The sequence below is a fragment of the Planctomycetota bacterium genome, assembly GCA_016125255.1.
Taxonomy (GTDB): Bacteria; Planctomycetota; Phycisphaerae; order Phycisphaerales; family Zrk34; genus RI-421.
The window spans coordinates 1-57,671 of the sequence record WGMD01000040.1 but is presented as its reverse complement, the minus strand read 5'-3'; the positions used below and the strand labels follow the sequence as shown (position 1 = coordinate 57,671).

47 protein-coding genes and 1 pseudogene (1 of these 48 running past the window's edge) are annotated in these 57,671 nt (G+C 63.3%); 33 read left to right on the top strand and 15 right to left on the bottom strand.

Annotated elements, in window-relative coordinates; genetic code table 11:
* The 3 genes from GC162_20905 to GC162_20895 form a co-directional block, all read right to left on the bottom strand.
* A protein-coding gene (locus GC162_20905) for a helix-turn-helix domain-containing protein (protein ID MBI1371097.1) crosses the window boundary here: on the bottom strand, positions 1-517 show its 5' end (the start). It extends 1,160 nt beyond the left edge of the window; the window shows 517 of its 1,677 coding nt (coding positions 1-517); its start codon is at positions 515-517; its stop codon lies off the left edge, out of view.
* 213 nt (positions 518-730) lie between these two features.
* On the bottom strand, positions 731-1,213 hold the full coding sequence (locus GC162_20900) for a hypothetical protein (protein ID MBI1371096.1): 483 nt from the start codon (positions 1,211-1,213) through the stop codon (positions 731-733).
* A gap of 161 nt (positions 1,214-1,374) precedes the next feature.
* A complete protein-coding gene (locus GC162_20895) occupies positions 1,375-2,073 on the bottom strand; it encodes a PEP-CTERM sorting domain-containing protein (protein MBI1371095.1) in 699 nt (232 codons plus the stop codon).
* Between the two features lie 620 nt (positions 2,074-2,693).
* Here GC162_20895 and pheS point away from each other — a divergent pair.
* Positions 2,694-3,683, top strand: a complete 990-nt coding sequence (gene pheS, locus GC162_20890; protein MBI1371094.1) for a phenylalanine--tRNA ligase subunit alpha — start codon at positions 2,694-2,696, stop codon at positions 3,681-3,683.
* Positions 3,684-3,689: 6 nt separating this feature from the next.
* Here pheS and GC162_20885 read toward each other — a convergent pair whose 3' ends face one another.
* The gene (locus GC162_20885) at positions 3,690-5,213 is read right to left on the bottom strand and encodes a potassium transporter KtrB (GenBank protein MBI1371093.1); all 1,524 of its coding nucleotides are present in this window, start codon (positions 5,211-5,213) and stop codon (positions 3,690-3,692) included.
* A 417-nt stretch (positions 5,214-5,630) separates the two neighbouring features.
* On the opposite strand from GC162_20885, the gene GC162_20880 reads away from it, so the two are divergent.
* Positions 5,631-7,625 carry a heavy metal translocating P-type ATPase gene (locus GC162_20880; GenBank protein ID MBI1371092.1) on the top strand — a complete coding sequence of 665 codons (1,995 nt, stop codon included), beginning with the start codon at positions 5,631-5,633 and terminating at the stop codon, positions 7,623-7,625.
* A gap of 101 nt (positions 7,626-7,726) precedes the next feature.
* Here GC162_20880 and GC162_20875 read toward each other — a convergent pair whose 3' ends face one another.
* On the bottom strand, positions 7,727-8,710 hold the full coding sequence (locus GC162_20875; GenBank protein ID MBI1371091.1) for a hypothetical protein: 984 nt from the start codon (positions 8,708-8,710) through the stop codon (positions 7,727-7,729).
* Positions 8,711-8,784: 74 nt separating this feature from the next.
* On the opposite strand from GC162_20875, the gene GC162_20870 reads away from it, so the two are divergent.
* From GC162_20870 to GC162_20805, 14 genes are all read left to right on the top strand, one after another.
* Positions 8,785-10,899 carry a hypothetical protein gene (locus tag GC162_20870; protein MBI1371090.1) on the top strand — a complete coding sequence of 705 codons (2,115 nt, stop codon included), beginning with the start codon at positions 8,785-8,787 and terminating at the stop codon, positions 10,897-10,899.
* A 19-nt stretch (positions 10,900-10,918) separates the two neighbouring features.
* On the top strand, positions 10,919-11,869 hold the full coding sequence (locus GC162_20865) for a hypothetical protein (GenBank protein ID MBI1371089.1): 951 nt from the start codon (positions 10,919-10,921) through the stop codon (positions 11,867-11,869).
* Positions 11,870-11,872: 3 nt separating this feature from the next.
* Entirely contained in the window at positions 11,873-13,240 is a 1,368-nt protein-coding gene (locus GC162_20860; GenBank protein ID MBI1371088.1) for a hypothetical protein, read from the top strand.
* A gap of 16 nt (positions 13,241-13,256) precedes the next feature.
* The gene (locus tag GC162_20855; protein MBI1371087.1) at positions 13,257-14,438 is read left to right on the top strand and encodes an ATP-binding cassette domain-containing protein; all 1,182 of its coding nucleotides are present in this window, start codon (positions 13,257-13,259) and stop codon (positions 14,436-14,438) included.
* The gene (locus tag GC162_20850) at positions 14,435-16,348 is read left to right on the top strand and encodes a hypothetical protein (GenBank protein ID MBI1371086.1); all 1,914 of its coding nucleotides are present in this window, start codon (positions 14,435-14,437) and stop codon (positions 16,346-16,348) included. The genes GC162_20855 and GC162_20850 overlap by 4 nt, the downstream gene beginning before the upstream one ends.
* 61 nt (positions 16,349-16,409) lie before the next feature.
* On the top strand, positions 16,410-18,599 hold the full coding sequence (locus GC162_20845) for a hypothetical protein (GenBank protein MBI1371085.1): 2,190 nt from the start codon (positions 16,410-16,412) through the stop codon (positions 18,597-18,599).
* Positions 18,600-18,765: 166 nt separating this feature from the next.
* The gene (locus tag GC162_20840; protein ID MBI1371084.1) at positions 18,766-19,764 is read left to right on the top strand and encodes a hypothetical protein; all 999 of its coding nucleotides are present in this window, start codon (positions 18,766-18,768) and stop codon (positions 19,762-19,764) included.
* A 113-nt stretch (positions 19,765-19,877) separates the two neighbouring features.
* Positions 19,878-21,014 (top strand): hypothetical protein, encoded by a 1,137-nt coding sequence (locus GC162_20835; GenBank protein ID MBI1371083.1) that lies wholly within the window; start codon positions 19,878-19,880, stop codon positions 21,012-21,014.
* Between the two features lie 11 nt (positions 21,015-21,025).
* Positions 21,026-22,036, top strand: coding sequence for a hypothetical protein (locus tag GC162_20830; GenBank protein ID MBI1371082.1), 1,011 nt, complete (start codon positions 21,026-21,028; stop codon positions 22,034-22,036).
* 90 nt (positions 22,037-22,126) lie between these two features.
* Complete coding sequence (locus tag GC162_20825; GenBank protein MBI1371081.1) at positions 22,127-22,948, top strand: hypothetical protein; 822 nt, start codon at positions 22,127-22,129, stop codon at positions 22,946-22,948.
* A 30-nt stretch (positions 22,949-22,978) separates the two neighbouring features.
* A complete protein-coding gene (locus GC162_20820; GenBank protein ID MBI1371080.1) occupies positions 22,979-23,428 on the top strand; it encodes a hypothetical protein in 450 nt (149 codons plus the stop codon).
* Positions 23,429-23,464: 36 nt separating this feature from the next.
* Positions 23,465-24,004, top strand: a complete 540-nt coding sequence (locus GC162_20815) for a hypothetical protein (GenBank protein ID MBI1371079.1) — start codon at positions 23,465-23,467, stop codon at positions 24,002-24,004.
* Positions 24,005-24,021: 17 nt separating this feature from the next.
* Positions 24,022-24,498, top strand: coding sequence for a hypothetical protein (locus GC162_20810; GenBank protein MBI1371078.1), 477 nt, complete (start codon positions 24,022-24,024; stop codon positions 24,496-24,498).
* 9 nt (positions 24,499-24,507) lie between these two features.
* On the top strand, positions 24,508-27,201 hold the full coding sequence (locus GC162_20805; GenBank protein MBI1371077.1) for a tetratricopeptide repeat protein: 2,694 nt from the start codon (positions 24,508-24,510) through the stop codon (positions 27,199-27,201).
* Positions 27,202-27,309: 108 nt separating this feature from the next.
* On the opposite strand, the gene GC162_20800 is transcribed toward GC162_20805, so the two are convergent.
* Positions 27,310-27,600, bottom strand: coding sequence for a hypothetical protein (locus GC162_20800; GenBank protein MBI1371076.1), 291 nt, complete (start codon positions 27,598-27,600; stop codon positions 27,310-27,312).
* Positions 27,601-27,820: 220 nt separating this feature from the next.
* Here GC162_20800 and GC162_20795 point away from each other — a divergent pair, with 220 nt between their 5' ends.
* From GC162_20795 to GC162_20770, 6 genes are all read left to right on the top strand, one after another.
* The gene (locus GC162_20795) at positions 27,821-30,058 is read left to right on the top strand and encodes an FdhF/YdeP family oxidoreductase (protein ID MBI1371075.1); all 2,238 of its coding nucleotides are present in this window, start codon (positions 27,821-27,823) and stop codon (positions 30,056-30,058) included.
* Positions 30,059-30,079: 21 nt separating this feature from the next.
* Positions 30,080-31,276, top strand: coding sequence for a YHS domain-containing protein (locus GC162_20790; protein ID MBI1371074.1), 1,197 nt, complete (start codon positions 30,080-30,082; stop codon positions 31,274-31,276).
* 199 nt (positions 31,277-31,475) lie between these two features.
* On the top strand, positions 31,476-32,300 hold the full coding sequence (fdhD, locus tag GC162_20785) for a formate dehydrogenase accessory sulfurtransferase FdhD (protein ID MBI1371073.1): 825 nt from the start codon (positions 31,476-31,478) through the stop codon (positions 32,298-32,300).
* 140 nt (positions 32,301-32,440) lie between these two features.
* Entirely contained in the window at positions 32,441-32,914 is a 474-nt protein-coding gene (locus tag GC162_20780; protein MBI1371072.1) for a hypothetical protein, read from the top strand.
* The gene (locus tag GC162_20775) at positions 32,911-34,335 is read left to right on the top strand and encodes a hypothetical protein (protein MBI1371071.1); all 1,425 of its coding nucleotides are present in this window, start codon (positions 32,911-32,913) and stop codon (positions 34,333-34,335) included. The genes GC162_20780 and GC162_20775 overlap by 4 nt, the downstream gene beginning before the upstream one ends.
* A gap of 33 nt (positions 34,336-34,368) precedes the next feature.
* Positions 34,369-35,139: a hypothetical protein gene (locus GC162_20770; protein ID MBI1371070.1), complete on the top strand. Its 771-nt coding sequence runs from the start codon at positions 34,369-34,371 to the stop codon at positions 35,137-35,139.
* 458 nt (positions 35,140-35,597) lie between these two features.
* On the opposite strand, the gene GC162_20765 is transcribed toward GC162_20770, so the two are convergent.
* The gene (locus GC162_20765) at positions 35,598-36,659 is read right to left on the bottom strand and encodes an IS110 family transposase (GenBank protein MBI1371069.1); all 1,062 of its coding nucleotides are present in this window, start codon (positions 36,657-36,659) and stop codon (positions 35,598-35,600) included.
* Between GC162_20765 and GC162_20760 the strand changes: the two genes are divergently transcribed.
* Positions 36,636-37,424 carry a prepilin-type N-terminal cleavage/methylation domain-containing protein gene (locus GC162_20760; protein ID MBI1371068.1) on the top strand — a complete coding sequence of 263 codons (789 nt, stop codon included), beginning with the start codon at positions 36,636-36,638 and terminating at the stop codon, positions 37,422-37,424. The genes GC162_20765 and GC162_20760 overlap by 24 nt on opposite strands.
* A gap of 575 nt (positions 37,425-37,999) precedes the next feature.
* Here GC162_20760 and ispG read toward each other — a convergent pair.
* Positions 38,000-39,262, bottom strand: coding sequence for a flavodoxin-dependent (E)-4-hydroxy-3-methylbut-2-enyl-diphosphate synthase (gene ispG, locus GC162_20755; protein ID MBI1371067.1), 1,263 nt, complete (start codon positions 39,260-39,262; stop codon positions 38,000-38,002).
* A gap of 141 nt (positions 39,263-39,403) precedes the next feature.
* Here ispG and moaA point away from each other — a divergent pair, with 141 nt between their 5' ends.
* The 5 genes from moaA (at position 39,404) to GC162_20730 (ending at position 44,007) form a co-directional block, all read left to right on the top strand.
* Complete coding sequence (gene moaA / locus GC162_20750; protein MBI1371066.1) at positions 39,404-40,378, top strand: GTP 3',8-cyclase MoaA; 975 nt, start codon at positions 39,404-39,406, stop codon at positions 40,376-40,378.
* Between the two features lie 48 nt (positions 40,379-40,426).
* A complete protein-coding gene (locus GC162_20745; protein ID MBI1371065.1) occupies positions 40,427-41,314 on the top strand; it encodes a sugar nucleotide-binding protein in 888 nt (295 codons plus the stop codon).
* Positions 41,315-41,528: 214 nt separating this feature from the next.
* Entirely contained in the window at positions 41,529-43,496 is a 1,968-nt protein-coding gene (gene acs, locus GC162_20740) for an acetate--CoA ligase (GenBank protein MBI1371064.1), read from the top strand.
* A 30-nt stretch (positions 43,497-43,526) separates the two neighbouring features.
* Entirely contained in the window at positions 43,527-43,709 is a 183-nt protein-coding gene (locus GC162_20735; protein MBI1371063.1) for a hypothetical protein, read from the top strand.
* Positions 43,678-44,007, top strand: coding sequence for a type II toxin-antitoxin system RelE/ParE family toxin (locus tag GC162_20730; protein MBI1371062.1), 330 nt, complete (start codon positions 43,678-43,680; stop codon positions 44,005-44,007). Before GC162_20735 ends, GC162_20730 begins: the two co-directional genes overlap by 32 nt.
* On the opposite strand, the gene GC162_20725 is transcribed toward GC162_20730, so the two are convergent.
* Positions 44,008-44,529 (bottom strand): hypothetical protein, encoded by a 522-nt coding sequence (locus tag GC162_20725; GenBank protein MBI1371061.1) that lies wholly within the window; start codon positions 44,527-44,529, stop codon positions 44,008-44,010.
* A gap of 236 nt (positions 44,530-44,765) precedes the next feature.
* Between GC162_20725 and GC162_20720 the strand changes: the two are divergent.
* Together GC162_20720 and murJ are read left to right on the top strand one after the other, a co-directional pair.
* Positions 44,766-45,545 (top strand): annotated as a pseudogene (locus GC162_20720) (AAA family ATPase).
* A 122-nt stretch (positions 45,546-45,667) separates the two neighbouring features.
* Complete coding sequence (murJ, locus tag GC162_20715) at positions 45,668-47,662, top strand: murein biosynthesis integral membrane protein MurJ (protein ID MBI1371060.1); 1,995 nt, start codon at positions 45,668-45,670, stop codon at positions 47,660-47,662.
* Between the two features lie 433 nt (positions 47,663-48,095).
* Here murJ and GC162_20710 read toward each other — a convergent pair whose 3' ends face one another.
* The 5 genes from GC162_20710 to GC162_20690 form a co-directional block, all read right to left on the bottom strand.
* Positions 48,096-48,836, bottom strand: a complete 741-nt coding sequence (locus GC162_20710; protein ID MBI1371059.1) for a gamma-glutamyl-gamma-aminobutyrate hydrolase family protein — start codon at positions 48,834-48,836, stop codon at positions 48,096-48,098.
* A gap of 94 nt (positions 48,837-48,930) precedes the next feature.
* Positions 48,931-49,866, bottom strand: a complete 936-nt coding sequence (locus GC162_20705) for a hypothetical protein (GenBank protein ID MBI1371058.1) — start codon at positions 49,864-49,866, stop codon at positions 48,931-48,933.
* 106 nt (positions 49,867-49,972) lie between these two features.
* Positions 49,973-50,245: a hypothetical protein gene (locus tag GC162_20700; protein MBI1371057.1), complete on the bottom strand. Its 273-nt coding sequence runs from the start codon at positions 50,243-50,245 to the stop codon at positions 49,973-49,975.
* A gap of 77 nt (positions 50,246-50,322) precedes the next feature.
* Complete coding sequence (locus GC162_20695) at positions 50,323-51,978, bottom strand: hypothetical protein (protein ID MBI1371056.1); 1,656 nt, start codon at positions 51,976-51,978, stop codon at positions 50,323-50,325.
* A complete protein-coding gene (locus tag GC162_20690) occupies positions 51,975-52,883 on the bottom strand; it encodes a hypothetical protein (protein MBI1371055.1) in 909 nt (302 codons plus the stop codon). The genes GC162_20695 and GC162_20690 overlap by 4 nt, the downstream gene beginning before the upstream one ends.
* On the opposite strand from GC162_20690, the gene GC162_20685 reads away from it, so the two are divergent.
* The 3 genes from GC162_20685 (at position 52,666) to GC162_20675 (ending at position 55,343) form a co-directional block, all read left to right on the top strand.
* A complete protein-coding gene (locus GC162_20685; protein ID MBI1371054.1) occupies positions 52,666-53,688 on the top strand; it encodes a ThuA domain-containing protein in 1,023 nt (340 codons plus the stop codon). The genes GC162_20690 and GC162_20685 overlap by 218 nt on opposite strands.
* A 349-nt stretch (positions 53,689-54,037) precedes the next feature.
* Positions 54,038-54,796: a hypothetical protein gene (locus GC162_20680; GenBank protein MBI1371053.1), complete on the top strand. Its 759-nt coding sequence runs from the start codon at positions 54,038-54,040 to the stop codon at positions 54,794-54,796.
* Positions 54,681-55,343, top strand: coding sequence for a hypothetical protein (locus tag GC162_20675; protein ID MBI1371052.1), 663 nt, complete (start codon positions 54,681-54,683; stop codon positions 55,341-55,343). Before GC162_20680 ends, GC162_20675 begins: the two co-directional genes overlap by 116 nt.
* A 278-nt stretch (positions 55,344-55,621) precedes the next feature.
* Here GC162_20675 and GC162_20670 read toward each other — a convergent pair whose 3' ends face one another.
* Entirely contained in the window at positions 55,622-57,325 is a 1,704-nt protein-coding gene (locus tag GC162_20670; GenBank protein ID MBI1371051.1) for an AAA family ATPase, read from the bottom strand.
* Positions 57,326-57,671: the final 346 nt, after the last annotated feature.

Here is a 57,671-nt window from a genome sequence, read left to right as displayed (position 1 = left end):
GGACAGCGATATGAAAGGATTCCAGACCATGAAAGGCATTAACGCCGAGATACCGATCGAAGAATCGCCTTGAACAGGGCCGCTCTCCATAGAAGGTCAAGATTGAATTGAATTGGTCAAATGTCTGTACAGCGCTCAATTTGTGTTCAAGGCACATCTGGATTCTTGAGACGGCGAGTTCTGAATCCACTCCATCTAAGCGATCAAGGGACACAGATCGGCCGATCAGTTCAATCAACAAGTCCTGAAACTTCATCGCATCGATGAAATAGGGATGTGTTGCTGACAACCAATAGCGGTCAGGTATTTCTAGATGCTTGCAAATTGAACGAAGCACTTCCGGTTCAGGGAGTTCACGTCCTTCTTCTAGATGCGCAATCAAGGTTCGGCTTACTTTTAGCTCGTCGGCCAATTTCTCTTGCGACAAGAGTCCAGTGGCATTCCGAACCGTAAATGTACTTCTATATTCAGCAACGATTCGGCCGATTTTTCGAATGGATGATTGTATGTCGCTCATCGGCGTATACCTTTACTTGTGTATGCTCATTGAATCTGGCATTTATAATAGCAAGTAGGGTGGGTCAAGCGCAGCGGACCCACCACGCCTGTCGCGGCATCTTGTCATGACAAAGCATCGCTCGATTCGTCGACCAACATCCGCGCGAACAATATGAATTGTCGTTGAATGCTCCCGCGCAAATCGTGGTGGGTCCGCTTCGCGTGACCCACCCTATGAAGACGATGTGCTGTTGAGCCAGATTTCGCAGAGGGTCCAGATCAGGATGGGGAGACAGGGGAGGAGGGGCCAGTAGGGGGTGAGCGCGGCGGAGGGGTTCGTCGTGAAACTATTTTGGAGAAGGGGGAGCCAGTAGAGGGCGAGGGCGGCGCCGGCGAGGGAGCCGGGGACGAGGGCGGCGGGGCGGCGGTGGTGGAGGACGAGCAGATGACAGAGCGCGATGAGGAAGACGGGCGTGGTGAAGCCGATCACGAGCCGGGCGGGGGCGACGAGCGGCGGCGCGATCAGGATGCCGCCGGCGGTTTGGAGCGACGCTGGGTTGAAGTGAAGGATGGCGTAAGTCGCCAGGAACAGGAGGTAGGCGAGCATGTGCACGCCGGCGAAGAGGCGCATGACGATGAGCGTCGCGGGGGCGGCGTCGAGCTTGAAGCCGATGAGGGGCGGCGCGGGCGAAGTGTGTGCGGAATGAGAGGGCATGCTCATCACATCATAGATTCAGCGAACGCGCTTGGCGTGCCATTGATCATTGAGCATCTTTGAACGAGTGTTGCTCCGGCTTAAAGGACAGGATGATCCAGCCCCCGAGCGGAGAGCGAGGGGACCGATTTAATGCACATATGGAACGACAATCGCGACGATCACTCGGCGGCGCGGCCGCGGGGGCGGGCGACGAAGCTGAAGGCGGACAGGCCCAGCAGCGTCATCGAGCCGGGTTCGGGGATGGCGGTGATGGAAAGGTCGTCGAGGTAGAGGTGGTCGGTGCCGGGGTTTTGGGAGAGGCCGGCGGCGATGCGGTTGATGCCGGTGGCGGCGTTGGCGAAGCTGGTGGTGCCGAGGGAGGCGTCGTTGAGGAATATCTCGGCGGACTGGGCGTTGAAATCCAGGACCCACTGGAGGATGTTCCACTGATCGTGGACGACGTCGACGCCTTTGAGTTGGCCGTTGGCGCCGATGAAGAGCTGGCCGATGATTCCGTTCTCGCCGAAGGCGGCGAGGGGGATCCAGGCGGAGGCGGTGGTGTCGGAGGTGAGGTAGAAGGCGGTCTGCATGACGATCTTCGCGTCGGCGGTCAGGGTGATCAATCGCTGGGCGGTCTGCTGGGAGTTGTTGGTGTCGAGGTTGGCGTCGAATTCGAGGGCCTGCGTGCCGGCGTGGACGATGGCGGTCTGCACGCTGGCGATGGCGGTGCCGATCCACTGGTCCTGTCCGACGAGCCCGCCGGTGGCATAGGTCGGGCTCTCGAAGTCGGCCTGATAGCGGACGATGTCCGCGCGGCTGATCGGGGCCAGCGACAGGAACAGCAACAACACGCCGAGACGGAGTGAAAATGACTTCATCGAGTTTCTCTCAATCTGCCCGGACAGGGCGACGGCAAAACCGACGTGAATGCCGCGACGCGGACGTCGAAGGATTTTGCCTGTGGAATGAACGCGCGATTCTCTTTCAATTTCCCCCAACGACGCAGCCGGGGGACGACGGGGCCATTGTACGACATGAGCACGCTTCGACAAGTATTTTTTTCCACGAGGACGGAATCGTTTTGTCCGCGGCGCCGCACGGGCGGCACCCGCTGGTTTGTGTTGCGGCGGTGATGATGAACGCGGGCGGGGGCGACGCAATGGTGGTGCGGCGATGTTGATTTGCGTGGTTTGTCGCATGGGGGTGTCGCGATTGGCGCATGAGGGTAGCGCGAGTGCGCGCCCGGTGCGCGCGCGCTTGCGGTAAGTCGTTGATTTGCGTCGCACCGGCGCGTCGGGGCGGGTAAGCCGGTGCGCACGGGCGGGCGCGTGCGCGCCGTGCGTCAGGGTGATGCGCGAAAAGCGGGGATATTGATGCGGGAAAAGGGGGCGTCCGGGAAGGGGGAAAACGCGCGGTGTTTCCGCGCCGGTGCGCGGGCGGTGCGCGGGCGGCACGCGGCGGTGGTGAGTTGGGGTTGGGGGTGATATGCTGCGGGTCTATGCTCGAACGATTGCAACAACTTGAGGCGGCGGCGACGGCGGCACTGGAAAAGGTCAGTGATGCAGCGACGCTGGAGCAGTTTCGCATTGAGTATCTGGGCACGAAGGGGCAGCTCAAGGAAGCGATGGGCTGGCTCAAGGATGCGCCCAAGGAGGAGAAGCGGGAACTGGGGCAGGGGCTTAATGCGCTGAAACAGAAGGTGGAGGCGGCGTTTGAGGAGAAGAAGGGGCAGTTGGGAAGTGCGAAGCCGCAAGCGGCGGGGCCCCTCATTGATGTGACGGAGCCGGGCGAAGCGCCAGTGATGGGGCGGGTGCATGTGATACAGCAGGTGCTCGATGAGTTGATCGAGGTGTTTGCCCGGATGGGGTTTGACGTGGCGGAAGGGCCGGAGCTGGAGGACGAGAAGCATAACTTTGTATCGCTGAACATTCCGATGGAGCATCCAGCCCGGGATGTGAACGACAACTTTTATATTGATGAATCGCATCTTTTGCGGACGCAGACGAGCACGATTCAGATTCGGGTGATGGAGACGACGAAGCCGCCGATTCGGATTGTCGCGCCGGGGCGGGTATATCGGCCGGACACGCACGATGCGACGCATTCGTCGATGTTTCATCAGATCGAGGGTCTGTATGTGGATCGCAATGTGACGATGGTGGATTTGAAGACGACGCTGATTAACTTTGCGCACGCGTTTTTCGGGCCGGATGCGGAGGTTCGTTTGCGGCCGAGCTATTTTCCGTTCACGGAGCCGTCGGCGGAGATGGACATCAAGATGAAGGTTCGGGGTCAGGTGCAGTGGATCGAGCTGGGGGGCTGCGGGATGGTGGACCCGGCGGTGTTCGAGGCGGTGGGGTACGACCCGGACGAATGGACGGGCTTCGCGTTCGGGTTGGGCGTGGAGCGGATCGCCATGCGGCGGTACGGGATCGGGGACATCCGCTGGCTGTTCGAGAACGATGTGAGGTTTTTGAAGCAGTTCTGAGCAGCGCTAAATCGCCACATCTTCGACTTTCGCCACGGGCGCCGCGGTCGTGTGTTCGTTTGGCTCTTTGAAAAGCGCCATGCCCAGGAGCAGCGGGCCCATGCGACCGACGCACATGAGGGCGATGATGATGAGTTTGCCGGGCTCGGAGAGCGAGGCGGTGATGCCCCGGCTCAGGCCGACCGTGCCGAGGGCGGAGGCGCATTCGAACATCTGATCGGCGAACGGGGCGGACTCGACGAGGTCGAGCAGGTAGATGCCGACGGCGAGCGTGATCATGTAGAACATCACATTCGCCGTCGCCGCCCGCACGCGCAGTTGCGGAATCTGCCGGCCGAGGAACGTGGTGATCGACCGGCGGCGCACGACGGCGATCATCTCGGCCCAAAGTGCGGAAATCGTCGTGGTTTTGAGCCCGCCGCCGGTGCCGGAGGGCGAAGCGCCGAGGATCATGATGATCGTCAGCAGGAACATCGAGCTGGTCGACAGATCGCTGATGGAGATCGTGTTGAACCCGACGGTCGTGGACGCGGTCATGACCTGAAACAGCGACGCGAGCCAGCGCTGACCGGCGGGCAGATCGCGGACAGTCGGTTCGTCGAGCGCGAAGAGCACGGTGCCGACGATCGCGATGACGAACGTGCTCACGAGAATGACGCGCGAGGTGAAGGTCATGGCGGGTTTGCGAAGCGTGAGACTTTTATAGAGATCGTGAATCACGATGAACCCGATGGCGCCGAGGTAGCTGAGCACGGTGATGATGATGTTGAGCGAAATATCATCGCGGTACCCGGCGAAGGAGTCGTCAAGGAGACTGAACCCGGCGGTGCAGAAGGCGCTGACGCTATGGAAGATCGCTTGCCAGAGGGGCTGGGGGGCGCCGTGATCGCGGAAGATCGGATACAGGCCCGCCGCGCCGGCGATTTCGATGAGCAGCGTGAAGAGGACGGTGATTTTGATGAACGCGCGGACGTCGAATCCGTCCGGCAGCGAGAGCGCGGCCGTGGTGACGCGCCGGCGCAGCGGCGAGACGCGACCGGCGAAGGCCAGGAGGGTGCAGGACGTGATGACCATGTACCCGAGCCCGCCGAACTGGATGAGCAGCAGGACGATGATCTGCCCGAGGAGGTTGTAGTCATGTCCGACGCTGATCGTGGCCAGGCCGGTCGTCGAGACGGCGGAGGCGCTGATGAACAGGTGATCGATGGCGTGGAGGCCGAGGGTGTGATGACAGATCGGCAGACACAGGGCGAGGAAGCCGAACAGGACGTAGCTGCTGTAGCCCATGCACACGAGCTGCACGGGTCGGAAGCCCACCATCCATCGATGCAGATAATCGAGCGAGCGCGTGACGAACCGGACCATGATCGGTCTCCATGCGAATCGCGCCCCGGCTTGTCGCCGAGGTGCGGGTTCAAACAATGGCGATCCATGATGCCCGGCCCGAGGATGGGCGAAGCGGGAAAGAGGTCGCCTTTCAATTGCCGACGGGGTTAGCTGACGGGCTGGGCCTTGAAAGGTGGCCTGCATCGACGTTGCCGCCGACGCTTCGCCCCATCCTCGTGACCGAGGAAGTTGGGTCCCCCGCACCGGCGCCGCTGCGGACGCCGGATTAGGCTTCGGTGATGACCATAGGTGTCGAAAACGTGGCGGGCAAGTGGGGACCAGCGAGCACGGCCGACCGGTTTTTCAGAGATTTGAACCACCAAGGCACCAAGGTCACCAAGGAAAAATCACGCCGAGCTCTATTCACGCATTTCCCTTGGTGTTCTTGGTGCCTTGGTGGTTCTATTCCAGAGGTCCGATAGCCGCGAATTTGCCTGATGCGGGCGAACCCCGCTATCTTGTGCAACGTAAAGCACGTATCATTTCCGGCGGTCTGGTGGGTGGGTTTGTTGGCAGTTTGACCGTCGAGAGGCATGCAACTCAAGGCAGGGACAGGGCATTATGGCTCATGAACATGCAAAGAGTCTGGTGGAGGCGCAGGAGGGCCGCGCCGGCACGCAGATCATTCTGACCTTCGTCGGCGGCGTCCTGCTTATTAACGCCGCCATCGCCTACTGGCTTTTCCCCGGCATGACCGACCCCAACGATGCCGGCCGGAGCGTCAACTTCTACGCCGACACGATGGCGATCATCGCGGCGCTCTTGCTGGGCGTCCCGCTGGTGGTGCAGGCGTTCAAGGATCTGTGGTCGGGGCATACGCACATGGACGAGCTGGCGGCCCTGGCCGTCATCGCGGCTTTCTCCATCGGTGCCTACATCGAAGCCGGGGCGATCGCCTTCTTCATGATCGTGACGACGCTCATCGAACACCGCACCGCGCTCGGCGCCCGCAAAAGCATCGAGTCGCTGGTGCGGCTCACCCCGACGAAGGCCCATCGCGTCTTTGAGCAGGGCGAGCAGGAAGTCGATGCGAAAGACCTCAAACCCGGCGACATCGTCATCGTCCGACCCGGCGACAACATCCCCGGCGACGGGCAGGTCATCCAAGGCACCAGCACCGTCAATCAGGCCAACATCACCGGCGAATCGCTTCCGGTGGACAAGGCCGACGGCGATGAAGTCTTCGGCGGCACGATCAACATGACCGGCGTCATGCGTATCCGCATCACCAAGGCCGGTCACGACACGACGCTCGGCCGAGTCAAAGACCTGATTCTGCAAGCGGAGATGACCCGCATCCCCGCCATGCGGATTCTCGATCAGTACGCCAACTGGTACACACCCGTGATCCTGATGCTGGCGGGCATCGTGTTCTTCTTCACGCGCAACGACGGCGGCATGGAACGCGCCATCTCGATGCTCGTCGTCGCCTGCCCGTGCGCCATCATTCTCGCCGGCCCGACCGCCATGGTCGCCGCGCTCTCCGCCGCGGCGCGCCTCGGCGTCCTCGTCAAAAACGTCACCGATCTGGAAGTCGCCCGCAAGCTGACCGCCATCGTCTTCGACAAGACCGGCACGCTGACGACCGGGCAGCTTGAAGTGTCGAAGCTGACGCCCGCCCCCGGGGTCGACGGGGCGGAGCTTCTGACGATCACCGCCGCGGCGGAACAGAATTCCAAACACCCGGTCGCCCGGGCGGTGGTCAACGTCGCCCGTCGCGCCCGATTGAATCTTTCGCAGCCGAGCCAGTTCGAGGAAGTGTCCGGGCGCGGCGTGCGTGCGATCATCGACGGCAAGGAAATCCGCGTCGGCCGCGAAACGTGGCTCCGCGAGCAGGGCATCGATTTTTCCGGCTTCGACGGGTCCAGTGCCGAGGGACTGAGTCTTTTGCACGTGACGCGCGAGGGTAAGCTCATCGGATGGGTCGGGCTCGAGGACAAGACCCGCGCGGATGCGGCCAAGTCGATGGACGACCTTCGCGCGCAGGGGCTCAAGAAGCTGGTCATGGTCACCGGCGACCGATGGTCCGTCGCCAAGCGCGTCGCGGCGGAAATGCACTGCACCGATGTGCAGGCCGAAGTCCTGCCGGCCCAGAAACTCGAACTCGTCGATGATCTCAAGGCACGCGGATACACCGTGGCGGTCGTCGGCGACGGCGTCAATGACGCCCCGGCCCTGGCGGCGGGCGACATCTCGATCGCCATGGGCGCGGCCGGTTCGGACGTGGCGATTCACTCGGCTTCGATCGCCCTCATGAACAACAACCTCAACCGCATCCCCTTCCTGATCCGCCTTTCGCGTCACGCCTTTTCGGTGGTGCGGCAGAACCTGATTTTCTCGGTGTGCTACGTCGTACTGTTCGAGACGCTGGCGGCGTTCGGGCTCATCCCGCCCATCGTCGCGGTCATCTTCCATCTGCTCAGCTCGTTCGTCGTCGTGTTCAACTCGGCCCGGCTCGTCCGCGACGGGGAGGACCTGGAGCAAGCCGGTGTGGTCGTCGAACGCCAGCGCCCCACCAGCCAAGGCCCGCGCCCCGCGCCGGTGGCCGTGTCATGATGAAAATGCGGAGTGTCGAGTTCGGAATGCGGAACGGCCGACGCGCGAAGCGCGCCTTGTCTGTCGCTCCCCATTCCCCATTCCGCATTCCGCACTCGATTTCATCCCGTCTCGCGCGTCTGAAAGAGTGCGGCGGCGAGACTCAGGACGGCGGTGATGTAGAGCATGCAGTATCCGCTGACGAGGCCCACGTATTCGGCGCTGACCGGGTGGTTCTGCGTCAGGGCGTCGGCGAGCCAGAAGAACTGCGTGTTGGGCGCCAGGGCGTAGCCGATCCACGCCAGGGGCTGCGCCTCGACGAATCGGCCGAAAAAGTAATCGCTGACGAGGCCCAGGAACGTCACCGCCACGCAGATGAGCAGCGTCATGACCTGCCCGAGACGGGTCGAGCAGGCGATGGCCACCGCGCAGACGACCGCCAGCGCTTCGAGCACGAACAGAATGGCGATGACGATCTGCCCAAGCTGGCTGCCGTCCTTGGTGAACTCGGTGGTCAGGGCCTGCACCTGCCACCTGGGGCTGATGAGCAGCACGAGCAGGTAGGCGACGGTGAGCGCCCCGGCGAGCAGGCCGGCGAAGCGCGACGTGAAGACCCACGCGTAAAAGTAATTGCCCCACACCGACAGGAACAGCGCGATCAGTCCGGCCGCGATGCCGAAGATCAGCACGGGCATGTCAAAGTGATCGGACGCGGTGGACATGACTTTGTGTCGGACGCTCAGCAGGAAGACGATGGACCAGATCCATATCGCCATGCTCACGGCCGTCGCCACGCCGAAGTATTTGCCGATGACGAACACCGGCCGGCTGATGGGTTTGCTGATCACGGTCAGCGCGGTTTTGTTTTCGATTTCGCGGGCAAGGACGCCGGTCGAGGTGAACGCCGCCAGCGCCAGTCCGCCGAAGAGCATCGTCGACAGCCCCAGGTCGATGAGCAGTTTGTTGTCGTCATCGAGCGTGTAGGCCGAGAGGGCGGGATTGAGAATGAGCAGGAACAGTCCCGCGCCCAGAACGACCAGGAAGATGGGTTGTCGGATCGACTCGGTGAACGTATTTCGGGCGATGGTCCAGAGCTGTTCAAACATGGGGCGCTTTCATCGAATTCGGAATCGAACGCGGCAAGGGCAAGATTATACGTCAAGGTCAACGGAATGTTCTCATGACTGAAGATCAACAGACATATCAGCGTGCGGCGGGGGCGTCGCTGCTGGGACTGGGCGTGCAGCTTCTGGTGTCGCTGGGGCTGCTGATTCTGTCCCTGTGGGCGGGCAACGGACTGATGAAGGAAGGCAATCAGAGTCTTCCGCTCATGTTCGCGACGTGGCACGCCTTCGGCGGACTGGCCCTGTGGGTGAGTCTGTGGCTCGTCTATCAGCAGCACAAGCTCGAGCGCATCGAAGCCCTCGAAGCCGAGCAGCTCGCCGCAAGACACGGGACGGACACCTCCATCTTCGAGACGACCATCGACGACCTGTCGGTGGCGCGGCGGCGGCTGGCGTGGCTCTACAAATGGATCGTGCCGACGATCAGTCTGCTCACCAGCGCGTATCTGATCACGGTCGGCGTGCTGCTTTTGCGGACGTGGCAGGGCAGCAAGGGCGGCGTGCTGCCGACGAACGTCGGCATGACGCTGGCGTTCTGCTCGGGGCTCTGCCTCGTCACGTTCCTGGTGAGCCGATATCTGGCGGGCATGGCGCGGCAGCCGGCGTGGTCGCTGCTGCGCGGCGGAGCGGGCTACCTCATGGGCACCGTGCTCATCACCGCCGCCCTCGCCATTACGCTGACCATGGCGCACTTCGACGTGCGCGCCCCCTACGAGGCGCTCGCCCCGATCATCCCCGCCTTCATGATCGTCATCGGCATCGAAATCGTCCTCAACTTCATCCTCGACATCTACCGCCCGCGCAAGCCCGGCGAAATCCCACGGCCGGCGTTCGACTCGCGCGTGCTGAGTCTGCTCACCAGCCCCGAATCGATCGCCCACACGATCAACGAAGCGATCAACTACCAGTTCGGCTTCGAAATCACGCGAAGCTGGTTCTGGCAACTGCTCTCGCGCGTGTTCGGAACGCTGGTGCTCTTCGGCGTGGCGGCGATGCTGGCGATGAGCTGCCTCGTCGTGGTGCAGCCCAATGAGCAGGCGCTGGTGACGCGCTTCGGGCGACTGGCCGGCGGACCGCTCGATCCGGGGCTGCACTTCAAGCTGCCCTGGCCGATCAGCTCCGCGAATTTCTACGATGTCAGCTCAGTGCGGATCATCGACGTGGGCAGCGGCAACGTCGACGAAACGGCGATGAACCCCGAAGAAGAAGCCCCGCTTCAGACCGAGGACAAGCCCATCCTCTGGTCCAACAAACACCTGACGGGCGAGACGAATCTGATCGTCGCGCCTTCGCCCTACGAGGCGTCGCCCTCCGAGCAGGAAGGCACGGGCACGACGTCGAGCCCGCGCAATTCGCTCGTCAATGCGGAGGTCATCGTCCAGTACCGCATCAGCGACCTGGTGCAGTACGTGCTCGCCAACGCCGACGCGGACGAAGACGATGCCCAGAAGCGCGATATGCGCCTGCGCAATCTCGCGGGGCTGGAAGTGTCGCGCCTGCTCCTGCAACACGACATCGATCAATGGATCGGCCCGGCGCGCCTCACGGCGGGCAAAGAGCTGCGCGAGCGACTGCAAAAAAGCGTCGACGAGAAGAAACTGGGCTTTGAGATTCTCGACGTGGCGGTGGCGAGCATTCACCCGCCGTTGAAGGTGGCGGATGCGTTCCATCAGGTCGTCAGCGCCGAGCAGGACAAGCAGGCCGCCATCGAGGAGGGCCGGCAGCACGCCATCGAGACGCTGGCACGCGTGGCGGGGACGGAGGAGCTGGCCCGGCGGATCGACAAGCAGATCGACGAACTGAAGCAGATGGAGACGTCGCAGGACGTCAAGCCCGAGCAGGTTCAGGAGCAGACGAGCAAGGTCGAAGCGCTGATGCGCGAAGCCGGCGGGTCGGCCGCGGTTTCGATCGCGCAGGCCCGGGCGTACCGCTGGGAGCGCGAGGAAACGGAGCGCGGCAAGGCGGTCCGCTTCGTCAAGCAGGCCGAGGCGTACGACAAGGCGCCGAACCTGTATCGCATGCGGGCTTATCTGAAAGTGCTGGAGGAAGGTCTGGCGGATGCACGCAAGTACATCCTGCTGGGCAAGCGCGGCAATCTGACGATTCGCGGCGATTTCAAGGATCTGGAAACATCATTCGGCGGCGCCCTCGGCGCGACCGAGAGCAAATAACTGACGGAGCTGTCCGGCCATGAAGCACAAGTTCACATTCCTTGTGGGTCTGATCGTCGCCCTGGTGTTCGTGTTCTACATGATCACGTTCAAGGTCGACTTCAACGAGGCGGTCGTGGTGACGACGTTCGGCAAGGCCGGCGAATCGTCCATCTACCGCGGCGACGCCGAGCAGGGGGGCCTGCTGGGCAATCTGCATCTGAAGTGGCCCTGGCCGGTGCAGCAGACGCGGCCGTATGACCTGCGGGTGCAGCTTCTGGAAGAACGGCTCGAGGAGCAGCAGACCTTCGACAAGCAGTCGATCGTGGTGAGCACGTTCGTCGCCTGGCGCATCACCGATCCGCTCGAGTTCTACCGCACGCTGGGCAACGTCGACGAGGCGCAGAAGCAGATTCGCGCCAAGCTGCGCGACGCCCGCACCGTGCTCAACAGCTATACCTTCGACGACCTGACGAACATCGACCCCGCCAAGCTCAAGCTCGACGAAGCGGAGAACAAGATTCGCCAGCGCATCGAGCAGACCACCGATCAGCAGCACCTGGGCGTCGCCATCGACACCGTCGGCATCCGCCGCATCATCCTCCCGCAGCCGGTCGCCGAGAAGGTGTTCAACCACATGCGCAAGACGCGCGAAGCCCTCGCCGCCCGCGCGGTCGGTGAAGGCAAGGCCGAGAAGGAGAGCATCGAGAGCGAAGCCGACAACGCCGCCAAGCGCATCATGGCCTTCGCCGACGGCCGGGCCCAGGCGCTCCGCGCCGAAGGCGACGCCGCCGCCACCGAGTTCTACAGCGTCTTCAAGAAGAACGAGCCCTTCGCCATCTTCCTCCGCTGGAACGAAACCGCCCGCGAAGTCCTCAAGCACAACTCGACCTTCCTCATCGACGCCAAGGAAGGCCTCTTCCAGGGACTCTTCACGCCCCCGACCGGCGACACCGCGACCAATCCCGCAGCCCCGAGCAGCGAAAAGTAAACGATGAACCAGACGCACGACCACGATCACGATCATGACCATGATCATGACCACTCGCACGGTCACGATCATTCGCATGATCACGCCCACGATCATGCCCATGATCACAACGACCCGTTCCACGCCCACCCCGGCGCCCTCGTCAACGCCGACGAGCTGGACCCGGCCAACCGCTCGCTGCATGAAGCGCTGCGGCTGAGCTTCGGGATTCTCAAGATCATCATGATCCTGCTCGTCATCGCGTTCCTGTTCAGCGGGACGCGCTCGGTCAACGAAGGCACCGTCGCCGTGCGGACCATCTTCGGCGCGATTCAGGGCGACAAGTCCCAGCAGGCGCTCGAGCCCGGCGGGCCGTACTTCTGGCCCCCCGAGCCCATCGGGCAGTTCATCATCGTGCCCACCACCGTGCAGCGCGTCCGGCTCGATGACAACAACGCCTTCTGGTTCTACCTGCGCGATGAGCAGAAGGCCCTGCCGCTCGACAAGCTCGGCATGGGCGAAGGACTCATGCCCGGGCGCGACGGCTCGCTGGTCACCGGCGACAAGAACATCATGCACGCCAAGTTCTCCGTCAACTATCGCATCCTCAAAAACGACGCCCCCGCCTTCGCCCGCAACGTCGGCACCATTGAGCGGGCGAGCGAGCTTGTCCGCGCCGCCGCGTCGCGCGGCGTCGTGCACATGGTCGCCTCCGTCACCGCCGATGACCTCATCCGCTCCAACGTCGAGGAAGCCAAGGCCAACGCCAAACAGGAAATCCAGAACGAGCTGGACCGCCTGCACACCGGCATCACCGTCACGGAGCTTCAGTTCGAACAGGCCGTGCCCCCGCTGGCGGTGCGCGACGCGTTCCAGGCCGTGTCCAAGGCCGAGGCCGACCGCGGCGAGATGATCGTCGAGGCCCGCAAGAAGGCGACGGACGTGCTCACCCAGACAGCCGGCGAGGGCTATCGCGATCTGCTGGCGGCGATCGACGCCTATGAGGAAGCCCGCCGCACCGATGACAAGCTCGCCATCGCCTCCGCCGATGCACGCATCAACGACCTGCTCGAATCCGCCAAAGTCACCGGCAAAGTCGCCCGACTCCTCGCCGATGCGCGGACCTACCGCACGCAGGCCCGCAAGAGCATCGAAGCCGAGGCCTACGAGTTCACGCGCCTCCTGCCCCAGTACCTCGACAATCCGCGCATCGTCATGAATCGGCTCCAGCAGGATGTCCGGCAGGATGTGCTCGCCGGCGACGTCGAGACGTTCTATCTCCCGTCCGACCCGGGCAAGACGCTGTACCTGGAAATCAATCGCGATCCGCAGATCCTCAAGCAGAAGGAAGCCCAGCGCTACGCCAAGCAGCAGAACCCTGCCGGCGAGTAGCGTCGTATCAACCCCTATGGTCCAGATCGCCAGCGAGAACGTCATCGACATCGTCGGCCTCAAGAAGATCTTCAAGGACTTCTGGATGCGGCCGCGCGTGACCGCGGTCGATGATCTGAACCTGTCCGTCAAGGCCCACGAAATCTTCGGCCTGCTCGGACCCAACGGGTCGGGCAAGTCGACGACGATCAAAATCATCCTCGGCCTGCTTTTCCCCTCCGCCGGCCGCGTCGCCGTGTTCGGGCGTCTGCCCACCGACGTTGCCATCAAAAAACGCATCGGCTACCTGCCCGAAGAGTCCTACCTCTACCGCTTCCTCAACGCCCGCGAAACGCTCGATTACTACGGCCGGCTCTTCCATATCGAACGCCACAAACGCGTCAAACGCATCGACGCGCTTCTGGAAATGGTCGGCCTCGACGCCGTGCAGCGCCGGCCGGTCGGCGAATTCTCCAAGGGCATGCAGCGCCGCATCGGCCTCGCGCAGGCGCTCATCAATGACCCCGACCTGCTCATCCTCGACGAGCCGACGACCGGGCTGGACCCCATCGGCACCCGGCAGATCAAGGACATCATCCTCGAACTCAAACACCGCGGGAAAACCGTCGTGCTTTCGTCGCACCTTCTGGCGGACGTCGAAGACGTGTGCGACCGCGTGACGATTCTCTATGGCGGAAAAAAGCGGGCGGAAGGAACCTGCGATCAACTCCTGCGCGTCGAAGACTGCACGCGCATCGAAACCGACAAGCTCGATGACGCGACGGTGACGAAGATCGACGAGCTGCTGCGGCGTGACGGCAAGGCGATCCGCGCCTGTGAAGCCCCCCGGCAGAAACTCGAACAGCTCTTTCTCGATATCGTTCACCGCGCTCAGGCCGAGGGCGCCCGCACCAGCGGCGCCCGCACCGGCGGGGCGGTCGCCGAGTTCCTCGCCCGCGATGCGCATCTGCCCGAAGACGTGGACGGCCGGGCGCTGATCGATCAGCTTGTCAGCACGGATACGTCCATCGCGGACCCGGCCAAGGCGAAGCTCGAACCTGAAAAGGTCGAGCCGGTGCGTTCGGTGATCGACGATCTGACCGCGCCCGCGGCGTCGAGCGATGTTGTCGAACCGCAAGACGTCGATGACGACGGCGGGCGCGGGGAGCCGGACAGGGGTGTCATTGACGATCTGCTTGGCGGAGGCGGCAAGTCGTGATCCAGACGACCGCCCAAACAGGCCGCAACTGGTTTTTCATTTACACCGCGATCGTGCTCGCCTCGATCGGGTTGTCGGTTGCGCTGCTCTTCAGTTCGCTCACGTCGATCGATCACTGGTACTGGGAAACCACGGCCGGTCGGTGGATCGACGGCGTGTGGGGCGTGCTGGAGCTGGCGGCGGCGTTCATCGGCCTTCGCCGACTGCGGCTGGCGGACACGGGATTGAGCCGGACGCTGGGGATGTGGCTCGGAGCGATCGTCATCCTCGACGGCATCGATTCGATGTCCGGGGCATTCACCGGGAAGCTGCTTTCGTTCACCCCCATCGGGCGCGGCATCGGATGCGCCGTGATGCTGTCGCTGATTTTCCTGGCGATTCTCGGATTGGTGCGCTGGCTCCTGAAGTTCGGCAGCGGGGCGATGGGCGTGGCGCGGACGGTGATCGACGAGGCGATCCGCATGAAGCTGGCGGTCGTGTTCATGGCGCTGATGCTCGTCACCGTGCCGATCATGCCCTTCCTTCAGAGCGCGGACAATCCGCTGCACTATCGCGTGCAGACGTTCCTGACGTACAGCATGTTCGTGACGGGGCTTTTGCTGAGTCTGATGACGATCTTCCTGGCGTGCGCGACGCTTTCGAGCGAGATCACGGACAAGCAGATCTTCACCGTCGCGGTCAAGCCGGTGCGGCGGGGGACGTATCTGTTGGGCAAATGGCTGGGGATCGTGCTGCTCAATGCGGTGCTGGTGACGGTGGCGGGGCTGGCGATTTATTTCTTCACGGTCGGTTACCTGGCGAACCTGCCGCCTCAAAGCGCCAGCGACGCCATCGCGCTGCGGGACGAAGTGCTCGTCGCGCGCGTGTCCGCCCAGCCGCGCCCGAAGGTCCCGCTCGACGATCAGGCCGAGAAAATGCTCCAGCAGACGCTCAAGGAAAACCCGCAGACGGTCATGCAGCTCGGGGAACAGACGGCCGGCGAACTGGGCCTGACGGGCGCGTCGCCGCAGAAGCTCATGCAATGGGGGGCGACGGCGGCGAAGAATCAGTATCGCGCCGATCTGGACAAGCAATGGCTGAGCGTCGGGCCGCGCGATGTGCAGGAGTACGTTTTCACGGGCTTCAAGCCGGTCGTCGATGCGTGGCAACGCGATGTGGAGGCGTACAAGAAGAAGATCGAGGACGCCAAGGCGGCGGGTCAGACGACGATTGAACCGCTGGCGCGCCGCTTCGTGCAGATGCGCTACAAGATCAAGGTGTCGTCCACGGCCGGGGGCGACGAAGTGCTCATGCAGGTGGCGTACAACGGCCAGGTCGTGCCGATCAAGCTGGTGGTCAACATCGCTCAGACGGTCAACGTGCCGGTCGATCTGATTCGGCCGGACGGGACGCTTCAGATCGCCTGGTTCAACCCGCTGCCGACGAATCCGACGGTTTCGTTCACGCCCAAGGATGGGTTTGAAGTGCTCTACCGCGCGGGGGACTTCGGGCTGAACTTTGTGCGGGCGATGATTTCGATGTGGGTGAAGCTGGCGTTTTTGGCGATGTTGGGGCTGATGGCGGCGACGTTCCTGGGTTTCCCTGTGGCATGCATGCTGTCGCTCCTGGTGTACGTCGCCGCGGCGGCGAGTCCGTTTCTCGTCGACGCGGTGCGGGGCGTAAGCTCCAAGCCCGACGACACGTTCGGGTACATCGAGCTGGGCATGAAATACATCGCGCAGGCGGTGATCGCGATCGTCGGCCGATACGCCGACTACCGCGCGACGCCGCTGGTCATCGACGGGCGGCTGTTCTCGTGGGCGGACACGGGGGGCTGCGTGTTGTGGATCGGCGTGGTTTGGACGGGCATGGTGGGCCTGATCGCGTGGCTGATTTTCCAGCGGCGGGAGCTGGCGCGCGTGCAGATTTGAAATGGACGAGACCAGACGCTTCGCGGCGAAGCGCCGCTCAGCGTCGGCGTGAAGAACGATCATGAAAGGCAAGGACACACTCATCATCCTGATCGCGGTCGCGCTGATGATCATCACGCTCAGCGGCGCGGCTTTGCTCATGCCGGCGATCAATCGGCAGCGGCAGGCGCTTCAACTGACGGCCAACGATCAGATGATGCAGAATCTGCCGCCGGACATCGCGCTGACGCAGGCGGCGCTGGGCAGTTTCCGCGGGCTGGCGGTCGATATCCTCTGGGCCCGCGCGGAGAAGATGAAGCAGGACGGGCAGTTCTGGGAGGCCAGTCAGCTTGCGGACATCATCACGAAGCTTCAGCCGCGCTTCCCGCAGGTGTGGCAGTTTCATGCGTGGAACATGGCGTACAACATTTCCGTGGCGACGCACACGCCGCAGGAGCGTTGGAAGTGGGTCAGCGACGGGATCAACCTGCTGCGCGACGAGGGCATTCCGCTCAATCCCAACAGCGTGCTGCTCTACAAGGAGCTGAGCTGGATTTTCCTGCACAAGATCGGCCAGTTTTCCGATGACATGCACTGGTACTACAAGCCGCAGTTGGCGCTGGAATGGCATCGCCTGCTGGGCGCGCCGGTGGCGGGGACGACGCAGCAGGTCATCGACCAGTTCGCGCCGATCGCCGAGGCGTACGAGAAGTACGTCAATCAACATGAACTGGACCAGGCGATCCGCGAGGAGTTCGAGCGGCTGCTGAAGGTCAACGCGGGCAACGACACGGTGATCGACGCCGTCTGGCCGCTGCGCGATCTGACGATCGAGCAGTTCGATGTGCAGCTTGACCAGGTGATCGCCGATCTCCGTGCAAAGAGCCCCGAGCTTGCCGCCCGGCTCGACAAGCTGCGGGCGCTGACGACGGCGCAGCGGCGGAAGGTTTACGCGGACCCGATCGACCGGCTTCTGGCGGATGATCCGGCGGCGAAGAAGGCGCTGGACGAACTGAACGCGATGGGGCTCAAGCCGGACCATGATCTGTTGATGCGCATCGCGAATCAGGCGATGGATACGTCGGCGGACTTGAAATTGCTGGGCGCGAAGCTGCCCGAGGACAAGACGCCGCTGACGCTCAAGCTACAGAGGTGGCTCGACGACCCGTCGATCGCGCCGCAGCGGGAGAAGATCATCGCGTTCGCCCGGGCCAAGGCGCTGACGCAGATGTACCACATGGACCCGATGTGGATGCTGGAATTGATGCAGGGCAAGTGGTTTGTCGAGCGGGGCGAGAAGCCCACGCCGATCCCGCTGGACTGGCGTCACCCGGCGGCGCACGGGTTGTATTGGGCGGCGCTGGGCGTGCGGCGCAGCGGCGGGCTTTTGCAGCGCGGCGACTATGATCTGCTCAACACCGACCGGCAGGTGCTTCACGCCCTTCAGGCCCTGACGCATACGGGCTATCTGAGCTTCGATCCCGTGTCGATGGAGTACGAGCAGTTGCCCGACGTGCGGTACATCGAGGCGTACGACCACGCGGTGTACGGCGCCAACGAACGCATCTTCTCCGATCGGCTCAAACACTCCGGCGCCCCCGACAGCTTTCAGGCAGGTCACGAAAACTTCCTCATCTGGTCCGTGCAGCAGCTTTACGTGGCGGGCAACACGGCCGAGGCCGAAAAGTATTACAAGCAGCTTCGCGAGAAGTACACGAGCCGAGGCCCCGAGCGCGTCGCGCTCTATCAGAAGCCGCTCAATGAATTCGTGATCGACACGTTCGTGAAGGAGGACAGCGTCACGAGTCTGGACGACGCCCGCGGCCTGATCGCCGGTTTCATCGGGCAGGCGATCGATCAGGGCATGGCCCTGCGTCAACCCCAGCGGGCCCGGCAGTTCATGGACATCGCCAAGGTGGCGTACGAAAAGTATCAGAAGAAGCAGGACTACAAGACGGAAGGGGCGGAGGTGATCGGGCGCAATCGCATGGCGCTTCCGCCGTTCGACGACATCGTGATGGATGTGTTCATGCGCTACATGCTCACGCCGCGCATCTCGCCCGACGCGGTGCTCATCAAGGCGCGTGTGTGGGAAAGCGCGCCGCTGGACTGGAAGCAGCGGGCGTACGACCGCATTCGCGATCCGCTTTACGATCAGGTGCGCAAGGTCGGCCTCAACCCCGAGATCGCCGTGCCGGAGCCGGAGGGCATGGCGGCGTATCGGGCGGCGCATCCGACGAAAACGGCGCCCGTGACGCCCGGCGCCAAATGACGCCGCTCGCGGCTTAGCAATACGGTCCGAGAACTTCCCGGGGGCGGGGGGCGTACAAAGAGTCGTTCACGCGGCAGCGCCCCATCCGGGGAACCATCGGCGGCGTCGAGCGTCCAATCCCAAGGAGCGTCCGAATTCCTCAATCCACCTCCCTGGGAGAACGCACATGCATGCGTCCCGCTGTCCCGCGCCCCTGAGCGATGAACACGAATCCGCGAGCGTGAAAGACGAGATCAACGAAGCGGTGGCGGAGTTTCTGCCATGGCTCACCAGCGTGACCTTCCACCTGGGCGTCATCGTGCTGGCGATCTTTCTGGTGATCTTTACGCAGGCGGATCGCGATGAACGCGACGGCGACATGAGCAACGTCATACCAACCTCGAGCATGTACAAGACCCAATCCAGTCTCAACACGACCGACGCTCCGGTATTGACGCCGCGCGCGACCGACCTGCGGACGGTCAAATCGGAAGCGGTGCAACCGGCGGACCCGACGAACCTGAATGCGACAAAGGGCAAGTGGGAGGATCTGATCGGCGTGCAGGGCGGGTCGAGCGCGAAGGCGATCGGCGGGGTCGTCACCGATGGCGGGGCGATCGGGTATCTCGACGCCCCGGCGGGCGCGGTGCCGCCGAGCGTGGTGTACGTCATCGATGCTTCGGGCTCGCTGCTGGGGGATATGAAATTCGTGACCGATGAACTGAAGCGCTCGATCGATCGATTGGGGGCGGATCAGAAATTCACGGTGATTTTCTTTCAGCGGGACATCGCCATCGAACTTCCCCCGCGGGGGCTCAAATCGGCGACGGACGCGGCGAAGATGAGCGCCAAGCGGTGGGTGTCGGCGGATGACGGGAACATTGTGCCCGGCGGTAACTCGAATCCGCTGCCCGCATTGCGGGTCGGGCTGGGGTACCGGCCGGCGGCGATGTTCGTGCTGTCCGACAACATCACCGGCCGGGGGCGATACGAGGTCGATCGCGGCGAATTACTCGCGGAATTGAACAAGCTCGACCCCCAACATCGCACGCGCATTCACACGATCCAGTTCCTTTATCCCGACCCGCTCAACACGCTTCATGAAATTGCCGACGGGCACGGCGGAACTTTTCGGATGGTGCGCGAGTCTGAGTTGCTCGGCCCGCATTCGGGCGGGTCGCCATGACCGTGTTTTGGGGCGTCAAACCGCCGCCCGTGACACGCTTTCGTGCTGGACAATTGACGGAGATTGCGGTTTAATGTTAATCCGCCCCCGGTTCGAGGGGCGTACCTCAAGGGATGGACAGGGAAGCGCTTACAGCGCCATCCGGTCATCTCGACGCAGGAGGCCGATCCATGTGGTTCTGGTTATTTGCGGATGAAGGTTCGGCGGACCCGAATGCGAGCGCTTCGCAACGGATCAATCGCCCCACGCCGCAGCCCAAGCCGGCTGAGGACGCGGAGGCGATCATTGAAGGCGATGAGGAAGAGGAAGAAGAGGAAGCGACCGTCGCGGGGGAAATCAATGAAGTAATGCAGGCGATGCTGCCGTGGATGACGAGCGTGCTGTTTCATCTGGGCATCATCGTGCTGGCGCTGTTTCTGGTGTGGTCGTATCTGATGGTCGAGCCGCCGGAGCAGCCGATCATTCCCGTCGCGCGGTTGAGCGAGAATCCGGGCGGTCAGCTTTCCGAAAGCGAATCGCTGGAGCTTCAGGCGACGCAGAATGTGCGGCAGGTGCAGTCGGAGGCGGTGGCGACGGATCAGTCGCTGGACAATCTCAACAACAATACGGACTCGAAGCTCGAACTCGTCGGCCTGTCGGGCGGCGGGGCGGCGGGCAAGATCGCGCCCTTCGGCACGACGACCGGCACAAGCACGGGCATCGGCGCCAAGTTTTACGGTGCGGGCGGCAACGCCACGAAGATCATTTACGTCGTGGACGCCTCCGGGTCGCTCATCGACACGCTGCCGTTCGTCATCAAGGAATTGAAGCGCTCGATCAGCGAGCTTTCGGACAAGCAGAGTTTCACGGTGATCTTCTTCCAGGCCGGCTCGGCGATCGAGGTTCCGCCGCGCGGATGGAAGAGCGCGACATCGGACACGAAGAAGCGCGTCGCCGACTGGATCACGCTTGAGGCGGGCAACATCGTGCCGCGCGGCTCGACGAACCCCGTTTCCGCGATCAAGCTCGCCCTCGGCTACAAGCCCGAACTGGTGTTCGTCCTTTCCGACAACATCACCGGGCACGGCCGCTATGAAGTCGACCGCGAGGAGCTTCTGAAGATGCTCAACGACGCCAACAAGGATCGCAAGATCAAGATCAACACGATCCAGTTCCTGTACCCCGACCCGCTCAACACGCTCAGCGACATCGCCAAGCAGCACGGGGGCATCTTCAAGAAAATCACCGAAGCGGACCTGGGCCTGCAATGATGCGAACAACGATGAAAATCACGGCGGCGTTGCTGGCGGTGCTGATGCTGGCGGCGGGGGCGGGCGCGGACGAGATTCGCGTGGGCAAGCCCGGCGAGCCGGGCATCTCGTATCAGAACATCCGCGTGACGGGCATGCGCGGCGGGCTGATCTATTTTGTGACGGCCGGCGGCGAGCAGAGCACGGCGGTGCAGAACATTCAGGCGCTGAAGCTCAGCCGGTACCCCGACTATGAGAAGGCCGACGCGGCGATGGACAAGAAGGACTACGCCGCGGCGGCGGACCTTCTGACCAAGATGGTCGACGACATCCGCGAGGACTGGCTCAAGCTTCTGGTGACGGCCAAGCTTACGTTCGCGCTGGACCGCTCGGGGCAGTTCACCAAGGCGATGCAGCGTTTCATGGAACTGAACAAGATGGAGAACGTGGACTCGGATCTGCTCCTGTCGCTGGTGCCGCAGAATCTGCCGGAGGACAAGGCGACGCGCCAGACGATGGCCAAGAACATGGCGATCGAGGTGCCGACGGTGCTCGATCCGCAGGTGCGCGAGGCGCTGACGAAGGTCATGGAGAACCTCAACAAGGCGCCCGGCGAGGCGGTCATGCCCGTCGTCACGCCCGGAGGCCCCGGCGGGCTCGTCGGCGGTCAGGCGGAGGGCGCCCGCGATTATGTACAGGAAATGATCGACAAGAAGGACTTTGACGGGGCGCTGAAGCTCGTCGATGAACAGCTCGGGCAGGAAGGCGCTTCGCTCTCGAAGCTGCTCTATCAGCGCGGGCGGATTCAGGCCGCCCAGGGCAAGGATATGGATGCGGCCGTGTCGTTCATGCGCGTCATCATCCACTTCCGCCCGCACACGACCGAATACTACCTGCCTTCGCTCATCGAAGGCGGCAAGGTTTTCGCGAAACTCAAGCAGCCCGATCACGCCCGCGAGCTTTGGACCGAGGCGCAGGGGCTCGCCAAGGACGATGCGGAAAAGAGTGCGGAGATCGAGAAACTGCTCGGCTCGGTCAAATGAGCCGGCGACACCGATGACAAACCCCGGCGCCGAGGCGACCGGCTGATCCGAATCCGACGACCACGATTGGAAACATTCAAGGAGACGCTCATGCGTTCACGACTGGTGCATAAGGGTTGGGCGATTGCGATGGCGGCGATGGCGCTGATGGCGATGGTGCAGCCGGCCATGGCCCAATCGGCCTCCAAGCCCAAGAGCAACGTGTTCCAGATGTTCTTCTGGGCCGACAACTTCAGCGGCGTGCTGATGATCTGGGTGATCATCCTCATGAGCGTGGCGACGATGGCGCTGATCATCAAGCACGTCATGGACAACCGCATCAGCGTCATCATGCCCGAGGAAAGCGTGCTGGCGTACGAGGAGCTGCTTCAGGAGAAGCGCTTCCGCGAAGCCATCGAGCGGGCGGCGGCGGACGATACGGTGTTCGGGCAGATCATCCACGCGACGCTCAGCGAAGCCGCCAACGGGTACGGCGCGATGGAACGCGCGATCGAGGAGACGACCGACCTGCTGGGCTCCAAGCGCATCCGTGCGATGGAGCTGCTTAACGTGCTGGGCGCGGTGGGGCCGATGGTGGGTCTGTTCGGCACGATCTACGGTATGATCGTGGCCTTCCAGGTCATCGTCGACAAGGGCGGGCAGCCGAACCCGGCGGAACTGGCCGGCGGTATTTCGACCGCGCTGATCACGACGTTCTGGGGGCTGGTCGTGGGTATTCCGGCCGTGGCGGCGGTCGCGCTGATCCGCGCGAAGATCGACAGCATGATGATCGAGATGATGATCCGGGCCGAAGTGCTCATCAGCCAGTTCCAGCCCGGCGCCAAGAAGCAGGCGTCCGGCGGCGGCACGGCGTCGTCGGCTCCGGCCAAGGCGTCCGGCGCCCCGGCGTCGCCCAAGCCCCGTCCGGCCTGATCCTCCGACCCGCGCCAAGGGAGCCCCCCGATGCCCAAAGTCAAAGTCCCACGCAAGGCCGCCATGACGCTGAACCTCACGTCCATGATGGACATCGTGTTTCAGCTCATCATCTTCTTCCTGCTCATCTCCAACTTCGCCGCCGCCGAGTTGCCCAAGCTCGAACCGCCGTACCTCGACAAGCCCGTCGTCATCGACAAGAAGGACCGCAAGAAGGTCATCGTCAACGTCATTCCCGAAGGCACGACCGGCCAGGTCAAGAACCTGCGCGTGGGGGGGACGGATGTGGCGCCCGGCAACTATTCCGTGCTGACCGGCCTGCTGCAGGCGGAAAAGGACAAGGACCCGGAGATCGAGATCGATCTGCGGGCCGACGGCAGCGTGAACTACGAGAACGTCCAGCCGGTGATGAACGCCATCACCGCCGCGGGCATCGGGCGCATCAATCTCGTGGCCTTCCTGGAAGAAAAAGGCAAGTAATTCGCGGCCAGACAGCGTCGCAGTGAGAGCATCGCCATGTCCGAAATGAAACAAAGACCGACCGGCCGCGCCGAGGATCTGCAGCAGGTCAAGCCGACCGAGACCGTCCATCATGAGTCGCGGTCCAAGAAGCCGGCGCAGTCCGGCGTGACCGAACTGAACCTCACGTCCATGCTCGATGTGTGCTTTCAGCTTCTGATCTTCTTCATCCTCACCGCCAGCTTCGCCGTCGGCGAAGGCATCCTCCCCGCCGACCTGCCCGCCGGGCAGGGCAAGGCCTCCAAGGACGAGCCGCCGCAGGGCCAATTGAAGATTTTCCTGCGCAGTCTCGGCGGCGACGACGTGTCGATTCAGCTTGAGGGTTCGCCGACCCCGCCGGGCAATGCGCTGGAACTGTACGCGATGCTCAAGTCGATCCAGAACGGGCCGGACAATCCGTCGGCCCCGTACAACCCCGATGATCCGGTGATCATCAAGCCCGACGGCACGGTGAAGTGGAAGCACGTGGTGAACACCTTCAACGCGGCGGTCCGCGCCAAGTTCACCAACGTCAACTTCGCCCAGCCCAACAAGTGATCCGTTCAGGAAGAGCGATGACTGACCGCACCCGTCACAGCCGAAGCGCCGACAAGCGGGCGACCGAATCGCCGTCGCTGAATCTGACCTCGATGCTCGATGTGTGCTTCCTCCTGCTGATCTTCTTCATGTTGACCGCCGCGTTCGCCGTCGGCGAAGGCGTGCTTCCGGCGGAGATGCCCGCCGGGCCGACACCTGTCGCGAACTTGACCGATCCGCAGCCGCCGCTTCGCATTGCGCTGCGCAGTCTCGGCGGCGAGGATGTGTCGATTCAGCTTGTCGGCTCCTCCAATCCGCCGACGGACTTTAACGATCTGTCGCGCTCGCTGCGGGCGATGCAGCATCGGCCGGACCAGCCGACCGGCGCGTATCTGCCGACCGATCCGATCGACATCGTGCCCGACCGGACCGTGCACTGGACCCATGTGCTCAACGCTTACAACGCCGCGGTGCGGGCGGGATATGTGAATGTCCGGTTCGCCGCCGCTCATTGAAAAAAGAACATGCAACAGCTTCGCCTCACACTCTGGTGTCTGATCCTCCTGCTCGTCAGCTCCGCCGGCGCTCACGCCCAATTGAACCGCCTCGACGATGCGCGCTTCATTCAGGGTCTGCGCGAGCGGCACATGAAGGAGCTTTTGCTCTATTACCTGGACAAGAATCCGCCCAGCGATCCGGTGCAGCTCGCGGAGATCAAGATCGAGCAGCAGATGCTGCGCGTCGAGGACGACAAGGCCGCGCCGCAGGTCCGGGCCGCCGCCGTCGATGACGTGCTCAATGCGTACCGCGAGCTTCTGAAGGTCGCGCCGTTCTCGCATCACAAGCAGCCGATCTGGAAGACGGACATGGCCAAGTTCATTCTCGAGACGGCCCTTCCGTTCAAGTACGTCAACGCCGCCGAGTTCGTCGAGTTCGGCGAGCCCACCAAGGCGCAGCGCAAGGCCTTCGACGATCTGGCCGCCGAAGCGGGCGACATCATGGACGAGGCCGGCGACGACCTGTTCCGGCTCATGGGCGATCTGCCCCGCCGCCGCAACTTCGTCAACGACTTCGACAATACGGGCTTCTGGGCCATGCTGCGCGACGAAGTGGCCGGGCTCAGCGTGCCGTTCTACAAGTCGTGGGCGTTCTATGAATCGTCGATGGTGTCCAAGCCCAAGGACGCCCAGCGCCGGCTCGCCGCGGCGCGCGAGGAGCTGACGCGCCTGCTCGCCGGCGGCACGCTCTCGCCCGCCGGCAAGGTGCAGGCCGAGAGTCTGCTCGGCCGCGTGCTCATCAAACTCAACGCCGCCGACAAGGCGCTGGAGCATCTTGACGTCGCCATCAAGGACGCCCCCAAGGATTCGATGATCCAGCTCACCGCCGAGCTGGCCAAGACCGAAGCCCTGCACCAGCTCAAGAAGGATTCGGACGCGATCAACCTCGTGCATGAGCTGGAAACCAAAGTCCCCGCTTCGCAGTCGCCGGTGCTGCTCATCCTGACCTACGACCGCGAATTCGCCATCTCGGGCGATCAGTCGGTCTATCCCCGTCTTTTCAACAGTTCCGAAGCCGCCCAATGGAAGCCGACGATCGAGAAGTACGTCAACGACCGCATCGTCGAGCGCAGCGCCGCGACGCCCAAGGACCCGAGCAAGCTCGCGTCGATGGCGCCGCTCGAAGTGCTCGCCAACGCCGACGCCATGACCGCTCAGGCCAACGACCTCAAGGCCAAGGCCGGCGAAGCGACCGACAAGGAGGAAGCCAAGAAACTCCGCGGCCAGGCCAACGACATATACAAGAAGGTCGAGGAAGCGCTCAAGGACTTCCTCGCCCGTGACGACAAGACGATCGACGATACGATGCGTGCGCAGGCGCTGTTCAAGCAGGGCGTGGCGTTCTATCAGCATGGCATGCTCTTTGACGCCGCCACGGCGCTCGTCGAATTGGTCGAGAAGTACCCCAAGGACCCGCAGGCGGCGCAGGCCGCCGAGTACGCCGTCCTGCTCGCGCAGGAGGTCTACAGCCAGCACAAGGACAATGACAAGGCGATCGCCGTCTACGACAAGGCGTTGAAGGGTCTTCTGACCAATTTCCCCGACAGCCCCAAGGCGCCGACGATGTGGTACACGCGCGGCGTGTTCCTCCGCGAGCAGAAGCGCTACGACGAGGCCGTCGAAGCATATGAAAAAGTCCCGCAGAATCAGGAGTTCTACATCAGCGCCGCGTACGAGTCGCTCTACTGCCGCGTCGTGCTCTGGCGCGAAATGCCCGCCGGCAACGAGCGCACCGCCGCTTCGGATGTGATCATCAACAAGGCCAACGACGCCCTGCGCCTCTTCGACACGATCATCCCCAAAACCCGCGGCGACCGCGCCAAGACGCTCCTGCATAATCAGGGCGACACGCTGCTCCTGCAGGCGGAAGTCATGGCGGCGGCCGGTCAGGCGGCCAAGGCCTTCACCGCGCTGACCGATTTCGATGTCAAGTACGCCCAGTTCCCCGACCTGGTGACGTCCAAGCGGCAGATGGCCATCAGCATCCTCGTGCAGCTCGGCCGGGTCGCCGAGGCGCGCAACGAGATCGAGAAGTACATCAACGTCCACCCCGATGAGGGCGGGCCGATGATCAAGAGCGTCCTGGACCGCATCAACGAAATGACGCGACAGGCCCGTCTCCGCAACGCGCCCGACGAGGCCAAGAAACTCGCCGAGACCGGCATGGACCTGGGCCAGTTCCTCCTGGACTGGGCCAAGCGCCAGCCCCAGTACGCCAACGACCCCAAGGCGATGTCCGCCTTCAACCTCATCCTCGTCGATCAGCTTCTCAATGCCGAGAAGTTCGACGAGGCGCTGAAGATCTATGATGACCTCTACCAGAAGACCGGCGGGGACAGCAATATCGACGTCCTCTACGGGCGCGGCCGGGCGCTGTTCCATCTCGAAAAATACGACGACGCCAAGGCGATGCTCAGCAAGATCCTCACCCTCGCGCCCGACAAGTCCTCGCCCATCGTCTGGGACTGCTGGGTCATGTACCTGACCATCATGGACAAGGACCGCGAAGCGCTCGCCAAGACCGATGAGAAAGCGGCCGGCGAAACCCAGCGCAAGATCTTCACCTCCATCCTCAAGCTCGAACGCTTCGACAAGGAGCTGGGCGGCGGACGCTATAAGGAAGCGCTCAAACGCCTGGAACTGCGCAATCAGCCGCAGTGATCATTCCGTGCATCCTCCAAATGAAAAACCCTTCGGTCTGAACCGAAGGGTTTTTTTTCATGCCGGAGGCGGGGGGACTTCAGTCCCCCCGTCTTGAAGGATCGCCAATTACTTCTCGGCCTTCTTGGCGTGCTCCATGCCCGCCTTGAACTCGTCGAGACTCAGCGAGCCGTCGCCATCCTTGTCGAGTTTGGTGAAGCGCTCCTTGGCCTTGTCGGCCTTCTCGCCGGTCAGCTTGCCGACGAACTCTTCGACGCTCAGCTTGCCGTCGCCGTTGGTGTCCTTGTGCTTGAACACCGCTTCGACATCGACCGGCTTCTTGGCGTCTTCCGCCTTCACGAAGTTCGCCGCGCCCACCAGAACCACCGCCGCCGCAACGATTGTCATCCAATTACGCATACCGGTTCCACCTTTGTGAAACAATTGTGATCGCCCAGACGCAAGCGGGAAACACTCCCGTCTGCAGGCGATAACATTTAACGCCGGCCGAATCGCCTTATTGCAAAGCGCGACCTTGACGCCGACCCGCCGCGCGGGTACATAACACCCGCCCCGCCAGAAGTTTGTACGCAACATCGTGACGCCACTATAATTCGTCACACACGCTGAAAGGGCTCCGTTGTCACACGAGATTCAAAAAACCCTCGCGGAGCGGCTGCGCGTCCTGGTGCCCTTCGGCCTGGGCTCCACCAAGCCCAAGCACTTTCGCAATATGGCTTCGATTGTCTGGGAGAACCGCGACAATCTCCCCTATGCCTGGAAGGTCCTGAGCAAGGGCGTCTGCGACGGGTGCGCCCTGGGCGTCGCGGGGTTTCACGACTGGACCATCTCCGGCGTCCATCTGTGCCAGACGCGACTCAATCTCCTGCGTCTGAACACCGTCGGCCCGATGGATCACACGATCCTCGGCGATGTGAATCGCGTCCGCGACCTTTCCAACAAGAAGCTCCGCAAACTCGGTCGGCTGGCGTACCCCATGCTCCGCGATGCCGGCGATGCGGGCTTCCGCCGCATTTCGTGGGACGAAGCGATCGGCCTCGTCGCCGGGCGCATCAAGGCCAGCGATCCGAATCGACTGGCGTTCTTTCTGACGAGCCGGGGCATCACCAACGAGGTGTATTACGTCGCGCAGAAAGTGGCGCGCTATCTGGGAACCAACAACGTCGATAATGCCGCCCGACTTTGCCATTCGCCTTCCACCGGCGCGATGAAGCCCACGCTCGGCGTCGCCGCCAGCACGTGCAGCTACCGCGACTGGTTCGGCACGGACCTGATCGTGTTCTTCGGCTCCAACCCCGCCAATGACCAACCCGTCTCCACCAAGTATCTGCACCAGGCCAAAAAACTCGGCACGCGCGTCGTCCTCGTCAATCCCTACCGAGAGCCCGGCATGAAGCGCTACTGGGTCCCCAGCACCGCCGGCAGCGCCGTCTTCGGCACCGACATCGCCGACGACTGGTTCGACGTCGCCAACGGGGGCGACATCGCGTTTCTCTACGGCGTGATCAAAATCCTCATCGAACGCAACGACTATGACGCCGGTTTCGTCGTCAATCACGTCGCGGGTTTTGACGAACTGCGCCAACAGGCGGCGAAGCTCGATTGGCCGATGCTCGAAAAGCGCAGCGGCCTGTCGCGCGCGAGCATGACCGAGTTCGCCGACCTGATCGCCAAGTCGCCCAACGCCGTGTTCGTCTGGTCGATGGGCATCACGCAGCACGTCTTCGGCGCCGACGCGGTGCAGATGATCCTGAATTTAGGCCTGATGCGCGGCTACGTCGGGCGCGACAAGTGCGGGCTCATGCCCATCCGCGGACATTCGGGCGTGCAGGGCGGGGCCGAAATGGGCGCTTACGCCACCGCCTTCCCCGGCGGCGCGACGGTCAATCCCAAAAACGCCGCGGCCCTCAGCCAGCATTACAGCTTCGACATCCCCGATGCGCCGGGCCTCCAATCCGTCGAGATGGTCGATGCCGCCCTGCGCGGCGAGCTGGACCTGCTCTATTGTCTGGGCGGCAATTTCCTCCGCACGTTGCCCGATCCCGATTACGTCACGCGCGCGATGGCCAACGTCCCGCTCCGCGTTCATCAGGACATCATTCTCACGGATCAGATGTTCATTGACCCGATGGCGGGCGGCTCGGTGTTGCTCCTGCCGGCCCAGACACGCTACGAACAGGAAGGCGGCGGGACGGAGACGACGACCGAACGCCGCGTCGTGCTCAGCCCGCAGATTCCACGCCAGGTCGGCGAAGCGCGATGCGAATGGCGCATCCTGCGCGACATTGCCGCCGCGGTCGATCCGGCCCGGATGCCGCTGTTCGGCTGCGACAGCGGCGAGGCGATTCGCGCGGAGATCGCGCGTGTGGTTCCCATGTACGCGGGCATCGAGAAGCTCAAGGCCGGGGGCGATCAATTCCAATACGGCGGGCCGCACCTGTGCCAGGACGGCAAATTCGCGACCCCCGACGGCAAGGCGCATCTCCGGGCGCCGGAGGTGCCGGACACGGAACTGGCCGACGGCGAGTTTCATGTCACGACCCGGCGCGGCAAGCAGTTCAACACGCTCATCTACGCCGACCGCGATCCGCTCACCGGCGCGGATCGCGATGCGGTGTTCATGCATGCCGACGACGCCGCGGCCCTGAAGCTGCGCCATGGCGATCCCGTGGTGCTCGCCAATGACGTCGGCCGCTACGCCGGCCGCGTCCTGATCGCGCCGGTGGCCCGGCGCACGCTTCAGATTCTCTGGCCCGAAGGCAACGTCATCATCCCCCGCGGCGCCTGCGACCGCCTCGGCGGCGTCCCCGACTACAACGCCCGCGTCCGCATCGAACGGGCCGGGGCCGCAACGTAATAATTTGAAGGGTTTTACGTAATGCTAGAACCGGCGAGGACCGCACACTACAATGTTTTCCCGCCGCCAGGTGTCCCGCTGACGATCCCAACGTCGAGGAAACGATTCATGATCAGAAAAGCAATGTTGATGAGCGTGTTGTGTGTTGCGGCCATGTCGATGGCCGCGCGGGCCGAGAAGGTCGATTTCGCCAAACAGATTGTCCCCATCCTCGCCGACCGCTGCTACAAGTGTCACGGCGTCGAAAAGGACAAGGGCGGCCTCCGGCTCAACACCAAGGAAGCCATCCTCAAGGGCGGCGATGATGCGAAGACCTTCGTGGCGTCCAAGCCCGCTGAGAGCGAAATCTTCAAGCGCGTCAGTCTCCCCGCCGACGACGAAGACATCATGCCCCCCAAGGGCGATCCGCTGACGAAGGATCAGCAGGAACTCATCAAGCAGTGGATCGCGGAGGGCGCGGACTTCGGGGCGTGGACCGAGGACAAGAACGCCGCGGCCCCCAAGGGTGAAGTCCTGCCGCAGGTCCCCGCCGCTGACGGGAAGGCGATCGAGAAACTCGCTTCACTCGGCGCGCTGGCCATGCCGCTCGCCAAGGACACGAACCTCATCAACGTCGACTTCCGCGCCGAGGCGGACAAGATCGGCGACTCGCATCTGGTGCACCTCAAGCCCGTCGCGACGCAGATCGCCTGGCTCAACCTCGCCAACACGAAGATCACCGACGACGGCCTGGCGCAGCTTGAGGAACTTAAGAACCTCCGCCGCCTGCACCTTGAGAAGACCGCCATCGGCGACGCCGGTCTGGCGCACCTGAAGGGGCTATCGGAACTGCGTTACCTGAACCTGTATGGCACGAAGGTGACGGACGCGGGGCTGGCGAACCTCAAGGGGCTGGCCAATCTCGAGAAGCTTTACCTGTGGCAGACGGCCGTGACGGATGCGGGGGCGGCGGACCTTCAGAAGGCCCTGCCGAATCTTCAGATCGACCGCGGCTGGACCGCACCGAAGGAAGAGCCCAAGGAGGCGGGCAAGACCGCCGACGCCGGCGCCGCGATCAACGGGACCTGCCCCGTGTCGGGCAAGCCCGTGGATGCCGCCCAGTTCTCCGAGTTCCAGGGCCAGAAGATCGGCTTCTGCTGCGAGAAGTGCAAGGCGAAGTTCGACGCCAACCCCGCGGAAGTCGTAAAGAAGGTCAAGGAATTCAAGCCCGCCGCGTGATTGAATCTCATCATCGCTGACCCCCAAGCCCTCACCCCTGTGAGGGCTTTTTTTGTGCCTCCCCCCGCTCAATCCGCCGCGATTCCCCGCACGTTTTGAGCACGCTCATCAGATCACATTTAGGCTAAATGCTAAATATCAACCGCGGATTTTCCGACCGGTCGGCGAGGATGACGCGCGGGCGATTATGATGAACATCATGCACGATCACGATGCGAGCACCACGCGTTCGATCACGCGACTTGACGGCTTGTGCGCCCGGCCGACGGACGATCGACTGGCCGTTGAGGAGCCCCTGGAGATTCGGCTCGGCGACGCGCCGCTGGCGGTCACCATGCGGACGCCCGGCGACGACCTGGACCTGGCGGCGGGCTTCTGCCTGACCGAAGGCGTCGTCGCCGAGCCGGGCGATGTCGCGCACATCGAACTCGATGCGCAAGCCAAATGGGGCAACATCGCGCGCGTCACGCTGACCGATGCGGCCATGTTGCAGCGTGCGGAGCGCATCGAAGCGGCGCGCCGCCAATGGTTCGTCTCCAGTTCCTGCGGCCTGTGCGGCAAGCAAACCATCGACCGGCTCATGCAGGAACTGCGCCCCCTGCGCGGCGATTTCACCATTGATGCGGCGACCCTGTCCTCCCTGCCGACCAAGATGCGGCGGGCGCAATCGACGTTTGATCAAACCGGCGGGCTGCACGCCGCGGCGCTCTTCACACCGACCGGCGAACTGATCGCGCTCCGCGAAGACGTCGGCCGGCACAACGCGGTCGACAAAGTCATCGGTCATCTGTTGCGGGAAAACCGCCTGCCGGCGGACGAAGCCGTGCTCATCGTGTCCGGCCGATCGAGTTTCGAGATCATGCAGAAGGCGGCGATGGCGGGCATCGCGCTCATCGGCGCGGTCAGCGCGCCGTCAAGCTTGGCGGTCGATTTCGCCCAGCGCGTGGGTCAGACTCTCGTCGGTTTTCTGCGTGAGAATCGGATGAACATGTATGCCCATCCGCAGCGGCTGCGAACGACATAGCCGCACCGCCACGCGTGTCGCCCGCACCGGGGCATGGCTTCGATCACCCACAATTTTTTCGATCGCCATACGAAAACGCCTCCCCCGCGGTAAATAGTGATGGAAATCCGACGGCAAAATTCGCAACAGGCGACGACCGCATGGCGGAAATCAAGAAACGACAGCAGTTTATTGCTCTCTTCGAGGCCTCGCAGGCCGAGCTTTTGCGTTATCTGATGGTGCTTTTGCCGCAGGCGGACGATGCGGCGGACGCGCTTCAGGAGGCGGCGGTGGCGCTGTGGGAGCGCTTTGACACCTACGAGTCCGACAAGCCGTTTCTGCCCTGGGCCTACCGCTTCGCCTATCACCATGCCCTCAAGCACCGCGCCAAGGCGGGGCGGCGGGTGCGCATGCTCTCCGCCGATGTGCTCGAAGCCCTCGCCGACTGCGTCGCCAAGCTCTCCGACGATGACCAGTCCCTGCTTCAGCATCGCTACGCGCGGGCGATCACGATGCAGCAGCTCGCCGCCGACACCGGCCGCAACATCCACACGATCTACAAAACCCTCGAGCGCATCCGCCGCAATCTCATGGACTGCGTCAACACGACCCTCACGCGGGAGGGCACGCCATGACGCACGAACTCGAAAGTCTGCTCAGCGCCTGGTGCGACGATCGGCTCGACGAAGCCGCTCAGCATCAGCTTGAGTCGCTTCTGCGCAAAAGCGCCGAAGCGATGGACTTCACGCTCATGTACATGGATCAGCATGCCGCGCTGGTCGCCCCGCGGCCTGTGTGCATGGCGGTAAGCTCGAAACTCGAAACACGAAACTCGAAAAAGATCAGCCCTTCCCCTTCGCGTTTCAAGTTTCGAGTTTCGAGTTTCTCCATTGCCGCCCTCATCGCCCTCGCCGCCGCGCTCTACTTCGTCTTCCTGCCTTCAACTCCCCACTCCGCACTCCCCACTCCGCACTCCAACCCTCCCGCGTCTTTCGCCATCCTCTCCGACCTCTCGACCGATGCGCAATTCGCCGATGGCGAGCGCCCCCTCGGCGAAGGCCTCACCGCCCCGATCAAACTCACCGCCGGCAAAGCCCAGCTCATGTTCCAATCCACCGCCGTCGTCGACCTGACCGGCCCGTGCGAATTTGAAATGACCGGCCCCAACCGAGGCAAACTCACATCCGGCCGACTCGAAGCATACTGCCGCCCCGAAGCGCACGGGTTCACGGTCGATCTGCCCCACGGGGCGCGCGTCGTCGATCTGGGCACGCGCTTTGACCTGACGATCGATCCGCTCGGTGCGGCTCAAGTCGAGGTGCGCGAGGGCCGGGTCCGACTCGAGCGCGACGGCGAGCCGGACCGCATCATGACCGTCGGCCGGATCGCCCGCATCGCCGGAGACGAACCGACGTGGTTGGACGATCTGAATCACGCCCGCAGCCCGACCGTCTTTACCGCAGGCGCCGCCGCGCTCGATCCGGATCAGTGGCTCGCCGTCACGATCGATCCCGCCGCCGTGAGCGTCGATCAAGGGCGGATCAAACTCGTCAACCGCGGCTGGCTCGCGACCCGCCGCCAGTACGATCCGCATGAGCGCGACCTGCGCGCCGCGGGCGTCGTCACCATCGGCTCGCCCGATGACATCCTCGGCTTCACGACACGCGCCAGCATCGAGCGGGACAACGACAAGGCCGGGCCGATGCTTGGGCTGTCCGTCGTGTATTACCCTGACGTCGGGCGCATCCGCATCTACGCACCTTCCGATGCGGTCGTGACGAACGTCCGCATCGACGGGTCGATGATCGTGCGGCCCGACGACGCCTTCGAGTTCGAACTGATCGACACCGGCACGTCGATTTCATTCAACGCACGCAAACGCGCCGACGCCGACCCAGCCGTCACGCTGACCGCCGACGTCGACTACGTCGGACCCGCCAACCATGTGATCGTTTTCAACCGTGAAAGAACCAGTGCTGCTCACACCGCCTATGTGAACGAGCTGACGATCGGCCCGTCGAATAAATCGCACACCAACAGACAAATGGAGAATTGAACCATGAAACACGGGACAAAAGGAACCCATCGCATGAATGATTCGCTCCCGCGCCTTGCCCTGGCATTGCTCATCATGGCTGTCGCGTCCCGTGTCGACGCGGCCCTGTTGACCGTCGGACCGCTCGCCAACGCGTCTTTCGAGTCGCCCGCCACAGCCGTCGGGACGCAGAACGAAACCATGACCAGTTGGACCAGCAGCGGCATTGGCTCGCGTGTCGAGACTCCCACGACCGCGACCTTCTCCAACCAGTTCAGCACCCCGACGCGTAATGTCCCCGATGGCGATCAGGAATTCGTCCTCTTCTACGGCAGCGTCGCCGGCCAGCAGGGCTTCGCCTATCAGATCCTACAGGGCACGACCGACGCCAATCCCGCCCTGCACAATCTGACGGTCAACGAAGTCGCCGGCCGATCGATCGAGGTGAGCTTCTGGGTCGGCCGCGGCTTGACGGTCAGCACCTATGAAGATCAGAACATGCGCTTCCTCGTCGGGCTTCAGAACAACACCGCGGGCACGTATCAGAGCACGGTCAAGTACGACAAGCTCGCGTCCTCGCAGGCGGGGACGATTGTGCTGGGCATGGCCAAGGACGAATGGCGTCAGGTCACGGCCACGCTGAGCGTTCCGACGACGCCCTCCAACGGCACGGACCTGCTGCGGCTGATGTTTCTCGTCGACTCGACCAACACCGCGCGCAGCACGCACATCGACGCGGTGGCCGTCAAGCTCGTGCCGACGCCCGCGGCGCTGCCGGCGGGACTTTCGCTCCTTGGATTATTGACCCTGCGCCGACGGCGCTGAATCGATTGTTTGCCTGCTCGCGACGCGTCAGCGAAAGCCGGCGCATCGCATTGTCCGAACAGGTCACCGTCCGCGCCGTTTAAGGCAAACTCTGGCGGGTTTGGGCTCGACGAATCGAGCCGGCGGCCGGATGGTGACGTCGGATGCCGCACGCTGCTCGTCCGGCGGCGATGATGGGAAGGCAACTCATGCAACGTCGCGCGTTCAGCTATGTAGGTCCAAGTCAAGTGCTCCCGTTTGGGGGGTGTTTGATCGTGGTCGGCAGCGGTCGGTCAGCTATTGGCGCTCGCGGTCGCGGGGATCGGGCGCATGAGATCGTGTACGAAGCCGCGGCGGCGTATTCACACTCGGACGCTCGAGGGGGCGTTGAGCCCGTGGCGTATGAAAGCAGTGACGCTCGCGGCGGCATGTCATCGCTTGCCGGCTCGATCGGATCGGTTCATCACGATGTTGACGCTTCACGCGGCGTGTCGATAGGCAGCCCCCTTTTTGTGTGCGGCACGCATCCACAGCAGCATCCGGCGGGCGACGGCGATGATCGCGCGTTTGCCCCCGGTGCGTTTGCGGATGCGCAGCCAGAGGCGTTTGACCGAATCGTCGCAGCGCACGGCCACCCACGCCGCCTGCACCAACGCCCAGCGCAGTTCACGCGAACCGGCCTTGGCCAGCTTGCCCGTGCGGACGGTCGTGTCGCTGCTGAAGGTGCGCGGATTCAGACCGGCGTAACGCGTCAACGCATCGCGGTCGGCGAAGCGGTCAAAGTCGCCGACTTCCGCCAGCACCGCCGCGGCGATGAGCACACCCACCCCCGGAAAGCTCATGAGCCGCTGCGCTTCGTCGGCCCAGCGCGGCTGGGCGAGCGTGGCCTTGAGCGAGGCTGCGATCTGATCGAGCTGACGTTCGACGAGCACCATCTCGTCGACCGCCATCTCAAGCTGGCTCACCAGATGCGCCGGCAGCTTGTCGCGCTGGGCCTTGAGGTAGCGCATGAGCTGCGGCGCTTTCATTCGGGCGGGGCCGGGGCGGTTGACCTGATGCATGATGGCCTGGACGCGGTGCAGGCAACGCGCGTGCTGGCGGGACAGATAGTGGCGATGACGCGTCACGTCCCGAAGCGCCGCGATCTGCGACGGCGGCGCCCAGGCGATCGGCAATCGACCCGCCGCCAAAAGCTCCGCCACGTTCAAAGCATCGTGACGATCCGTCTTGATCCGACGACCCGCCAGCGCCCGGCACTGCGTGGCGTCCGCCAGCAACAGCTTCTCAACGATCGGCTCCAACAGATCCCAGAGCCAGCGGTAAAACCCCACCGCCTCGATCGCCACCACGTGCGGCCGGGGCAACGCGCTGAAAAACGCGACGACCTGCGCCCGACACTTGCACGCGATCGTCGTGAACGCGACCTGCCCCGTCGCCGGGTCGAGCACGGCGATCGTCATCTGCGCCTTGTGCAGATCAACGCCGACGCACCAATGGTTCTGGAAAGCGGTGAGTGAATGTGCCATGAGACGGTCCTCCATGTAGGGATGGGTTCAAGCTCCGAGCACGTGCTCGATAGCAAGCCTATCGTGTGCCGAGCCGGCCGGTCCCTACATGGTTTCACGCTCATTGAACTCCTCGTCGTCGCGGCGGTCATCGCGCTGCTGACGGCGATCCTGTTGCCGTCGCTGACGCGGGCGCGGTATCTGGCCAAGCTCGTGCAGTGCGAGGCGAATTACCGGCAGTGGGGCGTGGCGTGCATCGGTTATGCGTCGGACAATCTCAGCTATCTCCCGCAGTTCGGACCGGGCCAGAGCACGGGGCATAACACATGGGACACGGGCAATGGTCTGTTGCCGTCGCTGATTCCTTATGGGCTCACGTGGCGGCAGGGCGGCGGGCCGTGGTACTGCCCGCTTCGCTATCACGCTTCGCAGGACGCCGCCGATCAGAACGCGGCGCTTGCGGCGATGCTCTATCCCGGCAACAAGTTCTCGATCATCCCGCATAACTGGTGGGTCCCGCGGCACGATACGAGCAACTACTGGTATCCGAGCACGCCGACCCATCCCATGGGGTTCTTCTCAAAAGTCACCGATGGCAAGCCCGTCGATCATCCGATCGTCAGCGACATGTTGTATGCCCCGCTCGGTACGGGCACGACCCCGTCCTATCGGCAGGGCGGGCACGTGTGGAACGACGCGGTCGAGTCCACATCGCTGCTGTATGTCGACGGCCATGTCGGGCTGCACATGCAAAGCGACATCACGGTCCAGTGGCAGGGCAACTGGGATAATCTGAATTGAATCGGGCGGGCGATCACGACGGTCCCGCCGCACTTGCGATACCCACACACTGAGAGCGATGGCGATGCAGGGTGGGCGATGCAGGGTGTCAGGAACCTTTTCCCGGCCTGTACGAACAGCAGTGGTCCATGATTTTCCAGCCACAGGGCAAGATCACCCTTCCGTAGCCGCCGATCATCGGGATCCGCGCCGCCGGCAGGTTCAATGCGTTAGGACCGCGCGCTGGTTGGGGAGTTTCACCCGCTTCACGCCGCGCGCCGCTCGCATGGTGCGCACCAGAGCGGCGAAAATCGCACGGGCGCGTCGCGGTGTTGATGTAAGTCCCGCAAAAGCGCGCACGGGGTTGGCGACGCCCACCGCGCCGATGCGCACCGGGCGCGCAGCGTCGGGCCGGGGGCCAACCCGGTGCGCGAAAAGTTGCGATATGGAGCGGGGAACGAGGGCGCACGGAAGTGGTGGAAAATCGGGGGCGTGCCGCGCGGGTGTGAATGGGGAACGGGACGCAGTTGCGGGCGCATGAAGAAACCCGCGGATTCAATCCGTGGGCTTCATGGGTTCAACGAATGTTGTGCTGCTTATCGTCCGCCGACGGTCAGGTCGGTCATCTTCTCGACGTTGCCCGCGGCGATTTTGTCGAAGCCGGAGCCCAGTTCGCCGATCGGGTCGGGCGGGAGGATTTCGACGACTTTCTCGCCGAGTTTCGCCTTGCCGCTCTTGACCTTTTCCTCGAATTCCTTGCAGTGTTTGAGCAGGGTTTCGAGAATCTGTTCTTCGGGGACGTTGGCGACCTTCTGGCCCTGCACGTAGATGATCCCGCGTCGATCGCCGGCGAAGATGGCGACATCGGCGCCTTCCGCTTCGCCCGGGCCGTTGACGATGCAGCCCATGACGGCGACCTTGATGGGCAGCACGATCTCCTCGGCGAGCTTCTTGCGCACATCCTGCACGAGCGTGTACAAATCCACCTGAATGCGCCCGCAGGTCGGACAGGCGATCAGGTCCACGCCCTTGCGCTCCCGCAGTTGCAGACAGTAGAGCATCTCCAGCGCATCCTCGACTTCGTACACCGGGTCGGAGGCGTAGCTGATGCGGATCGTGTCGCCGACGCCGGAAGCGAGCAGATGACCGAGCGGCACGCACGAGCGGATCATCGCCGTCTCGCGCGGCCCGGCATGGGTCACGCCCAGATGCAGCGGATGATCAAACCGCTTGCTGATTTCGGTGTACGCCTCGATGACGAGCGTCGGGTCGGGGCTTTTCGCGGAGATGACAATGTCGTGGAAATCGTTTTCGTAGAAGATGTCCAGGTATTCTTCGAGCTTGGTGATCATGATCGCCAGGAAGTGGGCGTGTTTGGACGTCGAGAACACGCCGCCGAGCTCCTTCATGCGCTTCTGCTTGTCCTTGCGCTCGATGATGGAGCCCTCGTTGACGCCGATGCGGATGGGGATTTTGCGTTCCTTGCACGCGGCGATGACTTCCTCGACTTGTTTGCGATCCTGGATGTTGCCGGGGTTGAGTCGGATTTTATGGACGCCGGACTCGATGGCTTCGAGGGCGCGCTGGAAATGAAAATGCACGTCGGCGACGATGGGGACCTGGACCTGCGGGATGATTTCCTTGAGGGCCTGGGTGTCTTTCTTTTCGGGGACGGCGACGCGGACGATGTCGCAGCCGGCGGCGGCGAGCTTGTGAATCTCGGCGACGCACTTGGCGATGTCGTGGGTGTACCCGCTGGTCATGGACTGCACGGCGACCGGGGCGTCACCGCCGATTTTGACGAGGGTATGGGTTTGATCGCCGAGGGTGACCTGCCGTGTTTTGCGTCGCGGGAGCATAGGGGCTGCCTCTCCGGGCCGTCGGCCGGGATTGCGGGGAAGGAAGATGCTTGCGGTGGCCATTTTAGCGGATACCGCCCGGTAGTTCTAGCATGCCCCGCCCGGCTCCCGCAGGCGCCGCAGCGACTACAATGCTCCATCATGCACGACGGATTCGGCCGACAAGTCGACTACCTCCGCGTCTCGATCACCGACCGGTGCAATGAGCGCTGCGGGTACTGCATGCCCGAGCATCACAGCGACTGGCTCCCCAAAGATCAGATACTCTCCTTCGAGGAAATCGAGCGCGCCGTGCGCATCGCCGTCGGGCTCGGGTTCCGCCGCTTTCGCATCACCGGCGGCGAGCCGCTCGTTCGCACCGACGCCGTCGCGCTCATCGAGCAGCTCGGCCGCATCGACGGCGTGGCGTCGCTGTCGATGACCACCAACGCCACGCGCCTCGCCCCCGTCGCCCGCCGTCTGCGCGCTGCGGGTGTGACAAGCATCAATATCTCGCTCGACGCCCTCGACGCCGATCGATATCACCGCATCACGCGCGGCCGGCTCGACGAAGCCCTCGCCGGCATCGACGCCGCCATTGACGCGGGCTTCGAAAAGATCAAGCTCAACACCGTGATGATCCGCGACCTTAATGAAGATCAGCTTTGGCCCATCGTCGAATACGGCGCGGCTCGCGGATTGCCCGTGCGGTTCATCGAGCTGATGCCCGTCAGCTCGCCCGACATGCTCGATGCCCGGCACTTCCTTTCCATCGCCGACGCGATGACATTGCTGTCAAAATATGACACGCCCGAACCCATCACCGATCGGCTCGGTCACGGCCCGGCGCGCTACTGGCGGCTCGCCCGCACCGGTGCGGTCATCGGGTTCATCGGCGCGATGACTGATGAGCACTTCTGCGAATCGTGCAACAAGATGCGCCTCACCGCCGACGGCTTCATCCGCCCGTGCCTGGGCAACCACGGCGAACTGGATTTGAAACCCGCCCTGCGCGACGACGGAACCGACGAAGCCATCGAGCGCGTCTTCCGTCAGGCCCTGACGGAAAAACCGCTCGAGCATGTCTTCCGCGATCAGTACACCCCGCTGCGCATCATGACCGCCATCGGGGGGTGAAAGCTCAAGGCGTCACGCCATGGGCTTCAGAGACGGTATATTGCCCTCATGCGTGTTCTACTCACCGGTGCCAATGGTCAGCTCGGAGCGTATGTGCACGATGCGCTGGTTGCGCAGGGCGATGAGGTTATCGCGTGGCGCGGGCATCGGGAGGTCGATCTGACGGATCGTGCGGCGCTGACGCGCGCTTTTGAGCGCGAGCGGCCGGAGGCGGTGATTCACGCGGCGGCGATCGCCAAGCCGGCCCAGGTGTTCAATGACCCCGACCGCGTCCGGGTCATCAACGTCGACGCCACCCGCCGACTCGCCGATCTGGCGGCGATGACCGAGGCGAAACTCATCTTCCTCTCGACCGACATGGTCTTCGACGGCGAGAGCGATGTCCCCTACCGGGAGAGCCATCCGCCCTGCCCCGTGTCCGAGTACGGGCATCAGAAAGTCGAGGCGGAGGCGTCAGTGCTGCGCGGGGATTTGAACATGGTGGTGCGCGTGAGTCTGATGTTCGGCCCGGCGCGGCACGGTTCGCCGACGCTCTTCGATCAGCAGATCGCCGCGATGCGGAAGGGCGAGCCGGTGCGCTTGTTTGAAGACGAATGGCGCACGCCGCTGGCGCTGCCCGAAGCGGCGGGGGGGTTGGTCATGGCGTGTCACTCGAAGGCGACGGGTCTGTATCACCTTGGCGGCGTCGAGCGGCTGAGTCGATGGGAGATGGGTTGGATCATGGCTCAGGAACTCGGCGCGGATTCGCAATGTCTGTCCGCGTGCAGTCGATTGTCGATGCACAGTGCCGAGCCGCGCCCGCGCGATCTGTCGCTGGACACGATGCGATGGGAGAGGGATTTGCCGACGATGCCGCGGCGGACCTTTCGCGAGCATGTGCGGCGGATGGTTTTACACACCTCTCCCTCCGGGAGCGGTCGGCCGCAGGCCGGGTGAGGGGGCGTTCAGTCACTGGCTGGTCTCGATTCGGATCGCGCGCTCATTCGGGGCCGCCCTCACCCCGGCCCTCTCCCGGAGGGAGAGGGGGTGGGATGCACTGTAAATGATTGACCATTCCCGGCCTGAGTGGTATTTTTGTCCCTTCGGTGGTTCGCGCCGGTTTGGGCGAAGAGGCATGTGTCAGAAGTCAGTTCGCAAGGAGCGTACAGCCATGGGTCAAGCGACGAACAGCGAAGTATTCAGCGATCTTCTGCAGGAAGAGCGCGAGTTTCCCGCGCCGGCGTCTTTCGCCAAGCACGCGGCGACGAACGACCTGTCGCTCTACAAGCGGGCGAACGACGACTACGAGGGCTACTGGGAGGATCGCGCCAAGGAATTGCACTGGTTCAAGCCATGGGGCAAGGTCATGGACTGGACCCCGCCGCATTGTCAGTGGTTCACCGGCGGGAAGATCAACATCACCTACAACTGCCTCGATCGTCACCTGACCACCGCGCGGCGCAACAAGGCGGCGCTCGTCTGGGAAGGCGAACCGGGCGAAGAGCGCACGCTCACGTACCTGCAACTGCATTACGAAGTGTGCAAGTTCGCCAACGCGCTCAAAGGGCTGGGCGTCGGCAAGGGCGATCGCGTGGCGATCTACATGCCGATGGTCGTGGAGGCGGCGGTGGCGATGCTCGCCTGCGCCCGCATCGGGGCGATTCACAGCGTCGTCTTCGGCGGGTTCAGCCCCGAGTCGCTTTCGGACCGCATCAATGACTCGGAGTGCAAAGCGCTGATCACGGCCAACGGCGGATGGCGGCGCGGGAATGTGCTGCTCCTTAAGAACGAAGCGGACAAGGCGCTGGCCAAGACGCCGAGCATCAAGAGCGTCATCGTCGTCGAGCGCGGTCACGCCGACACGTTCCCGTGTCACATGAAGGAAGGGCGCGATCACTGGTATCACGATCTGATGGAAGTCGCTTCGCCCGACTGCCCGGCCGAGCCGATGGACGCGGAGGATGTGCTGTTCATCCTGTACACCTCCGGCACGACCGGCAAGCCCAAGGGCATTGTGCATACGACCGGCGGTTACGCCGTCGGGGCCTACACGACCTGCAAGTACGTCTTCGACATGCGCGAGGAGGACATGTATTGGTGCACCGCCGACGTGGGCTGGATCACCGGGCATACCTATATCGTGTATGGCCCATTGATGAACGGCGTGTCGCAGATCATGTACGAAGGCGCCCCCAATTACCCGGAAAACGACCGGTTCTGGGACATGATCGCCCGGCACCGCGTGACGATCTTCTACACGGCTCCGACGGCGATCCGCGCGTTCATGAAATGGGGCGACGATCTGCCGGCCAAACACGATCTGTCGAGCTTGCGACTGCTCGGCAGCGTCGGCGAGCCGATCAATCCCGAAGCGTGGATGTGGTATCACAAACACATCGGGCGCGAGAAGTGTCCGATCGCCGATACGTGGTGGCAGACGGAGACGGGCAGCATCATGATCAGCGGGTTGCCGGGCGTGACGACGATGAAGCCGGGCTTCGCCGGGCCGGCGCTGCCGGGCGTGTGTGCGACGATCTTGAACGAAGCGCGCGAGGAAGTGACAAGCGGGTCGGGGCTGCTGGCGATCACCAAGCCCTGGCCGAGCATGTTGCGGACGATCTGGGGCGATGACGAGCGCTTCGTCAGCACGTATTTTTCCAAGTGGGACGCGAAGACCTATTTCCCCGGCGACGGGGCGAAGCGCGACGCGAAGGGTAACTTCATGGTGCTGGGGCGCGTCGACGATGTGCTCAACGTGTCGGGCCACCGGATCGGCACGATGGAAGTCGAGTCCGCGCTGGTCGATCACCCGGCGGTCGCCGAGTCGGCGGTCGTCGGCAAGAAGCACGACATGAAGGGCCAGGCGATCGTCGCGTTCGTGACGCTCAAGAGCGGCTTTGACATGAGCGAGGCGCTCAATGCGGAATTGCGCAAGCACGTGGCGGAGAAGATCGGCGCGATCGCCCGGCCGGAGCAGGTGATCTTCACCGCCGACCTGCCCAAGACGCGGTCGGGGAAGATCATGCGCCGCCTGCTGCGGGACATCGCCGAGGGGCGGACGCTGGGCGACACCACGACGCTCGCCGACGCCGGCGTCGTCGAGGCGCTGCGGACGAAGTATGCGGACAAGGAAGGTTGACCGGATCGAAAGCCGGTCGAAGAATCAGGCATGGCCGCACCGGACGTCAAATCCGAACTGAAGCAGCTCGCCGATCAGTTGCCGGCGAGCGCTTCGTACGCCGATGCGATGTATGCGCTGTACGTGCGGATGAAAGTCGCGCGCGGGCGCGAGGCGGCGGCGGCGGGGCACGTCACACCGCATGAGGACATCAAGCGGCGGTTCGTTCGATGATGACGCTCATCGGTCCGACCCGGCGGTCGACGACCTGCAAAGCATTTACGATTACATCGCGCTCGATTCGCAAACCTATGCGGATGCGGTGGTGCTCGAGTTGCTGGAGGCGGCGGAGCGCCTTCGCGTTTTTCCAAACGCCGGTCGCATCGTTCCGGAATTGGCGGACGATCAGACACGCGAGTTGATCATCGGGTCGTGCCGGCTGATTTACGAAACGGCGGTACAGGCCGTCATCGTGCACGCCGTGATTCACGGGGCGCGTGATTTTCCCGCAGTGTTCGGCGAGGAATCCTGATCACCCGCGCCGGCGGGGTCGGAGGGCCAGCGTGCCGAGGAGCCCCATCATCATCGTCGACGGCTCGGGGATCGAGACGGTGTCGATGGTCGGCAGGTAGTAGTGATCGGGGGCGAGCGGGGCGGCGTCGAGGTCGGCGCGGGCGATGGCGATGTGCGGGGCGTCGGCGGCGCGCGTGTGACGCTGATACGAAGACTCGAACAGGTCCGACCAGTCACCGGCCAGGCCGATCGGCGCGCCCGCGGGGGCGTCGAAGGCGTGAAACTCGCCGGAAGCGGAACACATGTCGAGCGCGTCGTCGAATCGGATGGACGCGAGCAGGTTCGGGTCGAGGCCGTGCCGCGCATCGGCGGCGTCGCGCTCGTGATGATGCGGCGTTGCGGGCACATGCACGAGGGGAACCATCGCGTAGCGCACCGGCTCGGGTTTGGCGTCGGGCTGCGTGTTGAGGCCGGCGTAGGTTGCGCCGATCGATGCGGTGAGAATGACCAGAACGACGTAACCCCGATGGCGTGTGCGCATGTCGTGGCGCCTCCGTGCGTGTGTGCGACCCGTACTTCTTCGACCGATCGGCGGGGGGCGTTTAGTGGATTGCCCGCATCAAGTCGCATGCTCAGCGTCCGCCGGCGTTATCAGCGGATTCTCGACCGGCCGCGCCGGTTTGCTATACTCATGCCGTTCGCCCGGCCGATTGCGTCGGGGCCACTTGGAGACAGGGCGTGACCGAATCGCGACCATCCACGCGCATCATCGCGCTGATGAACCAGAAGGGCGGCGTCGGCAAGACGACGACGACCGTCAACCTCGGCGCGGCGCTCGCCGAAGCGGGCAAGCGCGTGCTGCTCATCGACCTCGATCCGCAGGCGCATCTGACCCTGCACGTCGGCGTCGATCCGACGTCGCTCGAACACTCCGTCTACGATCTGCTCATCGACGACGCCCTCGCGGCCGAGGCGGTGATCCGCCGCGTCGATGACCGACTGAGCGTGCTGGGGGCGGAGGTCGATCTGGCGGGCGCGGAGCAGGAACTGGTCGCTCGACCCGACAAGCAGCGCATCCTCGCGAAGAAGCTCGCCCCGGTGAAGTCGCAGTATGACTTTGTCCTCATCGACTGCCCGCCGAGTCTGGGGCTTTTGACGATCAACGGGTTGGCGTGCGCGGGCGAAGTGATCGTGCCCATGCAGGCGCATTTTCTGGCGCTGCAGGGTTTGAGCAAGCTGCTGGAGACGGTGCAGCTCGTGCGTCAGCATGTGAACACGGCTCTGCGCGTCAGCGGCGTGGTGCTGTGCGTGCACGACGGGCACACGAAGCTGGCGGGCGAGGTGGTGGACGATCTGGCGAGCTTCTTCGCCGCGAGCCGCAAGCTGGCGATGCCGTGGTCCGGCGCGGTGATTTATCAGCCGCCGATTCGGCGGAACATCAAGCTGGCGGAATGCCCGAGTTTCGGGCAGACGATTTTTCAGTACGAGCCGACGTGCCCCGGCGCGGCGGACTACCGGCAGCTTGCGGCGATGGTGATGGGCAACGCATCGCCCGCTTCGACGCCGCCGGTTTCGCACGAGCCGCTGCCCGAAGTGGAGATTCCGGGGGCGGGGGCGGAGGTTTCGATCGAAGTGAATGCTGGTGAATCGGCGACCGAGCCCGCCGGTGGGCACGACGCATGAATCGCCGGGTCTCGATGTTCTGGATCGTCTCGCTGATTGCATGGTGGGTCGCCATCGCGATCGGTTCGCACTGGCCGCGCCTCGATATGGCGGGGGCGGTCGGGCTGGACAATGACGTGCTGCCGCTGGGCGTCGACAAGTGGGTGCACACCTCTTGTTACACCGGGCTGGCCTGGCTGGCGCTGACGTGCGGACTGTGGCGGCGTCGGGGGCGGTGGTGGTGGCTGCTGACGATCGAAACGCTCGTGCTGTACGCCCTCATCGACGAGACGCTCCAATACTTCTGCCCCGGCCGCTCCGTCGGCTACGGCGACGCGGGCGCTTCAACCTTCGGCATCATCCTCGGCTCGTACCTCTGGGCCATCGGGCAATGGCTCACGCATCACGACGGCTCCTTCGTCGCGCACACGCGGACCATCTCCGTGCTCACGCTCCTGTCGCGCTGCTTCGGACTCGTGCGCGACTGGGCGATGGCGTGGGTGTTCGGGTTCGGCTCCGTGCTCGACGCGTTCTTCATCGCCTTCACGATCCCCAATCTCTTCCGCCGCCTCTTCGGCGAAGGCGCGCTCGCCGCGGCGTTCGTCCCGCAGTATTCGCGCCTGCTCAATAAACATCCGTCCACCGCCATGGGCTTCGCCACGCGCGTCCTCGTCCAACTGACCAAGTGGCTCGTCGGCATCACCATCGCCGGCCTGATCGTCCTGCTGGCCATCGACGCGCTGGTCCCCATGTCCGATCGCACCAACCTGATCGTCAATCTGACGATGCTCACGCTCTGGTACGCCCCGCTCGTCTGCGTCGCCGCCATCCTCGGCGCGATCCTCCAGGTGCACGGCCGCTTCGGCCCGCCCGCCGCCGCCCCCGTCATCCTCAACGTCTTCATCATCGTCTCGTGCATGATCGTCGGCTACGCCCTGCCCGCCTCCGTCTCGATGGAGTGGCGCATCCGAGGCGTGTGCATCGCCATCGTCCTCGCCGGCGTCGTGCAGGCGGCCTGGCAATGGCTCCTCCGCCCCCGTCCCGCCCCCTTCGCCGAGCCCCCGCATCACGCCATGGTCGACGACGCCATGACCCGGCTCATGCAGCAGTGGGGACCGACCGTCGCCGGACTGGCCGTGTTCCAGGTCAACGTGCTGATGGATTCGATGATCGCCTGGTTCTTCTCCGCCCCGCCCAACGCACCGGCCGGGGCGACGATGAATCTGCTGGGCTGGCATCCGGTCTACCCCATGCTCGAAGGCGCCGTGTCCGTCCTCAACACGACCGCCCGGCTCTACGAGTTTCCCACCGGCGTGTTCGGCATCGCCGTCGCCACCGCCATTTTCCCCCAGCTTTCCGCCGCGGCCGAGGACACCGATCGCTTCTCCAATCTCCTGCGCGAAGGCCTGCGACTGACGCTGCTCATCGGTCTGCCCGCCAGCATCGGGCTCATCCTCGTGCGGATGCCCCTGGCCACGGCGATCTATTATCGCGGCGGGAAGCTCACCGCCGACGACGCGGCGCGCGTGGCGTGGGTGCTGACGGGGTACGCCCCGGCGGTGTGGGCCTACTCGATGAACCATGTCCTGACGCGGACTTTTTACGCCCAGCACAACACGCTCACCCCGATGCGCGTCGCCGTGGCGATGGTCGCGCTGAACATCGTGCTCAACTGCACGCTGATCTGGCCGCTGGGCGCGGCGGGGCTGGCATGGGCGACGGCGATCTGCGCGATGCTTCAGTGCGTGATCCTGCTGCGATTGGTCAAGCGCTACGTGCCGACGCCGATCGACCGCGATGTGGTGATCAGTTGGGGGCGTTCGGCGATCGTGACGCTGGCGATGAGCGCGGCGGTGTGGGCGGTGGTGCAGTCGTACGATCTTTCGACGCTGTCGCGCCTGGGCGTGGTCAGCGTGCTATTGGGCGCGACGGTCGCCGGCAGCATCGTCGTCGTCGCCGCCGCCATGCTCCTGCGCATGCCCGAAATGCGCATGCTTCTGCGGCGAGGGTGACCGTTTCGCCGCGAGCCGACGGCGAGCGCTCCCGGTGATCGAAGCGCTCGCCGTTGGCTCGCGGTTCAACGGCGGAATCATGGCGCAAAAAAAACGAATCGCCGCCTGCTAAGAACAGCGATTCGACCCCCGCACCTTGCTCCCGCCCGATGACAGTCGCCGGCCGAACGAAAAGTCCGACAGGCGGCCGACCACGGTGATCATCCAACCGCGTCTCCCCTGGCGCGGTCCCCTTCGATCACCGATCTCCCACATTTGCACATGTCAACCGCGTCAAACCATGGACGCATCGCGACGAGCACAAACTTCGACTTGTAGTTTCAATCCGTTGAAGGACGACAGAGGTGGAATCCGTTCACCGTGGTCCACATCCATGACCACTTGAAAATCATCTAAACAACCCGCTTCCCGGGTGTCAAGGAAAATACTGAATTCATTTTCGCAAAATCGGCAAATCCGCACTGGCGCGGCGGCAATGGGCGATCAGATGCTCAAAAAGTCCGATGCCCAGCGCATCGTCGTCCGTGCGCTCCGGGTGCCACTGCACGCCCAGGTAAAAACGCCCGTCCGCATTGGGTCGATCGATCGCTTCGATGACCGGCGACGCGCCCGCCTGTTCGCTGACGGCGATGGTGCGCATCGCGCCCGGGTCCGCCACGGCCTGATGATGCATGGAGTACACACGCCCGCGGCGGGGCAGGTACGGATGATCGCGCATGATCAGGCGCACATCATGCGGCGCGGATTTGTGGCACGCCGCGCTGGCTTCGTCGAAGCCCGGCGCGTCGGGCAGATGCTGATGCAGTTTCCCGCCGGCGTTGAGCGCCATCATCTGCATGCCCAGGCAGATGCCCAGCACTGGATGATCCGTGCGCTGGATCGCCGCGATCAGCGCCGACTCGAACGCCTGCCGGGCGGGATGAAGCAGGTCGGCCTTGGGGTGGGGCTTTTGGCCGTAGGGCGTCGTATCCGGGTCATTGCCGCCGGAGAGGACGAACCCGTCGCAGAGCTTCAGGTACGCGTCGATGTGTTCGATTTCGCACGGCAGCAGAATGGGGACGCCGCCGGCGCTGGTGACGGCGGCGGCGTAAGTGGCGGGGGACTCATGCCGCCAGATCGCGCCGGGTTCGGTCGGACGATTCGTGTCGCACGTGATGCCGATGATCGGCTGCATGGGAACATTGTACCGCGCCCCCGTTTAGCCGCGAGCCAACGGCGAGCGCTCCCGGTGATCGAAGCGCTCGCCGTTGGCTCGCGGCCAAACGGGATCAGCCCCCGCCGAGTTTTTGCAGGAGTTTCATGCGCTGGCGGAAGCTGTTGAACGGGTCGCGGTCGGTGGGGTCTTCGCCGTCGAAGAGGACATTGGAAATCTGCGCCTGGGTCCAGACGGCTTTGGCGGCGGGGGCGGGGGCGACGGGGGAGAAGCCGACGACGAGGGTTTGCCCGGCGGGGACGGGGGTTTCGCAGGTGAGCGTCAGCGGGTCCTCGCCGCGCATGGGCAGGGCGAGCTGGAGCGATTTGAGGTCGCGGCCGGCGTTGTTGGTGACGCTCATCATGAGGATCGTCGCCCCGGCTTCGTCCTTGCGCGTGCCTTTGAAGCGGACGGGCGTGACGTTGGCTTTCATCGCCGCGTCGATCATGGCGCTGACCTGCCGGACCATCATGTCCGTGTCCTCGGGGCGGTAGTCGTCGGCTTCGCGTTCCTTGGCGGTCGTGGTCGTGACGCGCTTGGAGACGAGTTTGCGCCACGAGTTGTTCGGCCCGTTGCGCATCGACATGAGCACATCGGTGTAGAGGCGATGTTCGCTGGTGCCGATGTCGCCGATGCTGCGCTGGACGATGGTCAGGACGACGACGGTGCCCACGCCGTCTTTTTCGGCGTCGGCGAGGGCGGTCTTGGGGTCCTTTTCCGCTTCGATCGTGACGGCGTAGCTGCCGGGGGTATGCGGGAGATTGCGCGACTCGGAGAGCGCGACGACGACGGCCTGCTTGGCGGTGCGGGGCGAGATGCCGGCCAGATTCTCCAGCGGGTGCGCCTCCTTTTTCTGAGACGCGGGGAACTGGTCGGCGACGTCGACGATGATCAGGGTGTGCGACAGGTCGGGTTTGACCACGGGGGCGTCGGCGAAAGCGAACTCCGGCAGGGCCAGGGTCATCAAGAGCGTCAACGCGGCGCGGCGGATGTGCATGGCCCTGCCTTTCATGAACAGTGTCGATCCAACCTACCGGCGGACGGGTCGCCGCGTTGCACCACTTGGGGCGAGCGGTGCCGTGCCCCCGCTTTATTGATCACGATATCCGCCGCCGGTTTTACGCCACGTCGCCCAGCGTGCGCATCATGCCCTCGAACATCGGCCGGTGCCGCAGCGATTCAATCACCGCCACGAACTGCGGCTCCGCCCCGGTGGCACGCATGTGCTCGGCGATCACCGACACCCGGGCTGACCGCTCCGCATCATCGACCTGCGCCAATTCCACGACCCACTGGCGCAACTGCCGGTCCGCCGCCACCGCCGCGATCCAATCCGTCATCCCGCGCGTGAACCACGCATACTTCGTCTCACGAACCTTGTTGGCTGACATGTCCCAATCCTCTCGAACAGCGATACATCCCACGTTCAAGTATAGGGGGCCGGGGGGCGGGGATCGGGGTTCGGGGATCAGGGATGTCCCGCCCCGGAAAACCACGCGAGCACGGGCTTGTTTTCGAGGGGCAGCGGGTGAATCTGCGTCAATGCATCACGGCGCTGGCTCGACCACTTCGCCCACTCGCGTGCGTCGAAGACGACCCAGCACGGGTCCGGCCGATCCATGATCTCGCTCATCCCGCGCGGGTAGCGCACGACATGCACCTGCGCGTAGTGGAACAGTTCGGGGTTGTTCATGACCGCAAGCTCGGCCGCGATGGTCGCATCCGCCCCGACGATGTCGCGCATGACGAGTCCTGCGGCGCGCCCCGAGTGGTCGAACTCCTGCGCGGTCTTGAAGGCATTGAACGGCAGGGCGGCGAGCGCGATGAGCATCACCAGCGTCCATCCGCCGATGGCCCGCCGCTGCGTGATCCATGCAAACAAGCTCACCGCGCCGACAAGCGCGATGAGCACGCCGCTGGTGATGAGCAGCGGGCGCGACTCGTGGGCCTCGCGCCAACTGATCGCGATGAGTCCGAGCGACAGGCCGACGAGCGCCAGCGTGCTGACGGTGCTGATCTGTCGAAGGCGTGTGCGGGCCATTTCGCCGTATCCGCCGCGGCGCCAGAGTTCGACGACGCAGCCGGCGAGCGGACACAGGAGCGTCAGCACCATGTATCCGTAGCGCGGGCGATTGAGCAGGGCGAGCATGCTGATGACGATCGCCGCGATGAACGCCCCGACGAGCGCCCGGCTCAATCGCCGCTCCGATTCGCTCATCGCTTCGCCCGCCGATCGCAGCATGACGAACGGAATCGCCAGCGTCAGCGGCAGCCCCAGCACCAAAAGCTCCGGCCCGAGCAGGGCCGCATCCCGCAAGCGCTCCCCGTCCGTGAAACTCAGCCGGCTCGCCACTTCGTTGACCCCGGTCATGTCCTGCGTCATCGCATGCTCGCGCACAAACGTCAGCGCGAGCCACGCCCACGCGCCGAACACGATCAAGCCGACGAGCAGCCCGCCCCATGTGCTCGGCCGGGCAAGCCAGCGCCAATGTCGATTCATCACCGACGCCCCGACGATCGCTCCGCCCATCACCGGCAGCCCCGCCGGGCCTTTCAATAGCAGCGTCGCCCCCGTCGCCGCCGCGAGCACCAGTGACCATGCCCACCGTTTTTCCCCGCTGCCGAAGCCCAATTCGATCAACACCAGCGCCGCCGTCGCGCTGGCGAGCGTGTTGAGCGCATCGATATCCGCGCTGCGGTTCTGTGCCCACAATGCCACGAGCCCGCAGTAGCTCAATCCGCTGACGAGTCCCGCCGTCTCGCCGAACCACCGCCGGCCGAAGGCCCACAAAATCATCGCCATCGCCGCCGCCCCGATCGCCGATGGCAATCGCCAGATCAATTCATCCGCCCGCCCGGCGATCGATTCGACGATGGCGATCGCCCAGTACATGCCCGGCGGCTTCCGCACGTACGCCTTGCCGTAAAGATGCGGCACGAGCCACTGACCCGTCGTCACCATCTCGTGCCCCGTCAGCGCGCGATGCCCCTCCGTCCGCGCGAGCGGCCCCTCCCCCAGCGCCCACAGATTCGTGAACAGCGCGACACACAGCACCGCCATCGCCGCGAGCGCCGGAGGCATGCCTCGCCGCGCAGCCAGCGAACCTGTCGCCGTTTGATTCATGGATGGAGCACCGGCAGCGGGTCCGGCGCCTTTTCGATCACGCCCGCCTTGACGAGTCCCGCCGCGACTTCCGACATGTGCTCGTTCATGTAATTGATCAGCGCCGTGTCCTTGTCGAGCCAGTCATACTGCCGCAGGTCCGCGTACACCTCATCGAGCGGCTTGCGCTCGACGAGCAGCTTGTAGAACCCGATGGTCCCGCCGGTCCGCTGCGTCCCCGCCGAGCAGTGCACGAGCGCCGGCTCTTTCGCCTTGACCGCCTCGGCGAGCCGCGTCACCGCTGCGATGTATTGATTGACGTCGCCCGTCCCATCGCCGCGCAAGGGGTAGTGCCGCCGCTCGATCCCGAGCTTTTTGCACGCAATCGCCTCCGCGTCGCCCGTTTGCTCGCCCGGCATCGAACTGCGCAGATCGATGACGACCTTGATGTGATTGTCCTTGAGCACCGAATAAATCAGCGGCCCCGAAATCTTCCCGCTCCGGTAAATCGCCCCGGGCTCCACCGTCCCGAACCGCTTGGGCACCACGTAATCTTCGAGCACCTTGTGCCAGAACACGCCGCCCCCGACGGCGACGAGCACCACCAGCCCGATCGTATGCCCGAGCCCCCATCGCGCCTTTTTTTGCGATGAAGCCGCGGCCTCCGGGCCGTGCGCCTCGTCATGCGTCTGCGTCAGCGTCTGGTCCATGGTCAAAGCATATTGTCCCGCCCGCACCATGTCGACCGAATCGCGTATCATGCAATACGTCCCCGCGCCCGCCCGTTTGTCTGTTCGCCTCGTTCCCCTTAACCGAAAAGGACCCGCCATGTCCCCATTCCCCCGTCGCCTCGCACTCCTGTCCCTCGCCGCCTTCGCCTTCGCCCTGACCCAACCCCTCTTCGCCGCCGAACCGACCAAGCGCATTCTCTTCTTCACGCGCTCCGCCGGCTACGAGCACTCCGTCGTCAAAGTCTCCGGCGACAAACCCTGCTACGCTGAAACCATCCTCCGCCCCCTCTGCGAAAAGAACGGCTGGGAGCTGACCGTCACCAAAGACGGCTCCGTCTTCACCCCCGAAAATATCGCCAAGTACGACGCCTTCGCCTTCTACACGACCGGCGACCTGACCGGCCCCGCCAAAGACGGCTCCAATCCGATGAGCAAGGAAGGCAAGGCCGCGCTGCTCCAGGCCATCCACGACGGCAAGGGATGGATCGGATTCCACTGCGCCTCCGACACGTTCCATACCAACTCCGACCGCTACCACCTCGACCCCGTCGAAAAGCGCGACCCCTACATCAACGTCATCGGCGGCGAGTTCATCCACCACGGCGCCCAACAGTCCACCACCCAGCAGCTCGTCGATCCCAAATTCCCCGGCTTGGAAAACCTCCAGTCCTTCGATAAGACCGAAGAGTGGTACTCGCTCAAGAACTTCGCGGATAACGACCATGTCATCCTCGTCAACGAGACGAAGAACATGAAAGGCAACATGTACCAGCGACCGGCCTACCCGAGCACTTGGGCCCGCATGGAAGGCACCGGCCGCGTCTTCTACACCAGCATGGGACACCGCGAAGACGTCTGGACCAGCCCCCAGTTCCAGACCGTCATCACCGCCGGCTTCCGCTGGATCCTCCACGAAACCGACGCCGACGTCACCCCCAACATCTCCGCCGTCGCCCCCGAAGCCAACACCATCCCCCCGTCCCCCGAACCCAAAAAATAATCCGGCAAACGCAAAACCCGAAACGCCAATCAACCCACCAAGCCCTCCCCACCCCGGGAGGGCTTTTCCTTCCCCCCATTAACCAATAGCAAATGCCCAATGCCCAATAGCCAATGCGTGGGTCAATGATCATCAGGCATTCGTCATTTGTTATTGAAAACCCCAACCCCCGACCCCCATTTTTCCCTTGGTCTCCCCGCGTTCACAGGTTATATTGGTCCCAGAGAAACCGGCCAACTGGCCGGCTGAGGCAAACGAAACACGTCTCGCCCTTGGGTCAATGGCATTTCGAGCGTTCAAACCGCGCCCGATGTGCGCATTGACCATCACTGGTCTCGGAGAAATCAACATGCGCCGCCAACCCCTGATCCTGACCGCCGCCGCCGCCGCCGTCCTCCTCGCATTCGCCTTCGCGCCCCGCGCCGACGCCGCGACGATCACCGGCACCGTCACCCCCATCCCCACCACCACCAGCTTCCCCCTCACCTCCAACAACACACTCGACTGGGCCTACTGGAACACCACATCCACCGGACTCTCCTCCCCCCTCGCCCCGACCAATCGCAAAGCCGGCGGCTCCCTCATCAGCGGCGTCTCCAAGATCGGCGGCTCCTCCCTCCGCGGAAGCTCCACAACCACCCGCGTCTCCTTCGCCTTCTCCGATGGCGCCTCGCCCACCAACGGTCCCGCCTCCAACGTCTCGGGCATCTTCAACTCCACCCTCAACTCCAACGGCGTCGGCGTCACCCTCAACGTCACACTCCCCACCGTCGACACATACTTCATCTCCGTCTGGGCCGGCGCCTTCGATGGAACCGTCCGATTTCAAGCCACCCTCCCCGGCGCGACCACCTTCCTCAACACCGCCTTCACCGCCGGCCACTCCTCCCCCAAAGAAGCCGCCCTCTACTACCTCCTCGCCACTCCCAATTCCCCCGGCGACGTCCTGACCCTCAACCTCACCCTCCTCAACACCGCCAGCACCAACGCCCATGTCCTCCTCGCCGGACTCGCCGTCGTCATCCCCGCCCCTTCCGCCTTCCCCGCCGGCCTCTCCCTCCTGTCCCTCCCCCTCCTCCGCCGCCGCCCCCGCAAACATCTCCGCTAACCCCGCCCCTCTCCCACTCCCCACGCATCTTGACACCGCCGACCAACCTGCGATGATGCACCCCGCTTTCAGCGGCCCCGCCAGATCCATCAAGCAACCTTTTGCTTCCAGGAGTCCATTCATGGCTTCGTCTCCGATCACCGGCGGATGTTTCTGCGGCCAAAACCGCTTCGAAATCTCCGCCCCCGCCGTCGACACCCATCATTGCCACTGCTCCATCTGCCGACGCCTCCAGGGCGCCCCCTTCGTCACCCTCTCCATCTTCCCCCGCTCCGGCTTCAAGTGGACCAAGGGCCCGTCCCTCGACACCTTCGACTCCTCGCCCACCGTCCACCGCCACCGCTGCAAAAACTGCGGCACCGCCCTGACCCTCACCTTCGAAGGACACGCCAAGTTCGCCGACCTCATCGCCATCACCCGCACCAGTCTCGACCCCGGCATGGAACCCGGACACCCCCCCGAATCCCTCCGCCACGCCTTCTGGCCCGACAAAGTCAAGTGGCTCGACCTCCACGACTCCGTCCGCCACACCGACGGCTTCGCCTGAACAACTTCAGGAAACCCGAAACTCGAAATCCGAAGTAAATCAATCAAGCCCTCCCAATCACGGGAGGGCTTTTTTCTTCCGCTGTCTTTCGTAGGGTGGCGTCAAGCGCAGCGGACCCACCACGCCAGCCGAACCATCACAACACAACAGCGGATCGCCCCAACCGCCCAACCCACTCACGCCAATGCGCTGACCGACCGCGCCAAGCTTCCACGTCTCGCGTGACGGGTCCGCTGCGCTTGACCCATACTACCTCGCTGACGTGGTGGGTTCGCACTCTATTTGCTACATGCTTGTAGCTTTTCTGTGATTTTGTTGAGCAACTCAATGATTTTTGTGGTCGTAATTTGATCGATCGGCGTATTAGCAATTGCGAGATACATTGCCTCGGCCTTATGGTATGGAATGTTTAGGTTCCGCAGCCAACCAGCAATTTGCTTCGTACGAGGCTTAAAGTGAGTGCGTTCACTCTGCCGACTAAGCCAAGTATTAAAGGACTCAAGTGATACTTTCGATCGCGCCTCTTCTGACTCTTGCAATTTGTGAATTGCATTGACATAACTTGCCAAACCAATAATGTCTTCAAATTCCTCAGAATTTTCGAAGAATATCACGGGAACACCTTCAAGGGCCGGACTGCTCCGTTGCAGCTTTTGCGAATATTCGTTCTTCTTGTCGCCATCCAGCAACAAGACCGGAGTGGCGCCATGTGCTTTAGCAAAGCCGCAACATTTCTCATAGTCGCACCCATCGAAATCCCACATCGCGACTCGGGAAAGCAACATCGATGCTTCTGGATAGTGTTTGGCCTCGTCAATCATCGAAACTAAAAGCGGTATGCAGATTTGCTCAGTGACGCCTTCAAGCAGAAGTGTTACTGGAGCGAAGAACAAACTGTCCGTAGCGACCATGCCTAGACTTGCACGAACTGCCTGAAACCCGCGGTCACATGGTCGATGCTCGATCTTGCTCGCACCTATACCTGAGTTGCCGACTCGTCGTATTAGACGGATTGACTCTGGGCGCATCGGATTGATCATTGCCGGAGAATGCGTCGCGTAAATCACTTGAATGAGTGGGTGAGCTGCTACTTCTTCTAGGATAGTTCGAAGCAGATGCTGCGAATCGGCGTGTAGCGATTCCTCGGGCTCATCATACAGGATAATGACGTTCTCTTTTGATTCGACGGCTCGTAATAAGACGCCGGCGATTGACAAGATTGATTGAATCCCACGTCCCCGTTGAGTCGGCCGCGTAACGGTGCCGTGCGAATCAATCAGGTGTACTATTACAGTGTGTGAACTCGTTGGCCGCAATTGAAAGGTGAATGGAGATTGGCGTGGGAAGAGGCGAGAAAGCGCGCGGTTGAGTCGCTCTTGGCCTTGAAGTAACGCACCGTCGAGTTTCGTCGCACTAAATCCTTCCCACCGTGAAGTCGAATACGGGGAGTCGAATGCAACCTCAAGCAATTCTCTTTCGACGAGAGTCGGATTCTTGAGTTCAATCTCGTCTCGGAGCGTGGGCTTGCCGACACGAGGTAGACAAATAGTTTTCGGCATTGTCTGTATCGGGTTTGAGCTTTTGATTGACGTCCCATCGGCTTTGTGATGTCTCTTTGCGACAATCTGAAACCGCTCCTTCACCAATGAGACTTCTGCATCTACACGCACGAATTCAGGAGCGATTGGCAAGCCTGCAGCGGCGCGAAGGGGGGAATTGACGACATTAAATGTTGCTAAGCATCCGATCTTGCTATCCTTCGACCAAGGTTCGATGGCAGCAGATTGATAGTCATTATTCACATCTGATTCTAAAAACGCTCCAGTTTGAGAGTCTTTGCACATCAAAGCGATTAGGCGCAACAGCATGGATTTGCCCGAATCATTAGCGCCAGTCAGTACGGTCACATCGGACTGCAACTTTAGCTTCTCATGCGGTCCAAAGGGTCCGAAATGTCTTGGTTGGATTGATTCGAGAATCATTTGTCGACTTCCTATATCTAGTTCCAGCGTTGTAGGTCCGACCGCGGTCCAACATCACAGTTGATGGTGCGTTCTTCGTCAAGTTTCTTGTTCATTGCGCGTTTGGTCGACAGATGAAATCTGCGAATCCATCAGTACTTCAGTTTGTTCTGCTCATACTCCTTGAGTCGGCCGTGGTAGTGTTTGACTTGGTCGGGTTGGAGGCGGGGGTCAAGTCCCTGTCGTGCTGTAAATTCGTGAAGGGGCGGGTGTCTGGACGGCGGGTTGGTGTTGGGTGTTGAAGGTCTGATTCAGTTCCTTTCGGATCGCATCGATCTGTTGACGGTCGAAGCTCGTCATCTTGATG

Coding starts and splice junctions, on each gene's coding strand:
- GC162_20800 (MBI1371076.1), bottom strand. CDS start 27,600: ATGCGTAATTGGATGACAATCGTTGCGGCGGCGGTGGTTCTGGTGGGC.
- moaA (MBI1371066.1), top strand. CDS start 39,404: ATGCACGACGGATTCGGCCGACAAGTCGACTACCTCCGCGTCTCGATC.
- GC162_20670 (MBI1371051.1), bottom strand. CDS start 57,325: ATGATTCTCGAATCAATCCAACCAAGACATTTCGGACCCTTTGGACCG.
- GC162_20770 (MBI1371070.1), top strand. CDS start 34,369: ATGAATGATTCGCTCCCGCGCCTTGCCCTGGCATTGCTCATCATGGCT.
- GC162_20675 (MBI1371052.1), top strand. CDS start 54,681: ATGTCCTCCTCGCCGGACTCGCCGTCGTCATCCCCGCCCCTTCCGCCT.
- GC162_20695 (MBI1371056.1), bottom strand. CDS start 51,978: ATGAATCAAACGGCGACAGGTTCGCTGGCTGCGCGGCGAGGCATGCCT.
- GC162_20705 (MBI1371058.1), bottom strand. CDS start 49,866: ATGAAAGGCAGGGCCATGCACATCCGCCGCGCCGCGTTGACGCTCTTG.
- GC162_20825 (MBI1371081.1), top strand. CDS start 22,127: ATGCGTTCACGACTGGTGCATAAGGGTTGGGCGATTGCGATGGCGGCG.
- GC162_20885 (MBI1371093.1), bottom strand. CDS start 5,213: ATGCAGGCCACCTTTCAAGGCCCAGCCCGTCAGCTAACCCCGTCGGCA.
- GC162_20865 (MBI1371089.1), top strand. CDS start 10,919: ATGAAGCACAAGTTCACATTCCTTGTGGGTCTGATCGTCGCCCTGGTG.
- GC162_20880 (MBI1371092.1), top strand. CDS start 5,631: ATGGCTCATGAACATGCAAAGAGTCTGGTGGAGGCGCAGGAGGGCCGC.
- GC162_20790 (MBI1371074.1), top strand. CDS start 30,080: ATGCTAGAACCGGCGAGGACCGCACACTACAATGTTTTCCCGCCGCCA.
- GC162_20815 (MBI1371079.1), top strand. CDS start 23,465: ATGTCCGAAATGAAACAAAGACCGACCGGCCGCGCCGAGGATCTGCAG.
- GC162_20805 (MBI1371077.1), top strand. CDS start 24,508: ATGCAACAGCTTCGCCTCACACTCTGGTGTCTGATCCTCCTGCTCGTC.
- GC162_20845 (MBI1371085.1), top strand. CDS start 16,410: ATGAAAGGCAAGGACACACTCATCATCCTGATCGCGGTCGCGCTGATG.
- GC162_20685 (MBI1371054.1), top strand. CDS start 52,666: ATGGTCAAAGCATATTGTCCCGCCCGCACCATGTCGACCGAATCGCGT.
- GC162_20830 (MBI1371082.1), top strand. CDS start 21,026: ATGAAAATCACGGCGGCGTTGCTGGCGGTGCTGATGCTGGCGGCGGGG.
- GC162_20725 (MBI1371061.1), bottom strand. CDS start 44,529: ATGCGCACACGCCATCGGGGTTACGTCGTTCTGGTCATTCTCACCGCA.
- ispG (MBI1371067.1), bottom strand. CDS start 39,262: ATGCTCCCGCGACGCAAAACACGGCAGGTCACCCTCGGCGATCAAACC.
- pheS (MBI1371094.1), top strand. CDS start 2,694: ATGCTCGAACGATTGCAACAACTTGAGGCGGCGGCGACGGCGGCACTG.
- GC162_20780 (MBI1371072.1), top strand. CDS start 32,441: ATGGCGGAAATCAAGAAACGACAGCAGTTTATTGCTCTCTTCGAGGCC.
- GC162_20735 (MBI1371063.1), top strand. CDS start 43,527: ATGGCCGCACCGGACGTCAAATCCGAACTGAAGCAGCTCGCCGATCAG.
- acs (MBI1371064.1), top strand. CDS start 41,529: ATGGGTCAAGCGACGAACAGCGAAGTATTCAGCGATCTTCTGCAGGAA.
- fdhD (MBI1371073.1), top strand. CDS start 31,476: ATGCACGATCACGATGCGAGCACCACGCGTTCGATCACGCGACTTGAC.
- GC162_20870 (MBI1371090.1), top strand. CDS start 8,785: ATGACTGAAGATCAACAGACATATCAGCGTGCGGCGGGGGCGTCGCTG.
- GC162_20875 (MBI1371091.1), bottom strand. CDS start 8,710: ATGTTTGAACAGCTCTGGACCATCGCCCGAAATACGTTCACCGAGTCG.
- GC162_20775 (MBI1371071.1), top strand. CDS start 32,911: ATGACGCACGAACTCGAAAGTCTGCTCAGCGCCTGGTGCGACGATCGG.
- GC162_20745 (MBI1371065.1), top strand. CDS start 40,427: ATGCGTGTTCTACTCACCGGTGCCAATGGTCAGCTCGGAGCGTATGTG.
- GC162_20895 (MBI1371095.1), bottom strand. CDS start 2,073: ATGAAGTCATTTTCACTCCGTCTCGGCGTGTTGTTGCTGTTCCTGTCG.
- GC162_20765 (MBI1371069.1), bottom strand. CDS start 36,659: ATGGAGGACCGTCTCATGGCACATTCACTCACCGCTTTCCAGAACCAT.
- GC162_20760 (MBI1371068.1), top strand. CDS start 36,636: ATGTGCCATGAGACGGTCCTCCATGTAGGGATGGGTTCAAGCTCCGAG.
- GC162_20840 (MBI1371084.1), top strand. CDS start 18,766: ATGCATGCGTCCCGCTGTCCCGCGCCCCTGAGCGATGAACACGAATCC.
- GC162_20690 (MBI1371055.1), bottom strand. CDS start 52,883: ATGCGCTTGGTCGGTTCGGCGGCGAAGAGGGGTTGGGTCAGGGCGAAG.
- GC162_20835 (MBI1371083.1), top strand. CDS start 19,878: ATGGACAGGGAAGCGCTTACAGCGCCATCCGGTCATCTCGACGCAGGA.
- GC162_20860 (MBI1371088.1), top strand. CDS start 11,873: ATGAACCAGACGCACGACCACGATCACGATCATGACCATGATCATGAC.
- GC162_20700 (MBI1371057.1), bottom strand. CDS start 50,245: ATGTCAGCCAACAAGGTTCGTGAGACGAAGTATGCGTGGTTCACGCGC.
- GC162_20810 (MBI1371078.1), top strand. CDS start 24,022: ATGACTGACCGCACCCGTCACAGCCGAAGCGCCGACAAGCGGGCGACC.
- GC162_20820 (MBI1371080.1), top strand. CDS start 22,979: ATGCCCAAAGTCAAAGTCCCACGCAAGGCCGCCATGACGCTGAACCTC.
- GC162_20855 (MBI1371087.1), top strand. CDS start 13,257: ATGGTCCAGATCGCCAGCGAGAACGTCATCGACATCGTCGGCCTCAAG.
- murJ (MBI1371060.1), top strand. CDS start 45,668: ATGAATCGCCGGGTCTCGATGTTCTGGATCGTCTCGCTGATTGCATGG.
- GC162_20680 (MBI1371053.1), top strand. CDS start 54,038: ATGCGCCGCCAACCCCTGATCCTGACCGCCGCCGCCGCCGCCGTCCTC.
- GC162_20730 (MBI1371062.1), top strand. CDS start 43,678: ATGAGGACATCAAGCGGCGGTTCGTTCGATGATGACGCTCATCGGTCC.
- GC162_20900 (MBI1371096.1), bottom strand. CDS start 1,213: ATGCCCTCTCATTCCGCACACACTTCGCCCGCGCCGCCCCTCATCGGC.
- GC162_20710 (MBI1371059.1), bottom strand. CDS start 48,836: ATGCAGCCGATCATCGGCATCACGTGCGACACGAATCGTCCGACCGAA.